Genomic DNA, 55,983 nt, shown 5'->3' on the forward strand with positions numbered 1-55,983 from the left:
GGGCCGCGCTCGGCGGAGGCACCGGGGCTCTCCTCGCGGGGCTGCACCCGTTCGCCCGGTGGAACCCTCCGTATCTGGACGTCGACTATCCCGTCGAGCGGGAACTGCGCCTGGAGGGACGCGGACTGACGCTCGTGCCGTCGTACTTCTGCTGGCGAAGGCCCACGGCGCTGGCCGACCCCGGCCTCGATCCGGTCCTCGTCTACCCGGTCGCGAAGCAGCCGTTCGACCACGCGCTCACCGGCGAGGAAGGGCTGGAACGCCTGTTGGGCCGGACGAGGAGCGCGGTCCTCGCCGAGGTGGCCGGTCACCGCACGCGCACGACGGCCGACGTGGCCCGGGCGCTCCGGCTGGCACCGGCCAGTGCGAGCTATCAGATCGGGGTCCTGCGCGGGGCGGGACTGATCGTCAGCCGCCGGGCCGGCAAACGGGTCGAGCACTCGGCGACACCGCTGGCCCATGGACTGCTGTCCGGCAGCGGGTCGCCCCTGCGACGGGAACCGATGTTCCGCTCCGGGTAGGCGTCCGTTCGGGACACCGGGGAGACAGGGCGGGGCCCGGCGGGATACGGGGCAGGGCCGCACACGGGGCATGGCCGCACCCCGGGCGCGGCGCGCGTCGGGCGGCCCGTGCGGACGTCGTCCGGTCGTCGCCCATGACTGTGGGAGGCGCTCCGACGGTCGTCGACGGTGGGTGTGTGGTGGAGTGGCGGCATGAGCGACATCGAGACGATCACGGTGCCCGACCTGCTGCGGGGCTATCCCGGAGTGGCGTTCGGCGGGTACGTGGCGGGGGTGCTGGCCCGCCGTGCGGAGGCCGGGGCCGTGCGGGTGGACTTCCGGCGGCCGACGCCCGTCGAGATGCCGGTGGGGCTCGCGCGGACCGCCGACGGCGGGGCCGTGCTGACCGGTGCGGACGGGGACCTCGCGGTGGCCGTGCCCGACGACGAGGACCTCGCGGCGCTCGGCGTACCCGCACCGCCTTCCTGGGCGGAGGCGACCACGGCGGCCGAGGCCTATCGCGCGGCGCCCCCGACGGGGTCCGTGGACTGCTTCGGATGCGGGCTCGACCGTACGCCCGACACCGGGCTCCGACTGCACTGCGGAGGCGTCGCCGGGCGGGAGGTGGTGGCCACCGCCTGGACGCCCGGGACCGCGCTCGCGGACGCCGACGGGATGCTGCCGGCGGAGTTGGTGTGGGGCGCGCTGGACTGCCCGGGGAACGCGGCGGGCCGGCTGCTCGGGACCATGCCCGAGGGCGCGGTGACCGCCTCGCTCGCCGCCCGGCTGCTGCGGCCGGTGCCGATCGCCTCGCGGCTGGTGTCGTACGCGTGGGTCGTCGCGGAGGAAGGACGCAAGCACCGGGTGGGCGCCGCCCTGGCCACGGCCGAGGGAGACCTCTGCGGCGTTTCCTCGGCCCTGTGGGTGGCCCCTCGGCAGGGCTAGCGCCACGCCCGCCCGGCGGGTTCGCTCCGTCCGCCCGCCATATCAGTCCCTACGCGGCGGCGCCGGGGCTCCCGTCGGCGGGCGGAGGGGTCTCGCGGTCCGAGGCCGGCCAGACGTACGGCAGATCGTCCGGCTCGTCGGGGAAGGCCGGGGTGTAGAGGTCCGGGTCCTTGCGCAGCAGCGCCGAGCGGTGGCTGCGGTGGAAGTCGTCGTCGCCGAGCCAGGGCGGGAGTTCCCCGGCGGCGGCCAGTCGTCGCTGGTAGCGGTTCCGTGCGCCGGGGCGGAACGCGGTGAAGTCGGCGACCAGGGTGGCCGCGCAGCTGTCCTGGTGCCCCTGCTCGCTCCACACCTCGCAGACCTCCAGGCCGTAGCGGACCAGCGCCTCCTCGTACCCCGCCCACATGCGGACGGCCGGATGCCGGCGCCACCCGTACCCCGGCACGATGAGGCCGCGCAGCACCTGCAGCGCCTCGACCCGCTGTTTGCCGAGCCGGCGCCGGTCCAGGACCAGCGCCGAGGCACGGAAGTCGGGATAGGGGAGGAAGGTCTGCATGCCGTCGCCCCTCACTGCGGATCGGAGACGCCTGACGCTCAGGGGGTCGGGGTCCTCTCGGACGCGGTCGTCGCGCACGGCGCCGGGTACCCGCCCTCGGCGGGGTGAAGACCGTGGGCAGGGTGAAGACTGTGGGCAGGGTGAGGGCCGTAGGCCGGGTGGGGACCGTAGGCCGGGTGAAGGCCATGGACCGGGTGAGGACTGTGGGCCGGGTGGGGACCGTGACCGTTGGCGGCGTGCGGAGCGTGGGTCGTCGTGCCTCGGCGGCGGGCCAGATACAGGACGACGACGGCGTAGAGGACGACCAACGGGACGTCGACGGCCAGCATCAGCCCGCCCATGTCGGCGGCCGTCTCGTCCGTCGCGAGGCCCCCGGCGAACGCGGCCATGAAGCCCATGGCGAGCAGGTTGTTGAGCACGTGCAGGGCGATCGCCGCTTCGAGGCCGCCCGTGCGGACGGTCAGCAGGCCCGCGACGAGGCCGAACACCACCAGGTCGACGAAGCCCCAGGGTGTCCCCCAGCCGTGCGCGGCGGCGAAGAGCACCGCCTGCGGTGCGACCGCGACCCACGGTGAGCGGAACCAGGCTCCGACCGCCTGGGAGAGCCAGCCACGGAAGACGTACTCCTCGGCCGCCGCCTGGAACGGTACGAGCAGGCAGACGACCGCGAGGCCGAGCAGGAACGGGGACAGCCCGGCCCAGGTCATCTCCTGACCGCCGCCCTCGGGGTCGGGCAGGAGCAGGGATATGCCCAGGATGGCGGCGGACACGGGGAGCGCGATCGCGAGGCACAGCCCCAGCCAGCGCCACCGCAGGGCGCCCGTCACCGACGAGACCGTGCCGACCGGGCGGCGCTGGGTCCACCGGGCGGCCAGCAGCACCACGGGGATGCACAGGGCGAGGGAGAGCAGGGCCAGGGCGGTGTCGCCGATCCCGCCCCACAGGACGTTGCCGTCGGCGTCACGGGGACGGTCGAGGACCACTCCGGCGATCTCGGAACCGGCGAGCACGGCGAAGGCGGCGAGGACCGCACCAAAGAGCACGACAACGGTCCCCAGCAAGGGCCGCCACCACCCACTCGCACCGGCCGCCAAGGCCATCCGGTGGTAGGGGAGGGGCGGGCCGGGCGGCGCGGGGACCGGGGGCGGATACCAGGGCAGGGTGTGATGGGGGTTGAGGTGGGAGTCGGGGTGGGGGTACGGGTGGGGGTTGCCGTGCGGCGACGGGGTCCCGGGCGCGGCAGGATTGCCGGGCCCGGCAGGATGCCCGGGCGGCGCGGACAGGCTCCCGTACCCGGGCGGGCTCGCCTCGGCGGCGGAGCCCCCGTGGCCGACCAGGCTCTCCCGCGCGACGAAGCCCCCGTACGACGGCATACTCCCCCACGCGGTCGATCCCGCGCCCGCAGTCGAGCTCCCGCCCGCGGCCGACCCCCCACCTGCGGCCGGGCTCGACTCCGCGGCCGGGCTCGCCTCCGCGGCCGGACTGCCGTACTCCGGCACAGCGCCCTCCCCGGTGGGCAGTTGTCGCGGATCGTCGTCGTTGTCGAAGGTGTGCCTCGTCGCCATACAGAGAAGCATCCCCGGCGGCGGTCGGCTCCACGTCGGCCGTGGGCAGGACCCCCGCCTCCAACCTGGGATAGGCACCGCCCCGCCAGCGAGCCGAAAGTATGATCGACCGCATCATGGGGCACCTACGGAACTGGCTGCTGCCCGCACTTCTGGCGGTCGCGCAGCTGTCCGCCTGGCCCGGGCTCGCACTCGCGCGCGGCGAGACGGTGGAGGCGGTGCCGCTGGCCGTCGGCCCGGCCGTGACCGTGGCGGCCACCGCCGTTCTGGGGGTACGCCGGCGCTTCCCCGTCGCCGCCGCGCTCACCATCGAAGCCCTGCTGACCGCCGGGCTCGCCCTACCGGACCGCGCACTGATCGCCGCCGCCGTGGCAGGCGTGATCGCGCTGTACTCGGTAGCCGTACGGCGCCCGGCCCGCACCGCCGTCCTCGTCGCGTCCGCACTGGTCGCCTCGGGAACGGTCAGGGCCCTGCTGCTGTACGACTCCCCGGTGGACGTGGGCGGCGAGGCGCTGGCCAGTGTCGTGGTCTACGCGGGAACGGTGGGCGTCGGCCGCAGCCGCCGCCGCTGGCTCGCCGGACGGCGGGCCGCCGAACGGGAACTGGCGCGGGCCGAGGCCGTACGCGTCACCGCGGCCACCACGGAACGCCACCGGCTCGCCCGTGAACTGCACGATGTCAGCGCGCACCACCTCACCTCCGTCGTGGTCACCGCGAACGCCGCCCGTCACGTCGGCGACCGCAACCCGCAACTGACCGCCGACGCACTGCGGTTGGCGGCGGAGGCCGGGCGCGAGACCGTCGCCGCGCTGAACCGGCTCGTCACGGTGATGCGGACCTCGGCGGCCGACGAGGAGAGCCCCCTCGCGGAGCGCGTCGCCGAACTCGTGGCGGGATGCGTGCGCCTGGGCCAGCGCGTCGACGTGAGCATCGCCGCCGGCGCGGCCGACCTGACGGGGCCGCCCGCCGAGGCCGCCTTCGGCATCGCCCGCGAGGCCCTCACCAACACGCCGCGCTACGCCCCCGGCGCGACGGTACGCGTGGTGATCCGCGACGACGCCGGAACACTGGACGTCCTGGTGGAGGACGACGGCACACCCCCACCACCGACCGACACCTCACCGACCGTCACCACTCCGACGCCTCCCGCCCCGGCCACACCTGACGGTACGCCCGCGGCCTCCACCTCCACCGCCGCCCCCACCACCCCCATCCGCACCCCCGGCGTGGTCGCCGCGGCGGCGCGAGGGCTGGGAGCCGGGCGCGGTACCGCCGGGATGCGGGATCGGGCCGTCGGGCTCGGCGGGACCCTCGTGGCGGGCCCCCGCGCGGACGCTCCGGGGTGGTCGGTGCGGGCCCGGCTGCCGCGTCCCCCGACCGGCGCGGGTGTCACCTCGGTCCTGCCGCAGTGGAGTTGGACCGACGCGGCGACCGTACTGGCCCTCGCGGCGCTGCCCGTCGTCGCCGTCCTCATCGAGCGGCCCGCCGCCACCGCCGTGGCCTGCCTGCCCGCCGTCCTCCACGCGCTGCCCCTGCTTTGGCGGCGCCGGGCCCCGTGGACCGTTCTTCTCCTCGTGCTGGCCGCCGCCTGGATCCCGGCGGCCTGCCTCGCGCTCGGGCTGCTGCCGGCGGACGTGGCCTGGGCGCTGACCGTGGCGGGGGTCTGCGCGGACGGTGTCGCCCTGCACGCGGTCGCGGCCTTCGCGGGACCCCCCGGCCGCACCTGGCCGGCGATCGGACCGGTGGCCACCGGTCTCGCGACGACGACGGTCGCGCTGGACGCGCTGGACGGCTTCGACACGACCGGGGCGGACGGCCTCGGGCTCTGGTTCGGCGTCTTCCTCGCCGTCGTCCTCGCGGTGCCCCTGGCCCTGTTGGCGGCCGGCGTCTGGGGCTCGGGCGTGTTCGTCCGCAGGCGGCGCGAGCGCGTCACCCGGCGTGAGGACAGCGCGTTGACGGCGGTGGTGTGGTCCGCCGTCGCCGAGGCGCACGAGGAGCGGCAGCGGATCGCCGCCGAGTTGCGTCAGGCCGTGCTCCACCACGCGCACGAGGTGGTGGCACACGCCGAACGTGACGACCTCGACGGCGCCGCGCGGCAGGCCAGAGCCGGCCTCGCCGCCATGCGCGAACTCCTGGCCGTCCTGAAAGCGGCGACCGGCCCCGTCCCGGAAGGAACGACCGGCCCCTTCCTGGAAGGAACGACCGGCCCCTTCCTGGAAGGAACGACCGGCCCCTGACGGCAACGCGACGGCAGGGGCGACCCGTTCAGCCCTCCGCCCGTTCCGCGAGCGTGTGGGCCACGAGCGCGTTGGCGTGGCCGTGCCCGAGACCGTGCTCGCTCTTGAGCCAGGCGACGAGTTCCATGTGCCTGGTCAGCGGCGAGGACCGGATCAGGTCCTTCCACTCCGCGATCGGACGGCCGTACTTCTTCTCGATCGAGGGAAAGTAGCTCGCGGGGCCCTTCACGGGTGCGGTCATGGCGGTCGTGTCCTCTCCTGTCCTGCGGGTCTTCGCAGGTGATGTGTGATGTGCGATGTGTCCTGCGGTCGTCGTAGGTCATGACCGGCGGGGACAGGAGAAGTCATCGACGCCCGGAAGTGACCCGGCCCACACCGGATCACCCCGGTCCGGATCACGCCCGGCCCACATCACTCCCGGTCCGGATCACTTCAGGTCTTCGGCCGTGTAGTAGTCGCTGCCGAGCAGGACGTACTCGTAGTTGGACTTGTCGACGCTGATCGGCTGGAGCAGATACGCGGGCACGGCCTTGACGCCGTTCTTGTAGGCGCGCCTGTTGTTGAGCTCCGGTGTCTCGCCCCTGAGGATGTCGTCGGCCATCTTCGCGGCGACCTCGGCGAGTTGGCGGAGATCCTTGTAGACGGTCTGCGACTGCTCGCCCGCGACGATCGACTTCACCGAGGCCAGTTCGGCGTCCTGACCGGTGATGACGGGGACGGGGTTGCCGGCGGTGCCGTAACCGTCCGCCTTCAGGGCGTTCAGGACGCCGATGGAGATGCCGTCGTACGGCGAGAGCACCGCGTCGACCTTCTCGGTCCCGTACGACTCGGCGAGCAGCTTGGTCATGCGCTTCTGCGCGGTCGGCCCGTCCCAGCGCAGCGTGGTGATCCGGTCCAGCTCGGTCTGGCCGGACCGGACCACCAACTGCTTGTTGTCCAGGTACGGCTGGAGGAGGTGCATCGCGCCGTCGTAGAAGTACTTGGTGTTGTTGTCGTCGGGGGAACCGGCGAACAGCTCGATGTTGAACGGGCCCTTGCCCTCGTCGAGGCCGAGCTTGTCGATGATGTGCCGGGCCTGGAGCCGGCCGACCTGCTCGTTGTCGAAGGAGACGTAGTAGTCGACGTCCTTGGTGCCGAGGATGAGCCGGTCGTAGGAGATCACCGGGATCTCCGCGGCGGCGGCCTTCTTGAGCACACCGCCCAGGGACTTGTTGTCGATGGCCGCGACGATGAGGGCGTCGACGCGCTGCTCGACCAGCTTCTCGATCTGCGACACCTGGGCCTTCGGGTCGTCGTCGCCGTAGACCAGTCTGGTCTTGTACCCCTTGGTCTCCAGATCCTCCACGACGCTCTTGCCGTCGGTGAGCCAGCGCTCGGAGGCCCGGGTCGGCATGGCGATACCGATCGTGCCGCCCCCGGAAGCGGCCTCGCCGGCCTCGCCGCCGCAGGCGGACACGGTGAGAGCGAGGGAGGTCGCTCCCGCGAGGGCTGCGAGGACGGCTCTTCGGTTGCGCATGGTGGTCATGTCCCGTTCTGGTCGTCGTGGGGGGCAGGGTGACGGCGCGCCGGACGACCGCGGGAGGGCGGCGGAGCGGAGCGGGTGGCCCCGGAGAACATCCGCTCCACGGCCGGGCGGGCCAGGGGAGGCCGGCCGGGTCGTCGAGGGCTCGCCACACAGCGGCTGTTCCGACCCCGCCGCCGGAGCGCGCGCCGCCGCACGGGGTCGGGCCGCGTCTCGCCGCTCCGACCACGTGGGTGCTGCTTCTTCCGGTGATACGCGGGCACGTGCCTTTCAACCGTTCGAAATCTCGTCACATGGTCGGAATGCTGGCGAGACATTAGGAGGGTATGTGCGGGGTGTCAACGGAACGAACACGAATGGTTGCAGAGACGTGTGGGGTGGGTGGGGCGGGTGAAGCGCACCCACCCCAACTGCCGTTTGCGGCCGTGCCCGTGGAGGCGCTGGTCAGGGGCGGTAGGCCGCGCGGTTGTGGTAAGTGACCTTGCCGACGGGGAGCTTGGTCGGGGCGAAGAGCTGGTCGACCGTGACGAAGTGGAAGCCGCGGGCCTTGAGGGCCTTGATGATGCCCGGCACCGCGTCGACCGTCGTCCGGTGGATGTCGTGCATGAGGACGATGTCGCCGGGCCTGGTCTCGGCGTTGACGTACTTCACGAGCCGGGCCGTGTCCTTGTACTTCCAGTCGAGGGTGTCGACGCTCCAGTGCACCAGCGGGCGCCCGGCGGCCGAGCGCACGGTCGCGTTGTGGGCGCCGTAGGGGGCGCGGAAGGTGGTGGGCTTCTTGCCGGTCGCCTGCTTGATCGCCGTGTCCGTGCGGGAGAGCTGCGACTTGACCTTCGCGGCGCTGAGCTTGGTCAGGTTCGCGTGGTCCCAGCTGTGGTTGCCTATCTGGTGACCGGCCTGCGCCGCGGCGCGCACCGTCGCCGGGTTCTTCTGGACGTTGGTGCCGACGGCGTAGAACGTCGCTCTGACGTCACGGTCGTTGAGGATGCCCAGCAGCCGCTGGGTGTCCTTGACCGGCCCGTCGTCGAAGGTCAGGGCGACGCACTTCACCTTGCGGCAGTCGACGGCCTGGGGCGCGGCGGAGGCGGACGTGGCGGTGCCGAGGAGCGTGGTGGCGCACAGGGCCGTGGTGACGGCCGAGATGACGAGGCGACGGTGCATCGGGTCCTCCGGTGACGGTGAGCTTCCCTGGAACGTCCCTGAACTTCCCTTGCGGGCAACGGACTTCCTTGTTTGACGCACACGGCACGGCCTTGGATGTACGTGCGGGGCAGCGCGATTCGGAGGGGTTCGTGCCGGTTCGGGGCGCGCGAGCGACTTTCTCGGCGAACACCCCTGAGATCTCAGCAACTCCCTTTGTTTACAAGGACATTGGGAGGGGAGGACCCGTTCGGGGCCGGGCTGGGGGAGGGCGTATGAAGTGGCGTCGTCGGCCGAAGTCCGATGCCCCCGCGGGCGGTGCGCAGCCGGGGCCCGACCCCACGCGGGACGCGGACGAGGCGGGCGAGGACGCCGACGCGGGACTCAGACGCCGCGTGGGCGAGCTGTTCACCGAGGCTCAGGTGCTGATGCTCAGCGGGCGGCCCGACGAGGGCGTGCCGCTGCAGCAGGAGGCCCGGCGGCTGATGTACGACCTGATCGAGCGGCACCCGACGGACCACGCGGCCAAGGCGATGCTCGGCAGTGTGCTGTACGGCCTGGGCTCCACGCTGACCAGTGCGAACGAACCGGGACAGGCCCTCGACGCCCTCACGGAGTGCGCGACCCTCTACGAGGAACTCGCCCGGCAGCCGGCCGGACTTGGCGGGAACGCCACGTCTGGCGGGAACGCGCCGTCCGGCGGGGACACCCCATCCGGCGAGCGCGCGCCGTCCGGCGGGGACACCGCCTCCGGCTGGTACACCGCGTCCGACATGGTGCCGCTCCTCGCCGACGTCCACGCGCGCAAGGCGCACGCGTTCAGCGTGCTGGGGCACGGGGCGTCCGCCCTCGTCGAGTCGGACGAGGCGGTCATGACGTATCTGGGCCTCGGCGCCGACGCCACGGACAGCCCTCACCATCTCGACCTCGCCCGTGTGCTGAGCCTGAACGCGGGCGTGCTGTACAGCTTCGGCGACCGGGACCTCGCCGTCTGCTCGGCGGACTGGGCCGTCCGGTACTACCTGGCCAAGGCCGAGTCGATCAACAGCGGCCCCCTCGCCGAGGCCGTCACGCACGCGCAGTATCTGCGGGAGGCCGCCGGCATCGCGGCCCGGATCCACACCGAGCAGGGCAGGCTCTCGATCGCCATCGGAGCCGGGACCGCCCACGTGCAGGCCGCACGTGGCCTGGCCCAGTCGGACAGCCCGAACGACCGCACCCATCTGGCTTCCGCCCTCACCCGCCACGGCCTCGATCTGCGGGTCGCGGGCCGTACGGCCGAGGGCAACGAGCTCATCCGGGAGGCCCGGAGCATCGATCCCGCCGCAGAGGCCGACGCCACCCGGGAGTGGCAGGTGCTGACCGGCCGGAGTCCGGAGCACGGCGGCAGGCGCCCGATCGCGTCGTACTCGGCGGCGGTCGCCGCCGCGACCCGTGTCCTCGGGGAGGACGCGGTGCCGTCGATCCTGCGCGACCTCGCGTTCGACCCGTCGGCCGGGGCCACGACCGTGACGCCGTCCCTGCGCTGCGAGCCGCAGACCGCCCCCGTCCTGGCGACCCTGTTCGCCGAGGCCGCCCTCGGTCTGCTGCGCGCCCCGGGCTCCGACAACGCGGACGCGGCCGGTGTCCTCGGACTCCAGGCGCACTGCCTGTTCGCCGCGGCCTCCCGGGGCCAGGCCACGCTCATGCGCTCCCGGTTCCACGAGTTCGGCGGCACCTGGGCGCGGCTGCTGCTCGCCCTGATCGCCGCGTGCGAGGCCGATCCCGAGGGTGCGGCACTCGCGGAGGATCTGACGGGCTGGCTGGGCGGCGTCGCGCTGCGCCTCCAGCCGTTCACCCTGACCGACGGGGCGACCCGACGGCTGGTCGAGGAGTGCACCGCCCTCATCGAGCGCCGGGACATCTGAGAGCCGTACGGCGTGCCGAGCCGACGAGCCACGGCACCCGGCACCCGGCACCCGCCGGATACACGCAGGGCCGGACAGCCGACAGATGCACGCGGGGCCGGACACCCGGCAGACACATGACCGGGGGCGCGGCGCACGTCCCTCGAACTCGACGACGAGCACGGCAACTGCGTCGCGGTCCTCACCCGGTTCGGCATCGTGGGGGAGCACGTGCACGGGGCGCGGGAGCACTTGGCGGCATCGCTGCCAAACGCGTAGGAGTACGGCGGAGTCCAGCTGACCCTGCGGTACGGGCCGTCCTTCCACCCCCCTCCGGAGGAAGGACGGCCCCGGCGTTTCCCGGTGCCCGCCCGGTCAGTACAGCTTGTTGACGGCCGTGGTCGTGGTCTTCTTGAAGGCGGCCACGGGCGCGTCGGTGAAGTCGCCCATCTGCCCCCACTGGACGACGGTGACGGTGTTGCCGTCCCGCCCGACCGACAGCAGGGCGACGTCGGTGGCGCCGCCCGACGTCTCGGTGTTCACGCCGCGGACGCGCGCGCCCTCCTCGACCGCCAGCGTGCCGTAGTCCCGGCCCTCGGCGTCGATGTCGGGCGAGCCCGCTTCCAGGCGGTCGGCGCAGGTGCGGAACAGGTCGTCGTAGTGCTTCGCCAGGCCCTTGGCCAGAGCGGGTGTGGTCGCTACGACGGTCAGCTGCACGGCGCGGGTGTCCACGTCGGTCCGGAACTCCCGGTGCCGGTAGTCGTAGTCGGACACGTTCTCCGTGTGGAAGCAGAGGTCGAGCGCCGCCGGGACCCCCTCGCTGACCCGCCCGGCGGTCCAGGACGACGACGGGTGCGGGGGCAGCTGGGACGCCGACAGGAACTTGGGCGCGGCGGCCTTCGTGGCGGCCCCGGCGGCCGGCGCCGTCAGCACCGAGCCCGCCGCGAGGGCGACGACGGCGAGGGCGGTGAGAGCGCTGGTACGGATGCGCTTGGACATGGGTGTTTCCCCCGATGAGTGAGTGGTGCGTGGACATGAGCGCCCCGAAGGGACCGGCTGGTCGGCCCGGCCCTGCTCGGTGCGACACCAAGAGCATCAGCGGTCCCGGCAACCGAACGCAACAGCCACCGCCCCGTCGAGCCCCCTGGAACCATCCCAGCCCACTTGACCTGCGGATACGTGGGTGCCTGGGATGGCGTCGCGGGCCGGGCGGGGCCGTCGCGGACGAGGGAACCCACCTCGCCGACGCCTGCACGTGGCCGAGTCACGCGGCAGGCGGTTGCCCGCGCCGGACACGGACCCGCCCGGGGCACGTCAGGAGCGCACGGTACGGACGGGTGCGGAGCCCGTCGTCTCGTCGGCCACGGCCTCCGCCGCGTCCGCGATGTTGCGCGCCATCCTCCCGAACACCGCCGCGTGGAAGGGCGCCACGCTCCACCAGTACACATGCCCCGCCAGCCCGTGCGGATGGAACAGGGCGCGCTGCCGGTAGACCGTCCGCCCCTCCTCGTCCCGGTCGACGGTCATCTCCAGCCAGGCCAGGCCCGGCAGCCGCATCTCGGCGCGCAGCCGGAGCAGCCGGCCCGGCTCGATCTCCTCCACCCGCCAGAAGTCGAGGCTGTCGCCGATCCGCAGCCGGGCGGCGTCCCGGCGGCCCCGGCGCAGCCCGACCCCGCCGACCAGCCGGTCCGCCCAGCCGCGCAGGGACCAGGCCAGGGGCGAGGAGTACCAGCCGTTCTCGCCGCCGATCGCCTCCACCACCCGCCACAGCGCCCGCGGCGGCGCCGAGACCGTGCGCTCGCGGTGGTCGCAGTAGAGGCTGCCGCCCGCCCAGTCGGGGTCCGTCGGCAGCGGATCGCTCGGGGCGCTGGGCGTGGCGGCGGAGGACCACCGGGTCGCCACGTCGGCGTCCCGTACGCGCCGCAGGGCCAGCGCGATCGCCCGGTCCAGGCCGACCGGCCCCTCCGGCGGGTCGGGGACGTACCGGACGATGTCCCGCTCGCCGCACACCACCTCGTGCTTCAGCGACTCGACGAGCGGGCGCGCGAGACTGCCGGGCACCGGGGTGACCAGCCCGACCCACAGACTGGACAGCCGTGGGGTGAGCGGCGGCACGGGCACGATGACCCGCTTCGGCAGCTCCGCGACGGCCGCGTACCGCCGCATCATCTGCTCGTACGTGACGACGTCCGGCCCGCCGATGTCGAAGGTCCGGTTCACGTCCTCCGGCAGGCCCGCGCAGCCGACGAGGAGGCGGAGCACGTCCCGGACCGCGATCGGCTGGATACGGGTGCGCACCCAGCTGGGGGTCACCATCACGGGCAGCCGTTCGGTGAGATGGCGGAGCATCTCGAACGAGGCCGACCCGGACCCGATGATCACGGCGGCCCGGAGCACGGCGGTGGGGACACCCGAGGCCAGCAGCACCCGGCCCACTTCGGCGCGGGACCGCAGATGGGGCGAGAGTTCGCGCTCGGGGACTCCGGCGGGGGTCAGCCCGCCGAGATAGACGATCCGCCGCACCCCGGCGGCCCGCGCCCGCTCCCCGAAGATCTCCGCCGCACGCCGGTCGGTCTCCTCGAACCCCCGCCCGGTGCCGAGCGCGTGCACGAGGTAGTACGCGACGTCCACGCCCTCCATGGCCGCCCCCACGGACTCCGCGTCCGTCACATCCCCACGCACCACCTCCACCCGCCCGGCCCACGGATGGTCCCGCAACTTCCCGGGCACCCGCGCCAGACACCGCACCGAGTACCCGGCCTCCAACAACTCGGGCACGAGCCGGCCCCCGATGTACCCGGTGGCACCGGTGACCAGGCAGCTCAGCGGGCGGTCGTCATCGGCCACGGGGTCGGGAGCATGAGCCGTACGGGTGGTAGGGGCGGAAGGAGTGGTAGGGGCGGTATGCGTGGTACGGGTCGTGCGGGACGTGTTCATACCGGCACCGGCCTCTGTGTCGCGGCTCGCGGCTCCCCCGGCCCATGCTCAGCGCCACGCAGAGGCCCCGCAACCTCGGCACGAAGCCTGCCGCACCAGGGGTCTCGCCTCACCCGCCCGCCCACCCTCTTGACTACGCTGGACGACAGACGTCCATAACGGGGCAAGGCTGAGCAAGATCAGGCAAATATCCCTAAGGAACCGACCATGGGTCTCGGCGTCGGCCGTACGGCCGTGAAACGTAGGTCCCTCAGCCGGGCGGGCGCGGCCCTCGTGGTCGGTGCCGGCCTGGTGCTCACCGGAGCATGTGGTGGCGGGGACGGCGGGAGCGGGGATGAGAGCCTCACCGTCGGCGTGCTGCTCCCCGGCGGCGGAGCCTCCCGCTTCGGGCAGTTCGACAGACCCCTGATCGAGAAGCGGCTCAAGGAACTGTGCCCCGGCTGCCCGGCGGCAGCCGTCGCCGCCACGGCCGAGCCGGCCGTCCAGCGACAGCAGCTCGACGCGATGATCACCAGAGGCGTCGACGTCCTGATCGTCGCCGCCGTCGACGCCAAGGCGCTGCGCTCGTCGGTCGAGGCCGCCGAGCGGGCCGACATCCCGGTCGTCGCCTACGACCGGCTCGCCCAGGGCCCCATCTCCGGCTACGTCACCTTCGACGGCGACACCGTCGGCAAACTCCAGGCCCAGGAACTGCTGAAGGCCATGGGCGACAAGGCGGACGGCGGGCAGATCGTCATGATGAACGGCGCCACCACCGACCCCAACGCCGGCTGGTACAAGCGCGGCGCGCTCTCCGTCCTGGAGGGCGAGGTGAAGATCGGCAAGTCCTACGACACCGTCGGCTGGCGGCCGGAGAACGGCTACGTCAACATGAGCGGCGCCATCTCCGCCCTCGGCGCCGAGAACATCGACGGCGTCCTGGCCGCCAACGACAGCCTCGCCGGCGCCGTGGTCTCCGCCCTCAACGCCAGTGCGGTACGGCCGCTGCCCCCGGTCACCGGGCAGGACGCCGACCTGGTGGCCATCCAGCGCATCGTCCAGGGCAGCCAGCACATGACCGTCTACAAGCCGTTCGAGCCCGCCGCCGACGCCGCCGCCGAGATGGCCGTCGCCCTGGGGCGCGGCGAGGCGGTCGACGACATCGCCACCGGCACCGTCGACAGCCCCACCGACGAGAACGTCCCGGCGGTCCTCCTCCCCTCGGTCGCGGTGACGGTCGACAACATCGAGGAGACTGTGGTCAAGGACGGTATGTACACCGTTGACCAGATCTGCACCCCGAAGCTCCGGCCCGCGTGCGACAAGGCCGGGCTCACCCCATGAGCCTCGGCAGAGCGGCACCGTCCAGGAGGTGACCCGGTGGTTCAGCCCCTGCTGGCGCTGCGCGGCGTCTCCAAGCGTTTCGCCGCCGTCCACGCCCTCGTGGACGTCGAACTGGAGATCAGGGCCGGTGAGGTGGTCGCCCTGGTCGGCGACAACGCCGCCGGGAAGTCCACGCTGGTCAAGGTGATCTCGGGCGTCGGTCCGCCCGACAAGGGCGTCATCGAGTGGGAGGGCGAACCCGTCCAGATCAGACGCCCCCAGGACGCCCAGCTCCTCGGGATCGCGGCCGTCTACCAGGACCTGGCGATGTGCGGCCACCTCGACGTCGTCGGCAACCTCTTCCTCGGCCGGGAGATCCACCGCTTCGGCATCCTCGACGAGGTGGAGATGGAGCGCCGCACCCACGAGCTGCTGCACACCCTCTCCATCCGCATCCCCGACGTACGCGTCCCGCTCGCCACCTTGTCCGGCGGGCAGCGGCAGGTCGTCGCGATCACCCGCTCGTTCGTGAGCGCGCCCCGGCTGCTGCTGCTCGACGAGCCCACCGCCTCCCTCGGACTCGAACAGACCAACCAGCTCCTCGACCTCATCGAGGAACTGCGCGACCGGGGCACCGGAGTGCTCCTCATCAGCCACAACATGGGCGACATCAAGGCCGTCGCCGACCGCATCGCCGTCCTGCGCCTCGGCCGCAACAACGGCCTGTTCGACGTCAGCACGACCTCCCAGGAGCAGATCATCTCCTCCATCACCGGCGCGGTGGACAACACGGCGGGCCACCATCCGGCCGACCCGGAGGAGACATGGCCGTGAGGGGGACCGGAGAGGGGAGCCCCCGGGAAGGGGGCTCCCAGGACGACGCGCACCGGTCGAAGGCCGGGCGGCGGTCGCCCGCCGGGCGCCGCTGGTACGGCGAGCGCCCCCGCGCGTACGCGCACGCCGTGCGCCGCCGGGTGCACGAGGGCGAGCTGGGCCCCGTGCCGGCGCTCCTCGCCCTCGCCGTGACCTGGATCGTGTTCCAGAGCCTCAACGAGAACTTCCTCTCCCCGCGCAACCTCTCCGTCCTCAGCGTCGAGATCGTGGGCACCGGCATGGTCGCCGTCGGCGTCGTCTTCGTGCTGCTGATCGGCGAGATCGACCTCTCGGTGGGCTCGCTGGCCGGGCTCTCCGGCGCCCTGTTCGCCGCGCTGAACGTGAACCACGGCATGCCGGAGGGCCTCGCCGTGCTCGTCGCGGTGGCCTGCGGCGCGGCGGCCGGGGCGGTCCACGGATTCGTGTTCACCAAGATCGGCGTGCCCGCGTTCGTCGTCACCCTCGCGGGCCTGCTGGCCTGGAACGGGCTGATGCTCTACCTCCTGGGCCCGGAGAGCTCCATCAGCTTCAGCGGCGACGGCCTGGTCGCCGAGCTGACCAGCCTCTCCTTCGGCTCCACCGCCGTCACCTACGGCCTCGCGGCGCTCGGTCCGCTCGCGTACCTCCTCGTCTGCCTCCGCGACCGCGCACGCCGGGGCGCGGCCGGGATGCCGTACCGGGCGAGGGGCGGGATCTGGGCGCGGACGGCGCTGCTCGCGCTGGTCGCCTTCATCACCGTCCACGTCCTGGACCGCTTCGAGGGCCTGCCGCTGGCGCTGCTGATCTTCCTCGGCGTCGTCATCGCCTCGGACCTCTTCCTGCGCCGCACGGTCCACGGCCGTCAGGTCATGGCGCTGGGCAGCGGCGTGGAGGCGGCGCGACGGTCCGGCGTCGACGTGTCCCGCGTACGGATCGCGGTGTTCGTGGTGTCGGGGACCCTGGCCGCGGTGGGCGGTCTGTTCGTCGCGTCCCGGCTCACCTCGGCGACCCAGGTGCCTGGCTCCGGGATGCTGCTGATCAACTCGATCGCCGCCGCGGTCATCGGCGGCACCAGTCTCTTCGGCGGCCGGGGCTCGACATGGTCCGCGCTGCTCGGCGTCCTCATCATCCAGTCGATCGCCTCGGGCATGGCCCTGCTGGGGGTCCAGCCGGCCGTCCAGTTCATGATCACCGGCGGGGTCCTGCTCGTCGCCGTGGTCTTCGACGCTCTCGCCCGCCGGGCGGCGGAGTCCCGGGGACGGGTGTGAACGGTTCCCTCGCCCCCTGCGCCACAGGTGCTCCACGAAAGCACTGACGCACCCCCAGAAGCGCAGTGCGACAGGCCCCGTGACCTCGCTCCGCGAGGCGGCGGCTCTTCCCACGCACCCGCCGACCATCCACCGACCACCCGCCGCCACGAGCATCGCTTCGTCCCGGCCTGCCCCGACACGGCCTGTTTCATCTGCCGCGGCCGCCTGCCGACGTGACCTCTTTCACCACCGCACCCCGTCGGCACCGGGATATTTGCCCCTGTCGGGCGGCTCCTGGGGATGGCCAGGATGGCGAAGTCACCCCACCCCCACGCAAGGAGCCCCGGATGACCACCGAAGGCACCCGTTCCGCCCAGTCCCACCGCAACCGGTCCTCGAAGCGCAAACTGACACTGCGCCTCGTCCTCGTCGGGGCGGCCGTCACCGGAGCGGCCACGCTGCCCAGCGCGTATGCCGCGCTGGTACCGGAACCTCCGTCGGCCGTCCTCGATCTGAGCACGTCGGAGTCGTTCGACACCGGCGCGCTGATGGCCAAGCTCTGCCCCGCTCCCCGCAAGGTGGACTACTGGACGGACGTGACGCACTGGTTCTACGACCCCGCGACCGGTGAGGTCGCGGAGGACCCCTCCAAAGGCATCGGCGAGGCCCAGCCGATCGACGCGCTGATCCACCAGGTCCAGGGACACTGCGAGTTCCCGGTCACCGACGTCAAGGACGACATCGGCAAGGCCCAGGTCGTCTCCCGCCCGCTGGTCAACTGCGGGGACGAGGTCACCCTCCGCGAATCGGTGACCCAGGACTTCACGACCAGCGAGACGTACACCACCAGCGTCTCCGTCGGGGGCGGGTTCGACCTCGCAGTGATCAAGGACGTGCTCTCGCTCAGCGGAAACGCGTCCGTGACCCAGTCCTGGGCGTTCGGCAAGTCGAAGTCGATCTCCCGGGCGGTGACGATCGACGTACCGGCCCGGACCAAGGGCTACTTCGAGCGGGTCCCGGTGATCCGGACCGTGGTGAGCCAGCCGGTCTTCGTCATCGAGAAGATCGCCCGGATCGACCAGGACGGCCAGACCGACATCAACGGCTGGAACGACACGGGCAACAAGCGCATCACCTCGCCGGCCTTCCAGACCAGTTCGTCGGCGGACGTGCTGGACGCCAACGATTTCCCCTCGGGCACCATCCGGGCCCAGGACGATCCGGTCACCGCCGCGGACTGCGACTGACCGAGGGCCCCGCCCACCCGCGTCGCCGCCGGGCCGGGTGCGGCGGCGCACGGTCCCTCACAGGCATCCGCACCGCGCGGGGCGCGCCACCGCGAACACGGCGAGCCCGCGCGGACCTGGTGGTCAGCCGTCCGGCCGCGAAGGCGGCCACGCGCACGCTCATCGGCGCCGCGTGCGTCGAACCGGCGCCCCGGGGGAACAGCTCCACCTCGCTTGCCGGGCCGATAGGCCAACGCGTGTTCGATGCCGACAGCACCAGCCTCGACGACCGCGGTAAGGGCAGCGCGGACGCCTGTCCCGGCACCGCCGTCAGCGGCTTCCCCCACGCCTTTTGTCCTCCTCCGACCGCACCTCGGCACCGGACACTCCTCGGCGTACGCGGTACTCGAAGCCGCTGGTCCCAGCCGAGGTGCCGGAGTCGTTGGCTCATGGCCCCAGCCTCCATGCGCTCTGCCGGGCCCGGCAGAGCGCATGTCGTCAGCCGCACCCGAGCACCTGAGCGACCGGCGGCCGCGCGCACCGCCGCCGAGCGCCCCCTAAGCGGGTGAAGCCCGGTCCCCTCCTCCCGGTGCGGGGCATGGATGAAGCCCCCGGCCCCATCCGGACGAGTCGGCGGACACGACGCGCTGGAGTTGAGCGATGAACGCGATGAAGCACAGCCATGAGACGGGGTCGAACCCCGAGACACAGCAGAGGACCGAGACGCGGCAGAGGCCCGATCGGAGCGACCCCACCGGCAGCCGCACCCACCACGTTCCGGTCCTCGTCGTCGGGGGTTCCCTCGTCGGCCTGTCGACCTCGGTGTTCCTGGGGCGCCTCGGGGTGCCGCACACCCTGGTGGAGCGGCACGCCGGCACCTCCATCCACCCGCGCGGCCGCGGCAACAACGTCCGCACGATGGAGCTGTTCCGCACGGCCGGCGTAGAGGAGGGCATCCGCCGGGCCGCCGCCACCCTGGCCGGCAACCACGGCATCCTGCAGACGCCCACCCTCGTCGGCGACGCGGGCGAGTGGCTCTTCAAGGAGATCGACGCGGGCGGCGGACTCGCCCGGTTCAGCCCCAGTTCCTGGTGTCTGTGCAGCCAGAACGACCTGGAGCCGGTGCTGCGGGAGCACGCCGAACGGCTCGGCGGCGACCTGCGCTACAACACCGAACTGCTGTCGTTCGACAGTGACTCCTCCGGTGTCACCGCGATCGTCAAGAGCCGCGAGACCGGCGAGCACACCACCGTCCGCGCCGACTACCTCGTCGCCGCCGACGGCCCCCGCAGCCCGATCCGCGAGCAGCTCGGCATCGGCCACAGCGGCCCCGGCGACCTGTTCCACAACGTCAGCGTCACCTTCCGCTCCCGCGGCCTCGCCGAGGTCGTCGGCGACCGCCTCTTCATCGTCTGCTACCTGACGCACCCCGACGCCGACGGGGCGCTGCTGCCCGTGGACAACCGGGAGAACTGGGTCTTCCACCTGCCCTGGCACCCCGAACACGGCGAATCCCTGGAGGAGTTCACCGAGGAGCGCTGCGTCGAGCACATCCGCCGCGCGATCGGGGTGGCGGACCTCGACGTCGAGATCACCGGCAAGGCCCCCTGGCACGCAGCCCAGCGCGTCGCCCGCGGCTACCGGTCGGGCCGGGTCTTCCTGGCCGGCGACTCCGCCCACGAGATGTCCCCCACCGGGGCGTTCGGCTCCAACACCGGTATCCAGGACGCCCACAACCTCGCCTGGAAGCTGGCGGCGGTGCTCGGCGGCTGGGCCGGGGAGGGCCTGCTGGAGACGTACGACGCCGAGCGCCGCCCGGTGGCGGAGGCGACCAGCGCCCGTGCCGCCGCCCGCTCCGTGGAGCACAGCCACCCCGGCTTCGCCCCGCCCCCCGGCGTCGGCGGTGGTGGCGGCGGCCCGCAGCGCGGCATCCTCAACGTGGCCCTCGGCTACCGCTATCCGCGGGGTGCCGTCCTCGGCACCGACCCCGCGTCCCCGGTCGTCCCGGAACGCCTCGACCTGTCCGGCGCCCCGGGCAGCAGGGCACCCCACATGGCGGTACGGCACCGGGGTGAACCCGTCTCGACGCTGGACCTCTACGAACGCTCGCTCGTCCTCCTCAGCGACGCCGACGCCGCTGAGGACGCCGCTGCCGACGCCGCGGCCGGCGGTGCCGGTTCGGGTGGCTGGCACGAGGCCGCCCTCCGGCTGGCCGAGGAGATGTCCCTCCCCCTGACCTCGTACCGGATCGGCGAGGGCCCCGCCGCCGACCTGACGCCCGAGGGCGACGCGGACTGGGCGGAGGTCCACGGGACGGCCCCCGGCGGCGCCGTGCTCGTCCGGCCCGACGGGTTCGTGGCCTGGCGGGCGCCGGGGCCGGTCCCGGACGCCGAGGCGCACCTGCGGGAGGTCCTGACCACGCTGCTGGCGCGGGCCTGAGTCCATGTCCCCGGGCCGGGGCCCGACCCGTCTCCTTCGTGAACTCGCCTGACAGGGCGGGCGCGTTCACCCGCATTCACCCGAGTGATCGTCTTGAGTGGTGAGGGGGAGACAGCTGTCTGACGGTGGATCACGTCGGGGGCGGGTCACCACAGCTGACGAGGCGTCGGCTGCCCGCCCCGTCGACGGAAGGATCGTCAGATGCGCTCTGTACGAATGCTCATGGCCACCGGGGCGGCCTCGGCCCTCCTCGCGTTCGGCGCGCCCCTCGCGTACGCGTCCGGGGGCTGGGACGAGGCGGACTCCTCCTACAGCGGCAAGCAGGACAGCGGGTCCTCCAGCGAGAAGCAGGACGGCGGCTCCTGGAGCGGCAAACAGGAGGACGGCGCCGCCGGTACCAAGCAGGAGGACGGCGCCGCCGGTGCCAAGCAGGAGAACGGCTCCTGGAGCGGCAAGCAGGACGAGGAGTCCTGGGGCGGCAAGCACGAGAAGCCCAGCGGCGGCGTGCACACCGGCGGTGGCGGCCTCGCCGCCCCGGCCGTGACCGCGGGCGGGCTGGCCGTCCTGGCCGTCGCCGGGACGGGGCTGTACGCGGCGCGCCGCAAGAAGACCGCCGCAAGCGTGGCCTGACCGTGCCGGCCCCGATAGCCGCGTGACCGGCCGCGCCGCACGACGGCCCGGCCGGTCACGGCGAGACCTGCGGTCGGCGGCCCCCTCCGCGGCCCCGTCACCCACCCGGAGGCCCCGTCACCCGCCCGGTGCACCGGTCACCCGCGCAGTGCATACGAGTCGCGCGCCCCGTGGGCCGGGCTCAGGATCGAGGCACGCCGACGTCACGCCGATCCGGGCGACGTCCGTCCTTGTCTGCCCCCCACCGAGGAGATGTGCGCAGGATGACCACCACGTCCGAACGTGTTTCCGAGTCACTGCGGCGACAGGTGTCGCAGCGGGTCTCCCAGTCCGTCTTCGACGGCTCCCGGCTCCGCGTCGTCCTCCTCGTGGACGTCTACGACGGCGCCCAGCAGCAGTTCCTGGAGGCGTACGAGCAGCTGTGCAACCAGGTCGCGTCCGTCCCCGGGCACGTCAGCGACCAGCTGTGCCAGTCCATCGAGAACCCCTCCCAGTGGCTGATCACCAGCGAGTGGGAGAGCGCCCCGCCCTTCCTCACCTGGGTGAACAGCGAGGAACACGTGCAGATGGTGCGACCGCTGCACGACTGCGTCCGCGACACCCGCTCGCTGCGCTTCCACATCGTCCGCGAGACCGGCGGCCCGGCCGTGGCGGCCGAGGCCGGCGAGCGCCGGCTGCAGACCTCGCCCCGGATCGGCGACGGCCTGATCCGGCACGCGCTCACCTTCACGGTCAAGCCCGGCAGCGAGGAGAAGGTCGCGAAGATCCTCGCCGACTACGCCGCGCCTGAGCCGAGGGTCGACGACACCACCCGGCTGTGCCGCACCTCCCTGTTCATGCACGGCAACCGGGTGGTCCGGGCCGTCGAGGTACGGGGCGACCTGCTGGCCGCGCTGCGGCACGTCGCCCGGCAGCCCGAGGTACGGGCCGTCGAGGAGGCCATCAACCCCTATCTGGAGCAGGACCGGGACCTGGACGACCCCGACTCGGCCCGGGTCTTCTTCACCCGCGCGGCGCTGCCCGCCGTCCACCATGTGACGGCCGGCCAGGAGAGCCCGGACGCCGTACGGCACGCCCTGTACTACCCGGCCCGGGAGGGCCAGGGGCTGCGGCTGGCCGAGCTGCTCGCCCGGCAGGACGAGGCGGCGGCGGACGACCCGCAGGGCCCGGTGCTGCGCAGCACGATCTTCCAGCGCGACGACATCGTGGTGCGGCTGGTCGACGTGCGCGGCGGGCTCGACGCCGACCCGGGCCCCGTGCTCGGGCTGACCGACCGCGCCCGCGCGGCCGAGCTGACGGCGCTCCTCGACGGCGAGGCCCTCGGCATGGACGGCTCGCCGCGGGACGACGCCCCCGCCCGGCTGCTCACGGTCGCCCGCATGGACCTCGTCACCGACCGCCGGGCGCCCGACGCCTGACCACCCCTCACCAGTCCGATGCAGCTCATGTTCGGAGGAACGTCGTGATCAATCGCCATCCCAGAGTCGTGGATGTCAGCGAGGTCGAGCCCAACACCCGGCGCGGCGGCGATCTGCGCGCCATGCTGACCCCCAGCACCGTCGGCTCCACCAGCGGTTTCATGGGCGTGGCCATCGTGGCGCCCGGCGACCGCATCGCCGAGCACTACCACCCGTACTCCGAGGAGTTCATCTACGTCATCTGCGGGCAGCTGGAGGTGGACCTCGACGGCGAGGCCCATGAACTCCGGCCCGAGCAGGGGCTGCTGATCCCCGCCCACATGCGGCACCGCTTCCGCAACGTCGGCAACGTGGAGGCCCGTATGGTCTTCCACCTCGGCCCGCTGGCGCCGAGCCCGCCGCTCGGCCACGTCGACACCGAGGACGCGAACGGCGTACCGATCCCGGTGGAGGCGGCGCACGCCGCACGGCCGGCCGAGAACGCCCAGGTCCGCTCATGACCAGGCGCGTGGCGGTCACCGGCATAGGCATCGTCGCCCCCGGCGGCATCGGCGTCCCGGCGTTCTGGGACCTCCTGGCGGGCGGCCGTACGGCGACGCGCGGCATCACCTTCTTCGACCCGTCCGGGCTGCGTTCGCGGATCGCCGCCGAGTGCGACTTCGACCCGGCGGCCCACGGACTGGACGCGGACCTGATCGCCCGCTGCGACCGGTACATCCAGTTCGCCCTGGTCGCCGGCGAGGAGGCGATCGCGGACTCCGGCCTCGACCTCGCCACGGAGAACCCCTGGCGGGTCGGGGTGTCCCTGGGCACCGCCGTCGGCGGCACCACCCGGCTGGAGCACGACTACGTGCTGGTCAGCCACAGCGGCCGGCGCTGGGACGTGGACCACCGGGAGGCCGGTCCGCATCTGCACCGGGCGTTCGCGCCCAGCACCCTCGCCTCCACGGTCGCGGAGCGCTTCGAGGCGCGCGGGCCGGTGCAGACGGTCTCCACCGGCTGCACCTCGGGTCTCGACGCCGTCGGGTACGCCTTCCACACCATCGAGGAGGGCCGGGCCGACATCTGCATAGCCGGGGCGTCGGACTCGCCGATCTCCCCGATCACCATGGCCTGCTTCGACGCGATCAAGGCCACCTCCCCCAACAACGACGACCCGGCCCACGCCTCCCGCCCCTTCGACGCCGACCGCAACGGGTTCGTCATGGGCGAGGGGGGAGCCGTCCTCGTCCTGGAGGAGCTGGAACACGCCCGGGCCCGGGGCGCGCACGTGTACTGCGAGATCGGGGGCTACGCCACCTTCGGCAACGCCTACCACATGACCGGTCTGACCACGGAGGGCCTGGAGATGGCGCGGGCCATCGAGGACGCCCTCGACCACGCCCGCCTGGACCGCACGGCCGTCGACTACGTCAACGCGCACGGCTCGGGCACCAAGCAGAACGACCGGCACGAGACGGCGGCCGTCAAACGCACGCTCGGCGCGCACGCCTACGACACGCCCATGAGCTCCATCAAGTCCATGGTGGGCCACTCGCTCGGCGCGATCGGCGCCATCGAGGTCGTCGCCTGCGCGCTGGCCCTGGCCCACCAGGTCGTCCCGCCCACCGCGAACTACGAGACCCCGGACCCCGAGTGCGACCTGGACTACGTGCCGCGCGTCGCCCGCGAACGGAAGCTGACCAACGTGCTCTCCGTGGGCAGCGGGTTCGGCGGCTTCCAGTCCGCGGTGGTCATGAGTCTGCCGAGGGAGAAGACATGAGCACACGGCGTCCTCGGCGCGCGGCCGTCACCGGAATCGGCGTGGTCGCGCCCAACGGAACGAGCACCGAGACGTTCTGGAAGTCGACCCGGGAGGGCATCAGCGTCCTGGACCGGGTCACCCGCGAGGGCTGCGAACACCTGCCGCTCAAGGTGGCGGGCGAGGTCCGGAACTTCGATCCGCCGTCGGCGGTCGAGGAGCGCTACCTCGTCCAGACCGACCGGTTCACGCACTTCGCGATGGCCGCCGCCGACCAGGCGCTCGACGACGCCCGCCTGGAGCGGCCCGCGACCGACGCGGCCCCGTTCTCGGTGGGCGTGGTCACGGCGGCCGGGTCCGGCGGCGGCGAGTTCGGGCAGCGGGAGCTGCAACAGCTCTGGTCCAAGGGCAGCCGGTTCGTCGGCCCGTACCAGTCCATCGCCTGGTTCTACGCCGCGAGCACCGGTCAGATCTCCATCCGCCGGGGCTTCAAGGGCCCCTGCGGGGTGATCGCCTCCGACGAGGCCGGCGGTCTCGACGCCGTGGCGCACGCGGCACGGGCGGTGCGGCGCGGCACCGACGTGATGGTGACCGGCGCGACCGAGGCGCCGCTCGCCCCCTACTCGGTGGTCTGCCAGCTCGGCTACCCGGAGCTGAGCACGGTGGCCGACCCGGACCGCGCCTACCGTCCCTTCACGGCGGCGGCCTGCGGGTTCGTGCCCGCCGAGGGCGGCGCGATGCTCGTCGTGGAGGCCGAGGAGACCGCCCGGGAACGCGGCGCGCCCCTACGGGCCCACCTCGCGGGCCACGCGGCCACGTTCACCGGTGCCTCCCGCTGGGCGGAGTCCCGGGCGGGGCTCGCCGAGGCGATCCGGGGCGCCCTGGCGGAGGCCGGCTGCGCCCCCGAGGAGATCGACGTGGTCTTCGCCGACGCCCTCGGCACCCCCGAGGCGGACCGCGCCGAGGCCCTGGCGATCACGGACGCCCTCGGCCCGCACGGCACCCGGGTCCCCGTCACTGCGCCGAAGACCGCCGTGGGCCGGGGCAACGGCGCGGCGGCCGTCCTGGACGTGGCGGCGGCGGTGCTCGCGATGGAGCACGGCGTCATCCCGCCCACCCCCAACGTCTTCGACGTCTGCCACGACCTCGACCTCGTCACCTCCGGTGCCCGCGCCGCCGAGGCGCGCACGGCACTGGTCCTCAGCCGGGGACTCATGGGGTCGAACTCGGCGCTGGTGCTGCGACTCGGCCCCGGCGACACCTCCTGACCATCCCTCCCCGACGCACCACCTCCGCACCACCCCGCACCACCTCTGCACCAAGGAGAACCGCATGAGTGACCGCATCACCGTGGAAGAACTGTCCGAGCTGATGAAGAAGGCCGCCGGGGTCACCGTCACCCCGGAGGAACTGAAGCAGCGCTACGAGTCCGGCTTCGACGTTCTCGGCATCGACTCGCTCGGCCTGCTCGGCATCGTCGGCGAGCTGGAGAACCGGTACGGCACGCCGATGCCGCCGGACGCGGAGAAGTGCAAGAGCCCGAAGCAGTTCCTCGACCAGGTCAACAGCGCGCTGATGGCGGGAGCCTGAGATGGCCGGACACACGCAGAACGAGATCACCATCGCCGCGCCCGTCGACCTGGTCTGGGACATGACCAACGACGTCGCGAACTGGCCCCGCCTGTTCAGCGAGTACGCGAGCGCCGAGATCCTCTCCCAGGAGGGCGACCGGGTGACGTTCCGGCTGACCATGCACCCGGACGAGAACGGCAAGGTGTGGAGCTGGGTCTCGGAACGGGAGGCGGACCGCGAGACGCTCAGCGTGGAGGCCCGCCGCGTCGAGACAGGGCCCTTCGCCTACATGAACATCCTCTGGGAGTACGAGAAGGTCCCGGGCGGCACCCGTATGACGTGGACGCAGGACTTCTCCATGAAGCCGGACGCGCCGGTCGACGACGACTGGATGACCGACAACATCAACCGGAACTCCAAGGTCCAGATGGCCCTGATCCGGGACCGCATCGAGAAGGCCGCCGCCGAACAGGGCGCCGCGCCGGGCCTGACCGACTGAGCGCCGAGCCTTCGAGCGCCGACCGACCGAGCCGGACGGAGAACACCCCATGCACCAGTCCCTGATCGTCGCCCGGATGGCCCCGGGCGCCGCGCCGGACATCGCCAAGATCTTCGAGGAGTCCGACCGGGGGGAGCTGCCGCACCTCATCGGGGTCTCCCGGCGCAGCCTCTTCCAGTTCGACGACGTGTACATGCACCTCGTCGAGGCCGAGCGGGACCCCACGCCCGTCATCATGAAGATGGCCGGGCACCCCGAGTTCCGGGCCATCAGCGAACGGCTGTCGGCGTACGTCTCCGCGTACGACCCGGCGACCTGGCGTTCGCCGAAGGACGCGATGGCGAACTGCTTCTACCGGTGGGACCGGGACAACCCCTCCTGACCGCACCGGCAGAACGACGGACCGACAGGCCGGCGGGCCCGCGCGTCGCGCGGGCCCGCCGGCCTGTCCGGGTCACCCTGCCGGTCAGCCGGGCACGTGACAGTCGAACGCGTGCAGATAGGCGTTGACCGGCCGTACGTCGTCGATGACCAGCCCCGCGGCCGTCAGCCGGGAGGTCATGCTCTCGGTGGTGTGCTTGGCCCCGCCGACGTTGAGGAGGAGCAGCAGGTCCATGGCGGTGCTGAACCGCATCGACGGCGAGTCGTCGACGAGGTTCTCGATGACGACGACGCGGGTGCCGGGGCCGCCCGCCCCGATGACGTTGCGCAGCAGCCGGGCGGTGCTGTCGTCGTCCCACTCCAGGATGTTCTTGATGACGTACACGTCGGCCCGGACCGGGACGGCCTCGCGGCAGTCGCCGGGGACGACGCGGGTACGGTCCGCGAGCGCGCCGCCCGGGCGCAGCCGGGGGTCGGCGTTCTCCACCACGCGCGGCAGGTCGAGCAGGGTGCCGTGCAGGTCGGGGTGCTTCTCCAGCAGGCTGGCGACCACATGGCCCTGCCCGCCGCCGATGTCGGCGACCGACGAACTCCCCGACAGGTCGAGGAACTCGGCGACGTCGCGCGCGGACTGCGTGCTGGAGGTCGTCATGGCCCGGTTGAAGACGTCGGCCGACTGCGGGGCGTCCTCGTTGAGGTAGACGAAGAACTCCTTGCCGTACAGGTCCTCGACGACGTTGTGGCCGGTGCGCACGGCCTCGTCGAGCTTCGGCCAGGCGTCCCAGGTCCACGGTTCGGTGCACCACAGGGCGATGGCGCGCAGGCTGTGCGGGTCGTCCTCGCGCAGCAGCCGGGACATGTCGGTGTGCGCGAACGTCCCGTCCGGCCGTTCGGTGAAGACGCCGTGGCAGGACAGGGCCCGCAACAGCCTTCGCAGCGGCTTCGGTTCGGCCTTCACCGCCGCCGCGAGGTCCTCCACCGGCAGCGGGGTGTCGCCGAGGGCGTCGGCGACGCCGAGCCGGGCGGCGGCGCGCAGGGAGGCGGCGACCGCCGCGCCGAAGACGAGCTCCCTGAACCGCATGGGTGGCGGCGGGGCGGCCGGGGCCCCCTGGGCGGAGGTGTGGACGGTCTGGGTCCGTGTGGTGCGGGCGGTGGGTGAGGGCTCCCCCGCCGGTCTGGTCTGAGCGGTCGTCATACGACGGCCTCCTTCTTCGCGTTCATGGACGGCCTCGGCCGGTCAGCACAGTCCCGCGGGCCTGGAGGCCCCGCAGGTGTTGCCCGAGAAGGTGTTGCCCTTGCCGGCGGTGTCGGTGTTGACGATGTCGGCCGGGGAGTTGTTCTCCAGGACGTTCCCGGTGATCCGGTTCCGCTCGCTGGTGGTGCCCACGAAGCTCTTCCAGACGACGATGCCGCCCGACAGCGGGGAGGCGCCGGCGTTCCCGGTGATCCGGTTCCGTGTCACCAGGGTGTCCTCGGCGCCGGTCAGCACGATGCCGGTGCCCTGGAGGGCGTCCAGCCGCGCGGTCTTCGGGCAGGACTTGTTGTTGCGGTCGATGAGGTTGTCGCGCACGGTCAGGGCGCCGGCCCTCGGCATGTTCTCGTCGCCGACGACGAAGACACCCGCGCAGTTGCCGGTGAGGTGGTTGTCCGCGACGGTGAGGTTGCGCAGGCGCCGGACGGTGAGGCCGATCCGGTTGCCCTCCAGGCGGTTGTGGGCGACGACGGTGCCGCCGCTGTCCGTGGCGCCCTGCTCGGCCTTGACGGTGTTCGCGAGGAACAGGCCGGCGTCGCCGTTGTCCCGGGCGGTGTTCTTGCGGAACACGCCGCGCACCGAGCGCTCCTGGGCGATGCCCCACACGCCGTTCTTCACGGCGGTCACGTGCCGCACGGTCAGCCGGTCGGTGTCCTGGGCGAACACCCCGGACCCGGTGAAGCCGGTCACGGTGAGGTTGGCGACGGTGACGTCCTCGACCTTGTGGTCCTTCGTCCCCATCACACAGATGCCGTTGCCCGCGTCACCGCACCCGTCGGCGGCCTTCGTCACGGCCGGTTCGACGACGGTGCGGGGGCCCATGCCGCGCAGGGTGATGCCGTGGGTGCCGATCCGGACGCTCTCGCGGTAGGTGCCGGAGGCCACGAGCACCGTGTCCCCGGGCGCCGCCGCGTCGACCGCCTGCTGGATGGACTCCCCCGGGAAGACCACACGGGTCGGATGGTCGGCGGCGGCCTGCGGGGCGGCCCCGAGCCCCACCCCGATGACCGCCGCGACGCACGCCAGATAGCCAATATGCCATTTCGTCATATTCCGCAACATATGACCATGAGCCCCGCAAACCGGCCCGATGGTCCATCCGACGGCGTGTCACCGCGCCGCGCGTCAGCGGCCGTCGGCGCCCAGGCGCCGTCGGTCCTCCTCGTCCCACGCGCGGGTGTCGCGCGGCTCGACGTACGGCTCCTCGTGGGGCGGGTGGCCGCCCGCCAGGGCCCGCTGACGGGCCAGTTCGGCGTCGAACTCCAGGCCGAGGATGATCGCCAGATTGGTGATCCACAGCCACACCAGGAAGATGATCACGCCGGCGATCGCGCCGTAGGTCCGGTTGTACGAGCCGAAGTTGGCCACGTAGAACGCGAAGCCGGCCGAGGCCGCCATCCAGATCAGCAGGGCGAGCAGACTGCCCGGGGTGATCCACCGGAAGCCGCGGACCTTCGCGTTCGGGGTGGCCCAGTACAGGACCGCGATCATGATCGTGACCAGCAGGACCAGCACCGGCCACTTCGCGATCGACCACACGGTCAGCGCCGTGTCACCGACCCCCAGAGCGGTGCCCACCTCCTTGGCGAGGGCGCCGGTGAACACCACGATCAGGGCGCTGATCACGGCCATCACCATCAGCACCACCGTGACCCCGACCCGTACCGGCAGCACCTTCCACACCGGACGACCCTCGGGGACGTCGTACACCGCGTTCGCGCTCCTGATGAACGCCGCGACATAGCCGGAGGCCGACCACACCGCGAGCGCCAGGCCCACGATCGCCATGATCGAGCCCAGCCCGGCGTTGCCCTGCATCTGCCGGACGGCGTTGGTGAGGATGTCCCGCGCGGCGCCGGGGGCGAGCTGCTGGATGTTGTCCAGCACCGCTTGCGTCGCCGAGCGCCCGACGATCCCCAGCAGGGAGACGAGGGCCAGCAGCGCCGGGAACAGGGCGAGGATGCCGTAGTAGGTCAGCGCCGCCGCCCGGTCGGTCAGCTCGTCCTTCTTGAACTCCTTCAGGGTGCCCTTCAGCACCGCCCACCACGAGCTTCTGGGCAGTTCACCGGGGCTGTCCGGCGCCCGCCGCTCCACCTCCTCGTCGGGCCCGGCCGCCGGCGCCCGCGCGGTCCGGTCCTCCCGGCCGCGCCGGGTCTCCGTGTCGTGCCGGGCCTCCGTGTCGTGCCGGGCCTCCGTGTCGTGCCGGGCCTCCGTGTCGTGCCGGGCCTCCGTGCCGTACCGGGCCTCCGTGCCGTACCGGACATCCGCGCCGCGCCCGGTCTGCTCGTCGCGCTCGAACCGGTCGTCGCGCTCGACCTCCTCGGTGCGCTCGACCTGGTCGGGCTGCTCGGCCTGGTCGGTGTGGCCGCCGTAGCCCGGGTGCCCACCGTGCCGCCCCTGCCCTCTGTGCCAATTCAGCGTTCGCATCATGCCCGTGCGGGTAACCGACCGGACACGGCTCATACATGCGCATTCACGGCAAATCGTTCAGCGCGGGGGCGCCGGGCGGTCGTAGACGTTGTCCGGGGTGACGACCTCCGTGATCGCGCGGGCGACCAGCGAGGACGGCTCCTGGCCCTGGTACGTCACGTCGGTGTTGAGCACCAGCACCAGGGTGGCCCTGCGCTCCGGCAGGTGGACGGTCACGCTCTGGTAGCCCGGGATGGAGCCGTTGTGCCCGATCCAGCCGCCGGTCTCGAAGATGCCGAGGCCGTAGTCGGTGCCGGGGAAGCCGGTCGGCAGCATCCGGAGCCGTTCGGCCTGTGTCCGCGGGCTGAGCAGGGTCCCGGTGGCGACGACCTCGGCCCAGCGGCGCAGATCGCGCAGCTTCGAGATCATCGCGCCGGCCGCCCAGGCCCAGCTGGGGTTCCAGTCCGTGGCGTCCTCGATCGCACCGCTGAGCGTCTGGTTCGTGTAACCGCGCGCGTGCGGCCCGGGGAACCCGAGGCCCTCGGCGAACAGCGTGCGGCGCAGCCCGGCCGGGCCGATCACATACCGGCGGAGGTAGTCGGCGAAGCGCGTGCCGGTGACCTTCTCCACCACCAGGCCGAGCAGGACGAAGTTGGTGTTGGAGTACTGGAACCGCTCACCCGGCGCGAAGGTGTTCGGGTTCCGGAAGGCGTACGCGAGCAGCTCCCGGGGCGTGAACGAGCGGCTCGGGTCGCTCAGCAGGGCGCGCACGAAGCCCGGGTCGGCGCTGTACGGGAAGAGGCCGCTGCGCATCTGCGCGAGGTGGCGCAGGGTGATCCGGCGGCCGTTCGGGACGCCCCGGACGTAGCGGGAGATCGGGGTGTCCAGGCGCACCCGGCGGTCGTCGACGAGCCGGAGCAGCGCGGTGGCCGTGAAGGTCTTGGTCTCGCTGCCGATCCTCATGAACAGGTCGGGGTTCATCGGCCGGCGGGTGACGGTGTCGGCGACCCCGGTCGACCGGACGTAGCACCCCTGGCCCGGCATCCACAGGCCGACGGTGACCCCCGGGATGCCGGCCTCCCTGCGGACACCCTCGACGGCTTGGTCCAGACGGGCGGTCAGTGCGGAGCCGAGACCACCGCGCGGACAGTCGTTCTTGTCGTACCGGCCCTTGTCGTATCGGCCCTTGTCGTACCGGTCTTCGTCATACCGGTCGGCCGCCGCGTGCACGGCGGTCGCGGGTGCCGTCACGATCGGGGCCACCACGGACGCCACCAGCAGCGCGGCGGCGAACGGACGGCGGAGGGGGGTGCGTCGCATGTCGGGGCGCCTTTCCCGGAACGGGGTCTCGAAGGGGCAAGCGTCACCGTCCGAGCCGTGGGCACATGCCTCTGTCCCGTACAACATTCCGCGAGTTCACTCGTTCGGATGCGGCCGGTACTTCACAGTTTCAACAGCCATTCACAGCGGTTGCTCCTCGCGGAAATCGGCGCCGATCGCTATTCTCCCGAATGCCAAAAATCAGGCTCGGCATTCCTCGTGCCGGTCGGAAAAGCGGACCCCCCATGGAGCAGGATTCAAAATGAGAACCGATTATGACTCGGTGGATCACAACCCTGACGGGGTTCAGCAGATCGACACCCAGCCCATCTGGCTCCCGGGCCCGCGTGCCGCTTCGGACGTATGGGATCCGGACGCGGAGCTGATCCAGATGGCGTACGCGGCGCACGGCCTGGCTCCCGAACCGACACTGTCGGCCGTCCATGACCTCCCACGACGCCCGGTCAGTCGGCGACGGCCCCGCCCGGGGTCCCACTTCTTCGCCAGGAACCCCCGGATCGTCCCCGTCGCTTTCTTAATTACGACTATCGCCGTGTGCGCACTGACCATGCTTTTTTGGTCTGTCTCCTATTCATACATTCAGCTGCGCGACATCGCGCTGCTGGTGGTGTCGGAGCATCTCGCGCGCTGGTGGCCGCTGACCGTGTACGGGCCGTGGCTGCTGGCGGGTCTGTCGATTCTCCGGGCGTCCGTGCAGCAGCGGACCGCCCGGCGTTCCTGGGCGGTGATGCTGCTCGCGTCCGGCACGGCGGTCGCGTTGTGCATCGGGCAGTCACCGAGTTCCCTGCTGGCCATGGCGATCGTGGGAATTCCGCCCATCACCGCGCTGGTGTGTTTCCGTGAACTCGTCGGCCAGTTCTCGTCCGGGCCGGGCCCCCGGCACGCCGCGGACACCCTCGCCGGCCCCAAGCAGGGCAGGCGGTAGGCGGCCGCGCACGTCATCCGAGGGTCTGTTCCGTCCAGATCGTCTTGCCCGTCGGGGTGGGGCGGGTGCCCCAGCGCTGGGTGAGCTGGGCGACCAGGAGCAGACCCCGGCCGCCCTCGTCGAAGCTGCGGGCGCGGCGCATGTGCGGTGCCGTGCTGCTGCCGTCCGAGACCTCGCAGATGAGGCTCTCGTCGTGGATGAGCCGCAGCCGGACGGGCGGCTCGGCGTGCCGGATGGCGTTGGTGACCAGTTCACTGACGACCAGCTCGGTGACGAAGGCCGCGTCGTTCAGACCCCAGGCCTCCAGTCGGCCGAGCGCGTTCTTGCGGGCCTGGGCGACGGCCGAGGGGTCGGCGGCCACGTCCCAGGTGGCGACCCGGCCGGGGTCGAGGGCGCGGGGGCGTACGAGGAGCAGGGCCACGTCGTCGGTGGGCCGCTCCGGCAGTACGGAGCCCAGGATCCGGTCGCACAGCGCGTCCAGGGAGTCGGCGGCGGGGGTGGCGAGGGACTGGCACAGCCGGGTGATGCCGTCATCGATGTCGGTGCGGGAACCGTCACCGTCGGCGTCTCGGGACCCGATCAGGCCGTCGGTGTAGAGGGCGAGCAGGCTGCCCTCGGGCAATTCGGTCTCCAGCGACTCGAAGGGCAGACCGCCCAGGCCCAGCGGGGGTCCCGCCGGGAGGTCCAGCAGGGTGGCGGTGCCGTCCGGCCCCACCACGACCGGCGGCGGATGCCCGGCCCGCGCGAGGGTGCACCGCCGCGACACGGGGTCGTACACGCCGTACAGGCACGTCGCGCCGAGGACCCCGGGGGTCACGTCCGCCGCTGCGTCGCCGGTGCTCCGGCCCCGGCCGCGCTCGCCGGTCCCCTCGGACCGTTCCGCGGCCTCCGCCTCGGTGGCCAGCCGGGCGACCAGGTCGTCGAGGTGGGTGAGGAGTTCGTCGGGGGGCAGGTCGATGTCGGCGAGGGTACGGACGGCGGTGCGCAGCCGGCCCATCGTCGCCGAGGCGTGGATGCCGTGGCCGACGACGTCGCCGACGACCAGCGCCACCCTTGCCCCGGAGAGCGGGATCACGTCGAACCAGTCGCCGCCCACCCCGGCGCGGGCGCCCGCCGGGAGATAGCGGGAGGCCACCTCCACCCCGGCCTGCTCGGGCAGGCTCTGCGGCAGCAGGCTGCGCTGGAGGGTGACGGCGGTGCCGCGTTCGCGCGTGTAGCGCAGGGCGTTGTCGATGCTGACCGCCGCTCGGGCCGCCAGCTCCTCGGCGAGGACGAGGTCGTCCTGCTCGAAGGGCTCGGGTTGCCGGTGGCGGGCGAAGACGGCGACGCCCAGGGTGGTGCCGCGTGCGGAGAGCGGCACGGTCATCACCGAGTGGAACCCGTATTCGCGGATGCGGGCGGCCCGCAGCGGGTCCTCGGCCACCCACTCGGCGATCGCGGGCTCGGTCACCTGGAACAGCACGGCACGCCCCGACCGCAGGCTTCGCACCGGTGGCGAGCCGTCCGGGTACTCGTCGACCTCGCCGGGCGCGACGACCGCCTCGGGCGTCCCCCGGTTGACGGACCGGTGGGCGATCCGCCGCAGGGCGAGGGCGCGGCCCGCCGCCGGCAGTCGCGGGACCCGGCTGTACTCCTCCGCCGCGCCGAGGACGGGGGAGAAGCCCTCGTCGAGGGAGGCCAGCAGATCGACGCTGATGAAGTCGGCGAGGTCCGGCACGGCGATGTCCGCCAGTTCCTGCGCCGTCCGCGTCACGTCGAGGGTGCTGCCGATGCGGCGGCCCGCCTCGGCGATCAGCTGCAGGCGTTTGCGGGCCCAGTACTGCTCGGTCACGTCGTGCCCCGTGGTGGCCACGCCGAGGACGCGGCCGTCCTCGCCGTGGAGCCGGTAGACGTCCACCGACCAGGCGTGCTCGCGGGTCTCCCCGGGCGCCCGCGTGTGGTTCTCCAGGTACTGCGGTTCACCGGTCTCCAGGACCTGCCACATCACCCGTTCCAGCTCGCCCACGGCGGGATCGTCCACGGCCTCGGAGATGCGCAGCCCGCGCAGATCGTCGTCGTTCAGGCCCAGCGCCCGGCCCGAGCCCTGGTTCGCGGCGCGGTACCGCAGGTCCGTGTCGTGCACCGAGGTCGCGCAGGACGGGGAGTCGAGGAAGCCGTGCAGCGCGAGCGCGTCGTCGCCGGGGCGGGGCAGCGTCCCCGTCAGGGCGGAGACCAGGAACCAGTCGCGGACCCCGCCGTACGACGTGCGGTGGTGCGCCAGCACCCTGACCTCCAGACGGCGCCCGTCGCGGTGCCTGAGCACGAGGGTGCCGTGCCAGCGCGGCAGGTCGGAGAAGGCCGGGAGGGCGTCCGCCGGGGGCTCCTCGGCAAGCAGGGAGGCCGCCGGCAGGCCCAGGATCTGCGTCGGGGTGTACCCGAGGAGGCGTTCGGCGCCGGCGCTCCAGCCGGTGACGGTGCCCTGTTCGTCGACGGTGGCCCGGGCGGTGAACGCCTCACCGACGGGGTTCGGGCCGGAGCCCGCACCCGATGCGTCGACGACACGCCGCTCCATGTCCGCTCACCTCGCTCTCACCGGGATCCGGTCCAGGCGAGGCCACACCCCACCTGGGCCACACCCCTATCTTCGATATGTCCCTCTACATCCTTTTCACACTATTCCCGGCCCGCCGGGTGGGCATCAGCTCCACTTCGGACGGTCAGCGGCGGCGCGGGGACGGGTCGAGAGCGCGGGCAGGGTGTCGAACTTCTCGTGCGGGGACGGCCACCCGCAACGAGGGCGAGCCGTATACCTCCAACTCGCCTGTTCCGATGGGCACTTCACCTTATGTGCACGATCTTCTCTCCCTATCATCGGAAGATGACGGAACCGACGCAGTCCGGCCCGTACACGGGTCAGCCCGTGCCTCCGCACCAGCCGATGGCCTCCGTGCCCGGCTGGGCCCCGCCCCCGCAGCAAGGGGCCCCCTATCCGTACGCGGCCACGCCGCCCGTCGGCTACGGCAGACCAGCCTCCCCGCCGGGGGACCCGGCGGCGGCCTCCGACCGCACGGCCAGCGCGCTGCTGATCCTCGGCGCCCTCCTCGCCCTCGGCTCCTCGTTCGCCACGCTGGACAAGTCGGTCCAGCACATCGGCGAGGAGGAGGAGCCGGTCTACGAGACCGTCGCGAAGCCGTGGTCCTACTCCAGCGGGGACATCGGCGGGAAGACCGAGTCGGTCATGCAGTTCTCCGGCTTTCTGCTGCTCTTCGGCGCCCTGGTCGCCGTCGCCGCCGCCGTCCTGCTCCTGACCGGCCGCAGCCGCCGGCTCCCGTTGGGCCCCGCGCTCGCCGTCGGCGGGTCGGTCCTGCTGCTCGGCACGACGCTGTCGGTGCTGACGGAGGCGTTCAACGACACCCAGTGGGACGGGGACGGCCGGACCACCACCTTCGGCGCCGGTTTCTATCTGCTGGGCGTCGCCTTCCTGCTGGCCCTCGGCGCGACCGTGACAGCCGTCCTCGGCACCCGCCGTCCGGCCCCGGCCCTCTCCGGACCCGCGCAGCCGTCACAGCCCTGGCAGGCCGCGCCCGGCGGAGTGCCAGGTACGCCAGGTGTGCCTGCCGCCCCTCCTGCCCCTGGTGCGCCCGATACCCCCGGAGCGCCCGGTGCGCAGGCGGCCGCTCAGCCGGCCCCGCCCTTCCCGCCGGCCCAGCCCCCGGCTCCCCCGACGCAGGGCTGAGCCCTTCCCGATCCGGCCTCTGACCGAGCGGCGTCCGCAGGAGTGTGGCGTGTCACCCTGCGGGCACCCCTCGCCTGTGCTACCTTGACATGAAGTGGCAGTTTTGGTTACCAGAGGCTTCTGAGTGCTCTTCGACCTTCCGTCGACGAGCACTCTTTGTTGTTTCCGGGGCTTTCCGGGTGTTCTCCAACTTCCCGTCGGGTCGAACCGTTGCTGCGACACCGGGTCCGCACAGTGTGGGCTCCGGGCACTGCATCAAGGGAGTTTCAGCATGGCATCCGGCACCGTGAAGTGGTTCAACTCGGAAAAGGGCTTCGGCTTCATCGAGCAGGAGGGTGGCGGCCCCGACGTCTTCGCCCACTACTCGAACATCGCCACCTCCGGCTTCCGTGAGCTTCAGGAGGGCCAGAAGGTGACCTTCGACGTCACGCAGGGCCAGAAGGGCCCCCAGGCCGAGAACATCGTTCCCGCCTGACGCTGACGCGTAACGCATGAGCCGGGGTCCGCGCCCGAAAGGCGCGGGCCCCGGCTCGTGTGCGACAGGCGCCGCCGCATCGAGGAAGGTCCCCATGAACCGCACGGCTCGTACGAACAGCAGCAGCTCCTCCCGGTCCCGTACGGAGGGCTCCGCCCGCACCGGCACGGCCCGGGGCGACCGCGCACGCTCACGCGGCGCGGCGACGGGTGACCAAGGGGCTCCTTCCCGTACGGCCGGAGCCGGATCGGCGACGGGCGGCAAAGCCGCGGGCCGCGGCGACGCCACGAAGAACACCGGCGGCAGGGGCGACACCTCCAAGAGCACCGCGGGTCGCGGGGGCGCCGCCAGGACCACCAAGAACACCGGCGGGCGCGCGGACACCGCCAGGGGCGCCCAGAGCAAGGGCGGCGCCGTCAAGAACGGCTCGGCCCGCGGCGGTGCGGCCAAGGCCGGCCGTGGTCGCCGGGGCGGCGGCGGGCGGACCGTAGCGGCCCCCACCGGTGGCGAGTTCGCGCTGCCGGTCACCCTCACGCCCGCACTGCCGGCCGTCGAGACCTTCGCCGAACTGGAGCTGCCCGGACCGCTGCTGGAGACGCTGCGGACCGAAGGGGTGACCGAGCCGTTCCCCATCCAGGCCGCGACGCTGCCGAACTCCCTGGCCGGCCGTGACGTCCTCGGCCGTGGACGCACCGGCTCCGGCAAGACGCTCGCCTTCGGTCTCGCCCTGCTGGCCCGTACGGCCGGACAGCGCGCCGAGCCCCGGCAGCCGCTGGCCCTCGTCCTCGTCCCCACCCGCGAACTGGCCCAGCAGGTCACCGACGCCCTCACCCCCTACGCCCGCGCGCTGCGGCTGCGGCTCGCCACCGTGGTCGGCGGCATGTCCCTCGGCCGGCAGGCGAGCGTGCTGCGCGGCGGCGCCGAGGTGGTCGTGGCGACCCCCGGCCGGCTCAAGGACCTCATAGACCGCGGCGACTGCCGACTCGACCAGGTCGCCATCACCGTCCTCGACGAGGCCGACCAGATGGCCGACATGGGCTTCATGCCGCAGGTCACCGCGCTGCTCGACCAGGTGCGTCCCGACGGCCAGCGGCTGCTGTTCTCCGCCACCCTCGACCGCAACGTCGACCGGCTGGTCCGCGACTACCTGCACGACCCCGTCGTCCACTCCGTCGACCCGTCCGCGGGCGCCGTCACGACGATGGACCACCACGTGCTGCACATCGAGGACGACGACAAGCACGCCACCACGACCGAGATCGCCGCCCGCGAGGGGCGCGTGATCATGTTCCTGGACAGCAAGCACGCGACGGACCGGCTGGTGAAGAAGCTGCTGGCGGTGGGCGTGCGGGCCGCCGCCCTGCACGGCGGCAAGTCGCAGTCGCAGCGCAACCGGGCCCTGAGCCAGTTCAAGGACGGGGACGTCACCGCCCTGGTCGCCACGAACGTCGCGGCGCGCGGCATCCACGTCGACGACCTCGACCTCGTCGTCAACGTCGACCCGCCGGGCGACCACAAGGACTACCTGCACCGGGGCGGCCGTACGGCACGCGCGGGCGAGTCCGGCACGGTCGTCACGCTCGTCCTGCCGCACCAGCGCCGGGACGTGACCCGGCTGATGGCGGTCGCCGGTATCACCCCGACGACCACGCAGGTCCGCTCGGGCGGTGCCGAACTGAACCGCATCACCGGCGCGCAGGCACCCTCCGGCGTCCCGGTCGTCCTCACCCCGCCGGTCACCCAGCAGCCGGCCGCCCGCCCCTCCTCGGCGTCGCGCGGCCGTCGCAGCCGCCCGTCCGCCCAGGGACGCCGCCGCGCCCCGGCGAAGGGCAACGGCCGCTGAGCCCACTCAGCCAGCCGAGCCCGTCGAGCCCGTCGAGCCCGTCGGGACGATGCGGCGCACGGCGCGGCGTGGCTCAGGCCAGGGACTCGAAGTACGCGCGGACGACGGCGTGGGCCGGTCGAGGAACTCCTACGGGGGTGGCGGGCGTTCACAGGGAGACGTGCGGAACGCACGCGGACGACCGTAACGACCGGCACGACACGGGCTCAAGCCGAGGTGGCACGCATGGCGATGTGGGATCGGATCAAGGACCAGGCCAAGGGTCTGCAGCAGCAGGCGCAGGGCGCGCGGGGCGGCAGCGGGCACGGGCAGCCGGGGGCGGGACCGCTGGGTGCCATGGGAGCCGGCAGGTCCTCGGGGTCCGGGCGGTCCTCCGGCGGCTCCAAGGCCCAGCTGGTGAGCGCGCTCAAGTCCCAGCTCACCTCCCTGAAGACGGAGCTGAAGAGCGGCGCCTACCGGGACGCCAGCATGGCGATGTGCGCGCTGGTCGCCGCCGCCGACGGGAACGTGGACCCGGCCGAGCGGCAGCACGTGGAGTCGCTGATCCTCAACAACGACGTCCTGCAGAACTTCCCCGCCGACCAGCTGCGGCAGCGCTTCAACCGGCACGTCGACCAGCTCTCCCGCAACTTCCAGCAGGGCAAGGCCGAGGCCCTCACGGAGATCGCCAAGGCCGCGAAGAAGCCGACCGAGGCGCGGGCGGTCGTCCAGACCGGCTTCGTGGTGGCGGGCGCGGACGGGTACATCGCGCAGACGGAGGAGCAGGTCCTGCGCGAGGCGTGCGCCGCCCTCGGCCTGTCCCCGCAGGAGTTCGGCCTCTGACACCGGCCGCCGGTCTGCGCGGCTGACACACCGGCAGACCTTCGTGGCTGACACCGGCCGCCGGTCTGCGCAGTGCGGGGCGCCTTTCCGTGACTCAGGGCAACGGGTCCGGACGGGTGCCCCGGCGCAGGGCGCGGCCGCACCAGACGATGACGGCCGCGTTGGCCAGGCCGCCCAGCACCACGGCGACGACGGCCGTCGCGGCCCCGTCCGGCAGGGCGAGCCACATGAAACTCACCGGGGCCGAGGCCAGGATGGGGACGACCATCGCCATGGACCCGCCCGAGCCGTCGTCGGAGCTCATCGCCACCGCCCACACCAACAGGCCGACGCAGAGCACGAGGTAGGCGAGGGCGAGGAGATCGCCGGGGCGGGGGCGAGTGCGGCGGCGCGGCGGGAACGCGCGGTGCGGCTCGGGAGGGCGGGAAGGGTCAGGAGAAGCGGGTTCCTCGGTCATGGGCCGATCCTGGTGTCCTGGTGTTCCGGTGTCCTGGTGTTCCGGTGTCCTCATGGGGTCGGGGTGGGTCTCAGAGGTGGGTGCCCGGAGGGTTCGGGCGGGCCAGGCCCAGGTCGTAGGCGAGGATCGTGGCCTGGACGCGGTCGCGCAGACCGAGCTTGCGCAGCAGCGCGTTGACGTGGGACTTCACGGTGCCGACGGTGATGCCGAGTTCCTCGGCGATCTCCGCGTTGGTGAGTCCGGTGGCGACCAGGGAGAGAACGGTGCGCTGGCTGCCGGTGAGCGCGTCGAGGACGCGCGGGCCGCCGCCGTCCGCCGCCCCCGGGGTCGTACCGGAGGCGTAGTGGCCGATGAGACGGCGGGTCGCGGACGGGGCGAGCACGCTCTCGCCTGCGGCCACCACGCGGATACCGGCCAGCAGTTCGGCGGCGTGCACGTCCTTCAGGAGGAAGCCGGAGGCGCCGGCGCGCAGGGCGTCGAAGACGTACGCGTCGAGGTCGAAGGTGGTCAGGACGAGGACGCGGGGCGCGTCGTCCCGGCCGGTGATGATGCGGGTCGCGGCGATGCCGTCCAGTTGGGGCATCCGTACGTCCATGACGACGACGTCCGGTGCCAACTCCTCGGCGAGCCGCACCGCTTCGGCGCCGTCGGCGGCCTCACCGACGACCGTCATGTCCTCCTCCGCGTCGATCACGGCGGCGAACCCCGCCCGTACGATGCCCTGGTCGTCGACGACCAGCACCCTGAGGCTCATCCGTCACTTCCCTCTTCGTCCTCTGTCGCGTCGCCCTGCTGCGGAACCGGTACCGCGGCGAGCGGCAGCCGGAGGTGGACCGTGTCCGGGCCGCCGGTGGCCAGGGTGCCGCCGAGCGGCGCGACGCGGGCCGTCAGCCGCTCCCGTACGGCGGTGCGCGCGGCGTGCGGCACGCCGGTGGCGGTGAGCGTCAACGTACCGTCGTTCGCGTCGAATTCGAGCATCGCCGACTGGTCGCCGCCGGCCGCGAGGATCGTCTCGGCGGCGTGGTAGGCGGCCAGGTCGACGGCGGTGGGGAGGCGTTCGGGCACCCGGTCGGTCAGGCGTATCCGCACGTCGCGGCCGGTGGCCCGGGACTGGTGGGCGAGCAGGTCCAGGGCCTGGAGGGTGGGTTGCGGACTGCGGCCGGGGCCCGCGCCGCGTTCGCCGTCGCGGACGGTGTCGAGCAGGGCCCGCATCGCGGCGAGGGCCTCGCGGGCGCGGTCGGCTACCGCGTCGAGGCGGCCCGCCTCGGCCTCCTCGACCATGTCGGCGGTCCGGGACAGCACGGTCGTCTCCAGCCCCGCCGCGATCCGCCGCCGCTCGGTCCAGGCGTCCCGCACGGCCTCCTCGGTCCACAGGGCGACCCGCTCGTCGCGCGTGCCGCGATCCCCCCGCACCCGCCGCCCCCGCACCACCCCACCCCACACGGCACCCCCCACCACGATCACCACCCCACCGCACACCCCGACCGCCCACCCGAAACCCCGGTTCCCCTGCCCGACCAGGGCGACGACGGCGGCCAGGCTGTGCACGAGGACGGCGGCGAGGGGGAGGAAGAGCAACTCGCCTGGCCCGCCCAGGACTCCGCGCCCCGTCCCGGCCGCCGGGCTCGTCCCGGCCGTCGCTGTCCCTGACGGTGTCTTCGGCGTCCCGCCCGTCGTATCCGTGGTCGTCCCGGGGGCGTTCGCGATGTCGTGGGCCGTGCGGAGGGTGATGGCCGCGCATGTGGTGAGGAGGCTCAGAGCCGGGGGGAGGAGGGGTGGGCCGGTGTAGTGGGTCGCGGTCATGGCGAGGGGCCAGAGGAGGGGGAGGGCGAGGAGAATGGTGAGGGCGGTTCGGGGGGCGCGGGGGAGCCAGAGCAGGGTGAGGGCCTGGGCCGCGGCGAGCAGGGCGAAGAGGGTGCCGGCGGAGGCCTGTTGCGTGACCGTCGCCGTGTCCGGGCGGGCGACCAGCGCCGGGAGCAGCGGCTGCAGGACGAGGCCGACGGCGGCCACCAGCTGCGCCACCCGGTAGCTGCGCGGGAACGCCGCCTCCACCGGCGCGGCCGTCCGCCCGGGCAGCGCCGCCCGGATCTCCCAACCGCCCTCCCCCGTGGGCCCGCTGGTCAGCGTGCCGCCCGCCTCCCGCGCCCGTGACCGCAGGAACCCCTGACCGCGTCCGCCCCCGAGACCCGCCGCGTGCGCCGTCGTCCCGGCGGGCGGCGCCGCACTCGTGACCACGACGTCCGTGCGGGTCTCGCCGTACCGCACCCGCACCCGCGTGTGCGCCCCCGGCGCGTGCCGGGCCACATTGGTCAGACCCTCGCGCACGATGCCGTACGCCGCGTCCGCGACGGCCCCGTCCGGCAGCGGGTCGAGTTCGCAGTCGATCCGCTGGTCGAGGCGGCGGAACCCGGCGACCAGGTCCGACAGGCGTTCCTCCGGCGACGGCAGGTCCTCCCGGGAGGGGGCCGGTGCCCGTACCGCGCCGAGCGCCCGGGTGACCTCGCGACCGGTCTCGACCGCGAACTCCAGTGCCTGTCCGGCCAGTTCGGGCCGCTGCTCGCGCAGTCCGAGCGCGGCCCCCGCCGTGACGACGACGGCCGTCAGATGGTGGGCGCTGACATCGTGCAACTCCCGCTCCATACGCCGCCGTTCCATCGCCGGCAGCCGATGCCGCTCCGACTCGGCCCGCTTCAGCCGCTGCTCGGCCACCCACCGTGCGCGCCGGGCCCGTCGTACGAGGAGACCGGCGCCGCAGGCGGAGGCGTAGAGGAGAGCGGTGAGGACGAGGTCGAGGCCCGAGGGGTCGCTGAGGCCGTGCAGGCTGATCTGCATCAGGCCCTGCCAGGCGGCGAGGGCCACGACGCACAACACGGCGGTGAAGGTGTCGCGTTCGGTCGCCACGGTGTACAGGGCCAGCGCGACGCCCGCCGTGCCGAGCAGGGCCGTCGCTCCGACGGGGAGCGGCCCGGTGCCCAGCGCGCACGCGGCGGCGACCACGACCAGCGCGACCACCGGGCGGCTGCGGCGCAGCGCCAGCGCGCCCGTCACGACTCCGGCGACCAGGGCCGCCACCAGCAGGGCCGCACCGTCCGGGACGGTGCCACGCACCAGTGCCGCTCCGGGCCACACCACGGCCTGGGCGACGATCAGCAGGACCGGGAGCAGCCGGTCGTCCTCTGTCCGCATCATGGCGCCCCCAGGCTAGAGCGGAGACCACCCGCCCGAAGTCCGGCTGGAGACCGAGGTCCGCCTCTTACCTGGGTTATAGGGAGTGGGGGTGGAGATGGGGGGCGGGTGCGGCGGCGTCCGGAGTCCGCCGTCCACAGGCTGTGGACGGCGAGGGAGGCCGACACGTACGTCAGTGGAAGAGGGCCGTGAGGAGGTCGTCGCCGAGGCGGCGTACGCGTTCCAGTTGACATCCTGCCCCCGACACGGACCTGGAGCCGACGAAGAGCTGAGCACACCCGAGGCTCCTTCGCGACCGCTCCCGGCATGCCGTTGTCAGTGCCGAGGGCTAGTCTCCGGACAACCGACCGTATACCCGTTTGTCCGTTTCAGGGAGGTTCTCATGGTCTCGCGGCTCAACCCGTACCTCAGTTTCGACGGCGACGCCCGGCAGGCGATGGAGTTCTACAAGGAGGTCTTCGGCGGCGAGCTGACGCTGCACACCTTCGGCAACTTCGGCCAGCCCGGCGCCCCCGAGTCCGACAAGATCATGCACGGCATGCTGGAGGCGCCGAACGGCTTCACCCTCATGGGCGCCGACACCCCGCCCGGCATGGAGTACCAGCCCGGCGGCGGCTTCTCCGTCAGCCTCAGCGGCGACGACGACACCGAGCTGCGCGGCTACTGGGAGAAGCTGTCCGAGGGCGGCTCCGTCTCCGTCCCGCTCGACAAGCAGATGTGGGGCGACGTCTTCGGCATGTGTACGGACCGCTTCGGCGTCCCGTGGATGGTCAACATCAGCGAGCGGCAGGGCTGAGCCGGCGCGCACGACCGAGGGGTGCGGCGCCTCGTTGAGTTCTCGGCACCACCGCCCGGCGGAGCCGACGGACCCGACGGACCCGACGGACCCGACGGACGAGGAGACCGAAGGTGCCCAGGGGCGAGGCCCTGCCGCAGGCGGCCACCCACACCTTCGAGGGCGCGGGCCACTTCCCCCATGTGCCCCACCCGGAGGCGTACGCGCGTGCCGTGACGGCCTTCGTCGAGACGGCCGGCACGGCAGCACGCGCATCCGCAGCACGCACATCCGGCCGGCGTCCGGCGTCCAGCCGAAGCTGACGTTCGACTTGCCGTCGGAGCTGCCGATGATCCGGTGAACGCTCACGCTCATCGGTGTTGACGTCGCGTCAAGGACGGCGGCGGGCGTTGAGCCGGGCGGCCTGGCGGGTGAGGTGGGCGCGTTCGGCGAGGTTGGGGGCCTTGCGGGCGGCCTCGCTGTAGAGCCGTGCGGCCGTGGTCAGGTCGCCGTCGCGCTCGTGGAGGTGGGCCGCGACCGCGGTGTGGCGGGGCAGGGAGGCGTCCAGTTCGGCGAGGGCCGCGAGACCGGCGCGCGGACCGTCGGCCTCGCCCACGGCGACCGCGCGGTTGAGCCGGACGATGGGGTTGTCGGTCAGAGCCGCCAACTCGTCGTACCACTCGACGATCTGCACCCAGTCGGTCTCGGCGGCGGTGGGCGCGTCGGCGTGCAGGGCGGCGATCGCGGCCTGGGCCTGGAACTCGCCGAGCCGGTCGCGGGCGAGGGCCGCCTGGAGGATCCCGATGCCCTCGGCGATCAGACGCGTGTCCCAGCGCCCCCGGTCCTGCTCGGCGAGCGGCACCAGGCTGCCGTCGGGCGCGGTCCGGGCCGCGCGCCGGGCGTGATGGAGCAGCATGAGCGCGAGCAGCCCGGCCACCTCGGGGTGGTCGATCGCGGCCGCGAGCTGCCGGGTGAGCCGGATGGCCTCGGCCGCGAGGTCGACGTCGCCGGAGTAGCCCTCGTTGAAGACGAGGTAGAGCACGCGCAGCACGGTGGCGACGTCGGCCGGCCGGTCGAGACGCACACCGGAGACCGTCCGTTTGGCCCGGCTGATCCTCTGCGCCATGGTCGCCTCGGGGACGAGATAGGCCTCGGCGATCTGCCGGGTGGTGAGGCCGCCGACGGCACGCAGCGTGAGCGCGACCGCCGAGGCCGGGGTGAGATGCGGGTGCGCGCACAGGAAGTAGAGCTGGAGCGTGTCGTCCACGGCGGGCGCGGGCCCGGGCGCGGGCTGCTCCTCGACGCGGTCCTCACGTCGGCGGCGGGCGGCGTCGGCGCGGGCCGCGTCGAGGAACTTGCGCCAGGCCACGGTGACCAGCCAGCCCCTGGGATCACGCGGCGGGTCGGCCGGCCAGACGCGGAGCGCCTCGACCAGCGCGTCCTGCACGGCGTCCTCGGCCGCCGCGAAGTCGGCTCCGCGGCGGACGAGGACGGTGAGCACGCTCGGCGTGAGGCTCCTGAGCAGGATCTCGTCCATCACTTCGTGCTGCACGTGTGCTGTCACTCCGTGATGGTGGGCTGCACGCCGTAGAACGGGCGCACCTCCAGCCACTCGTGGATCGGCTTGCCGCCCGCCCCGGGGGCCGCGGACAACTCACCGGCCAGCTCGACGGCGCGCTCGTAGCTGTCGACGTCGATGACCATCCAGCCGGCGATCAGGTCCTTGGTCTCGGCGAACGGGCCGTCGGTGACCGGCGGGCGCCCCTCACCGTCGTAGCGGACCCACGCCCCCTCGGGCGCGAGCGCCTGGCCGTCGACGAACTCGCCGGTCTTCTCCAGCCGGGCCGCGAAGTCGTTCATGTACTGCATGTGCGCCGAGATCTCCTCGGGGCTCCACTGGTCCATCGGCACGTTGTTGACCGGGGCCGGGGCGCCTCGGTAGTGCTTCAGCAGCAGGTACTTGGCCATGGTCGTACTCCTCGGAACTCCTGCGACCCATTGTGGTCGCGTTCATACCGGGGACGAAGCTGGACGCGGGGTCTCGACATCGCCGTGGGATTTCTCCCGACAGTTTTTCTGGGGGCTGGGGAGCCGGTGAGCGGGGGCTGCCTCGGCGGGAGACGGGCCGGACACGACAAAGGCAAGGAGTCATGTACTCCTTGCCACTCTCAACGTATAGCGCACCGGGGGGCTTGCGGCAAGGCCCCCGTGGTGCCGCAGAATCTCCGGCCTGAGCCTGATTCGACGAATACCGGGGGCGCTTTGATGCGTGTGCTGTTGGCGAACGACGACTCGCGCGGGGGCGCCGAGCCCCTGGCCGGACTCGCGGTCCGCCTGCGTGAGCTCGGCGCGGAGGTGCGGGAGTGCGCGCCGCCGGACGAGGAGTTCGCGCGGCGGCCGACGGGTGCCGACGTACCGCTGGTGCCGTTCGGCCGTCCCGCACGCGCACTGATGACCGCGGCGGCGCCGCCGACGCCGAGCGGTGTGCCACGGCGGGCGGCCGAGCCGCCGACCGAGCTCGACGACGGGGCTGCTCCCGGCCGCGGTGTGGTCGTGCCGCAGGGTGCGGACCAGCCATACTTCGCGGGCCGGGTGGCCGGGCTGGGCATCGGCGTGGCCCACGAGGGTCCGACCCCGACGTTCGAGTCACTGTCGGCGGCGCTGAAGGTGGCCCTGGCGCCGGAGACGGCGACGCGGGCGGCCGAGGTCGCCGGGACGGTCCTGCCGGACGGGGCGGCGCGGGCGGCGAGGCTGCTGCTGGACACGTACGGAGGGGAGCGACGGTCTACGTCAGCATGAGCCGGGGTGGGGGCCGGAGGGCCGGAGGGATCATCACGCCCCAGGCCCCACCGACACACCGCCTGCCCTCATTCCCCACGCCCGCCCTCATTCCCACGCTCGCCTCATTCCCGTCGCTCGACACGCTCCACCCCTCCCACCTCCACCCCGTGACGCGCCCCTCACCCCGCCCTTCACTCCACGCCCGGAGCACGCGGACATGACCTTCGGAGTAGACGAGATGCACCCCTCGACCACCCCCACCCCCGCCCCCACGCCCGCCACCACCGACTCCGCCCCCAAGGCGGGTTCCACCCGCACCCACCCCAGCGCGTTCCGTCTCCCCGAGCGGCTCTCCGCCAAGGCCGGCCCCGCCCTCCTCTCCACCGACGAGCGGTACTTCGCGGACCTCGCCACCTCCCTCGCCCGGTCGATCGCCGAGGTCTCCGCCCAGCTCGACGCCGAACGGCGGGCCCCCGGCGGACTGGGCCGCCACGCCATGGACCGCGACACGGAGATCCACCGGCTGACCGCCCGTCTGCGCACCCTGCGCCGCTTCGGCCTGGACCTGTGCCTCGGCCGCATGGTGACCGAGGACGACCCCGAGACCCCCGTCTACATCGGCCGCCTGGGCCTCACCGACAGCACCACGGGCCGCCGTCTGCTGGTCGACTGGCGCTCCCCCGCCGCCGAACCCTTCTTCGGCGCGACCCACGCCAACCCGATGGGCCTCACCAGCCGCCGCCGCTACCGCTGGACCGACGGCCGTATCAGCGACTACTGGGACGAGATCTTCTCCTCGTCCGAGCTCGACAGCCTCACCGACCACCACCACACGGCCGCGCTCGACGACCAGTCCGCGTTCATCGCCAGCCTCGGCACCAACAGGTCGGAGCGCATGCGGGACGTCCTCGGCACCATCCAGGCCGACCAGGACGCCATCATCCGCGCGAGCTCCCGGGGCGCGCTGGTCGTGGACGGCGGGCCCGGCACCGGCAAGACGGTCGTCGCCCTGCACCGTTCCGCGTACCTCCTCCACTCCGATCCCCGGCTGGGCCACCGCCGGGGCGGCGTCCTCTTCGTCGGCCCCCACCGCCCGTACCTCTCCTACGTCGCCGACGTCCTGCCCAGCCTCGGCGAGGAGGGCGTGCAGACGTGCATCCTGCGCGACCTGGTCGAGGAGGGGGCGACGGCCGGCGTCGAGCCCGACCCGGAGGTGGCCCGTCTGAAGTCGTCCGCGGCGCTGGTCGACGGCATCGAGAAGGCCGTCCGCTTCTACGAGGAACCGCCCACCGAGGGCATGACGGTCACGACCCCCTGGTCCGACATACGGCTGAGCCCCGCCGACTGGACGGCGGCCTTCGACGCGGCGGAACCGGGCACCCCGCACAACGAGGCCCGCCACCAGGTCTGGGAGGAGTTGCTGACGATCCTGACGGACAAGCACGAGGCCGCGACCGACCCCGACGGGGACCCCGACGCCGAGACGGCCGTACCCCCGGCCCTCCTCCGCAGGTCCCTGCTCCAGAACAGGGACCTGGTCACGACCTTCAACCGGGCCTGGCCGCTGCTGGAGGCGGCGGACCTGGTGGGAGACCTGTGGACGGTACCGGCGTATCTGCGGCTGTGCGCGCCCTGGCTGAGCCGTGACGAGGTCCGGCTCCTCCAGCGCGACGACCCCCAGGCGTGGACGACCTCCGACCTCCCCCTCCTCGACGCCGCCCGCCGGCGCCTCGGCGACCCGGAGACGGCCCGCCGCAAACGCCGCCACCAGGCCACGCTCGCCGCACAGCGCGAGCGGATGACCCAGGTCGTGGACAACCTGATCGAGGCGGTCTCCAACTCGGGCGCCGACGGCGACGACGGCGAGGGCCTGGTGACGATGCTGCGCGGCGAGGACGCCCGGGTGAGCCTGGTCGACGACTCCGAACTCCACACCGCCGACCCGGACCTGCTGGCGGGTCCCTTCGCCCACATCGTCGTGGACGAGGCGCAGGAGCTGACGGACGCGGAGTGGCAGATGCTGCTGCAGCGCTGCCCGTCCCGCAGCTTCACGATCGTCGGCGACCGCGCCCAGGCCCGGCACGGCTTCACGGAGTCCTGGGAGGACCGCCTGAACCGGGTGGGCCTGGACCGCGTCACGCAGTCCTCCCTCACCATCAACTACCGCACCCCGGAGGAGATCATGACGGAGGCGGCACCGGTGATCCGCGCCGCACTCCCCGACGCGAACGTCCCGACCTCCATCCGCAGCAACGGCGTCCCCGTCGACCACACCCCGACCTCGGACCTGACGACGGCCCTGACCTCGACCCTCGACACCTGGCTGTCCGCCAACCCCGACGGAACGGCGTGCGTGATCACAGCGCCGGACGTCGCGACGCACGTCCAGGCGACCCGGTACGTCCGCGCGACCCCCCGGGTCCGCGTGCTGACCCCCGAACTCTCGAAGGGCCTCGAATTCGACTTCGTGGTGCTCGTCGACCCGGAAACCTTCGGCGAGGGCATCGAGGGAGCGGTGGACCACTACGTGGCGATGACCCGGGCGACCCAGCGGCTGGTGATCCTCACGACCGTCTGACCCTGCGCTGCCCCCGGAGGTTCCCCCCGATGGTCAGCCGCCGCGGGCGGCTCCCTCCGGCCAGACGACGTCCACGGGGATCCCGGCCGCCCGCGCCGCGAGCACGGCATCGGCGGTGCCGCCGCCCTTGCCGGTGGGCGGCGCACCGTCCCACACGGCCACGAGGCGGTCGGCCCGCTGGACGAGCACGGCGTTGGCGGCCTCGTACGCCTCCCGGTCGGCCGTCTCGTAGGGCAGCGCGACGACCTCCTCGGCGGCCGCCGACAGCCGGTCGTACGAGCCCCCGTGCTCGGGCTCGACGACGCCGCGCCGGTAGTCCCGGGAGGGCACGACGACGACCAGCCGCCCCCCGGCGGCGAGCACGGCCTCGGCGAAGACCGTGTCGGCCCCCTTGGCGATGCAGGACACCCCGACGAGCGGGCCGTCCTCCCCGGCGTACGGCTTGAGCAGCTCGTCCAGCGCCGCGCGCACGAGGGGGATGGCCCGCTGGGTCAGATCCAGGTGACCGGTCACCGCGATGGTGGTCCGCTGCTGACGCGGAACGGGGTCACCCTCAGCGTCGGTCATACGGAGACGCCTCCCTGTCGATCACTGATGGTCCCTCGTGGTGGTCCCTCCAGGTGGTCCCTCGTAGTGGGGCACTCCCGGTGGTCCCTAGTCGCTGTCGAGGGGGACCCAGGCCCGCCCTCCTGTGTCGTCCGTGCCGTACCAGTAGCGCGGCATTCCCTTGATGCCGGCGGTGTGGAAGGGGCGGCCGTGGTCGTCGATGCGGATCGTGCCCGTGCGGCCCTGGGAGGACCAGTCGAGTTCGAGGTACCAGCGGGCATCGTAGGTCTGTGTCGTCGCGTCGACCAGCAGCACCTCGGGGTCGTCGGCCGAGACACGGTACGGGAAGCGCACGGCCGGGAGGACACGTCCGCCGTCGGCGCCGTCCTCGCCGTCCTTCGGGTGGACGATGGGGCGGTCCGCGTCGAGGTTCACGGTGAAGCGGCGGGGCGTGAGCTCGCTGCCGCAGCCCTGGCCCATGTTGTACGCGGTCCCGTCGTCCGGGGTGTCGCGGCCGACGACGCGGACGTGGAGCGCGTCCAGGACCACCGCCGCCGAGGACTTCCCCTGCACCGAGATCCGCACCTTCGTCCGCCGCCCGTGCACCGCGTTCTGCGTCGCCGCCCAGACCTCGGCGTCCTGCTCCGACGGTGGCGGAGGCACCTGAGCGGGCGGCTTGTCGATGACGTAGTCGTGGTCACACCCGCTCTCCCAGACGAGGGAGTCGACGCTCCAGGTGAGGGGCGGGTCGGCGGCCGGCGGGTTCGTCGGGCGGTCGGATGCGCCAGGGGTGGGGGTCCCCATGCTCGTGGGGCGGGAGGTGTCCGCCTCGGAGGAGCGGCCGTTCGAGTGCGCGGAGAGGCTGCCGATGGTGAGGGCGGTGCCGCCGACGAGCAGGGCGCCGGCGGCGGCCACGGAGGCCAGGATGCGCCGACGGCGGTACCAGGGGTGAGCGTGGGGACGGGGGTGGGGACCGGAGGAGGGGGGCGACACGTCCGGGTCGGGGTGGTGGTGGCCGGGGTGCTCTGGGGAGCGGCTCTCTTCGGCGAGGGTTCCGTCCGCGTCGGCGTGCGCGTGTTCGTGCGCGTCCTCATCCGCGGCCGGTGCTGGTGCTGGTGCTGGTGCTGGCGTTGGTGCTGGTGCTGGTGTTGGCGTTGCTGCCGGTGCCGGTGCCGGAGCTGGGATCACCGCTTCCGGCGCATCGGTCGTACGCACCCGCTGCCGAGCCGCGAGCGCCGACAGCCACAGCCGGTGCAGATCGAGCCGCTCCTGTGGTGTCGCGCCGCAGAAGGCCGCGAGCCGCTCCACGGGCGCGTAGTCCTGGGGTACGGCGTCGCCCGCGCAGTACCGGTGCAGCGTGGAGGTGTTCATGTTGAGACGGCGGGCGAGGGAGCCGTAACTCCGGTCGGTACGGTCCTTCAGACGCCGCAGCAGCGCCGCGAACTCCTCGGCATCGCCCTGAATCGACATCGTTCCCCCGCCGTCCCCACCGCCCGCGATCCCGCATCCCGGGCTCTGATGTCACCGCACGTATCCGTACGGGTATCAGTACGTGTATCAGTGCGCCTCTCAGCACACGTATCACTGCACGTCAGATGCGCGGGGATGGTTCCACCGGTGCCCGCCCCCTGCCCCGGTGCCGGGGCCGGTGCCGGTGCCGCCCGCTGTCGTACCGGACGGCACGGGATGGGGCACCGCCGTCAGCGGACGCTGGTGGTCCCGATGCCGGCGATACGGTCGTACCGCTCCACCACCACGAAGAGCTTGACCTTCTGCGTCGTCGTTCCGCTGCCGAAGGTCAGGGTGACCGCGACCTCGTGGCTGTGCCCCATGCTGCCGTTGTCGGTCACCGTCCACCGCGCCGGAACGTTCTGGGCGCGCAGGACGCCGTCGGCCCCGTTCTTCTTCTCCCAGGCGGTCAGCCGCTTGGCGAAGTCGGGCGTCAGGTAGTGCTTGCGGAGCGCCTTGGCCAGTGTGGTGTCCGGGTCCGAGTAGTCGCCCTTCGCGTCGATGTACGCGCCGTAGAAGTCGGCGACGCGGGTCACCACGGTGCCGGGCGTACCGGTGACCGACTTCGGTGCGGTGACCGGCTGCTTCGACTGAGCGGCGGCGACCGGCTTCGACCAGGCGGTGGGTGCCTGTGCCGAGGCGGGGACGGACGCCTGCGCCGGCAGCTGCGCCGACACACCGAGCCCGACGGCGAGGACGAGACCGGCGGCGGCCGCGCGGAGACCGTGGGCACGGCGGGCGGAGAACTTCGTGTTCATGTGCGTCATCCATCTCTGTTCGTCGACCCGGCACTCGGGCACGGAGATGCCCGGTACGCAGGGTCGGGAGGGTGTCGTCGCCACACGGCGGCCGGGCCGGTCGTTGTGACCCGGCCGGGGCGACACCCAGAGCTTCGAGGACGCCGGGACCCACCACAACAGCTGCCGCCCCGTCCCGGACGGCAGAACGGTCCCACCCCTGCTGACCTGGGATGAATGGGTTCCTGGGAATGCCCTGGGAATATCCTGGGATACGTCCTTCAGTGCACCCGGGACCCAGCGGAAGAGCGGACTCGCCGGCTCAGCCCACCGTGGAGGAACGCCCTGCGGGAGCCCCTGAACGATCCCGGGTGATGGCGTACCCGAAGGCCGTCGCCAGGACGTACATCAGCACCGAGTAGACGGCACTGGGAACGGCGACCTCGGTGCTGTCGAGGATGCTCAGGGCGATGGTGAGGGCCACGGTGGTGTTGTGGATACCCACCTCCATGGCGCTGGCGACGGCCTGGGGCTGACTGAGGCGCAGCGCTCGGGCACCGCCGTAGCCGATGCTGAGGCTGGCGAGGCAGAAGATGCCGGTGACCAGGCCGACCTGGCGAAGGTAGTCGGCGAGGTTCTCCCGCTCCCCCAACAGCGCCGCGAGGGACACCGCGACCAGGACGGCGATGGAGAACACCCGCACCGGACGGTCGGCGCGGGCGGCGAAGTCGGCGGACCGCCGCCGGACGAGCATGCCGAGCCCGACCGGGATGAGCACGATGGCGATCACCTGTAGCACCTTGCCGAACTGCAGTCCCAGGTCGCCCTCGGCGTCGAAGTGGCTGATGGCCAGGTTGGTGACGAGGGGAATGGTGACGGCCGCGAGTACCGAATTGATCGCGGTGAGGGTGATGTTGAACGCCACGTCCCCGCGGAACAGGTGGCTGAAGAGGTTGGCGGTGGTGCCGCCCGGTGACGCGGCGAGCAGCATAACGCCCACCGCGAGCAACGGGTCCACGTCGAAGACCTTGACCAGCCCGAAGGCGACCAGCGGCAGCACCACGATCTGCACGGTCAGCGCGAACACGACCGCCTTCGGCGAGCGGGCCACCCGCTTGAAGTCGGCCGTGGTGAGCGACAGCCCGAGACCGAACATGATGATGGCGAGCGCGACGGGCAAGCCGGTCGTGATCAGCGCTGAATCCTTCATGCGTCACGCTTCCTGGAGGACGGCACGAAGGCAGCGAGGACTGCGCGAACTGCCGCACGGGGCCCGTAGGTCGCCACAGTGAACCAGCACCGACCCGCTGTTACAAGGCTTCGGCTGACCTGCGTATCGGCGCGGCCCGACGCCGCTGGTGCTCCTGCAACGGGGCGTCGCAAGAAGGCAGTTCCCAGTTCCGATGTGCCCTAGTAGTACCCTTTTTCCCCGTCGAGCAGCTCTCTCACGATGTCCGCGTGGCCCGCGTGTCGTCCGGTCTCTTCGACGAGATGGATGAGCATCCAGCGGAGGTTGGCCTTGCCGGCGCGGAAGTCGGGGTGGCGGCCGACGTCGTCCAGGGACGCCTCGGCTACGATCTCGTTGCTCCGGACGCACTGGGCCTCGTACTCCGCGAGCAGCTGCTTCAGCGAGCTGCCGTCGGTGCGCCAGTCCGCGTCCTCGCCCATCGCGGTCAGGGACGGATTCTGCGCCTTGTCGCCGCCCAGGAACAGCACCTCCAGCCAGGTGTGTTCGACCCACCGCATATGGCTGATGAGCCCGGCCATCGTCATCGCCGGCGAGGTGGGGATGACGGAGCGATGCGCGTCGGCCTCGCTCAGACCCTCGCATTTCCATCTCAGGATCTGCCGTTGCAGATCCAACCAGCCGACGAGCGCGGTACGTTCGTCGGCCTGAAAGGGGGGACGCTCAAGTGAGGGTGACATGCCCGCACGTTAGACCGCCCGGTCTCCGGACGCCGCCCGATTTCCGATCCAGGATGCGCCGGACGACCCGCAGTTCGCCCCAACTGCGTGCTCCGCGCCTACCGCCTCTGGTTCGAGCACACGCGCACATGCACCGCCGGCTGCAAGGGCGCCCCCAAGGCCCAGGACGGCTGCGAGGACGGACGTCGGCTGTGGGGCACGTACCGCCTCGCTCGCATCGGAAAGGCGACGACCTCATGGTGATGCGCGGGTGTACAACCCCGTGCGGATGCCGGCCGTCTGTAAGGCGCTGGAAGATTGAGCCTTCGGTGCCTACGACCCGGCCGAGCGACGCGAAGTGACTCGCCTGGAAAGCGGTCCAGCCGTACTCGACGTCGCGCCGCAGGACCTCGACAGCCAGGGGCTCGACGGCCGTCTCGTCACACGTCCCCGTGATCACTACATCGAGCGGATCGAGCCGTCGCGTCGATCAGGCCGTGCGACGACGGCTGGCGCGGAACCAGCGGACACCTTTCACGGCGTACACGGCGGCCATGAGCGCGAAGCCGACGAAAGTGAGCCAGAACCAGGAATCCGCCACTGCGAGGCTCAGCAGCAAGCCGCCGAAGAGCAGTAGGGAGGCGACGACGTCCAGCAGGTCGAGGCGTGCCTCGAACCGCACCGCCGAGTCGGATCCGCGCAGTCGGCGGATCACGGGAACGAGGCCGAGGGCCTGCAAGACGGCCAGACCGAGAGCGAACCAGACGAACCAGCCGGGTATGTCCACGGCGCGCACTGTATCGCGCCCTCCGGAACCCTGGGTGTCCAAGTGCGTGACAACAACGACGAACGACAGCGGACGCCCGCGAACGTCAGCGGACCACACCATCGCAGCTCAGAGCCACACCAGATCGTCGTACTACGAGGTGACCGTGTTGGTGGCAGTCCTCAACGAGTGGCCAAGACCGGCACGTTGGGCGGCTTCGCGCGAAGATCACCTCTTGCCGGGCCTTCCACAATGCACGTAGCCGAGACGCGGCGCACGCTGTGATGACTCGGTAAGCCTGTCTGATTCCGGTACGCACAGGTCCCCGCAAGGGCACATAAAAGCAGGCCAGTTGGCAGGCCAGGTGAACCACGCTCATGCCGAACCCGTTGATCAGTCAGCGCATCGTACCGGTCGCGCGGCTGACATCGGAGAGTGTGACGCCACGGCACTCGCGCACGACCCTCTGCCGGTCCCCCATCGCCGCCGGCGTCCGGGCCACGTCGTCCCCTGCCACCGTCCCTGGTCCTCCCCGCCGTGCCGCTTCACCGCTCTGTCCTGCAAGGTTGCCGGAATGGCAACGCTGATCGCGCCGAGTGGCCGCCGCGCCGCATGATCGATGGGTCCCCCGCCGGCCGCGAATCAAGGAGTCCCCATGCGATCCGAGCCGACCGCCGCACTGCGCCACCGCACCGTCGAGGCCCCGGCCGGGCGCCTGCACCTGGTCGAGCAGGGCATCGGCCCGCTGGTCCTGCTCGTGCACGGTTTCCCCGAGTCCTGGTACTCCTGGCGCCACCAACTCCCGGCCCTCGCCGCGGCCGGCTACCGGGCGGTGGCGATCGACGTGCGTGGTTACGGCCGCTCCTCCAGGCCGGAGGCGGCCGAGGCCTACCGCATGCTCGACCTGGTGGAGGACAACGTCGCCGTCGTGCGCGCCCTCGGCGAGGAGAGTGCGGTGATCGTCGGCCACGACTGGGGATCCAACATCGCCGCCGCCTCCGCCCTCCTCCACCCCGGAGTCTTCCACGCGGTCGGCTTGCTGAGCGTGCCGTACGCACCGCCCGGCGGCCCCCGTCCCACCGACATCTTCGGCCAGATCGGCGGCCCCGAGCAGGAGTTCTACGTCTCCTACTTCCAGGAGCCCGGCCGCGCCGAGGCGGAGATCGAGCCCGACGTCCGGGGCTGGCTCGCGGGCTTCTACGCGGCCCTGTCCGCCGACACCATGCCCGCCCCGGGCGAGCCCGACCCGCACTTCGTCACCCGCGGCGGCGGCCGGCTGCGTGACCGCTTCCCCACGGGGGCTCTCCCGGCCTGGCTGAACGAGAGTGACCTAGACGTCTACGCCGGGGAGTTCGAGCGCACAGGG

At 72.5% G+C, this 55,983-nt stretch carries 49 protein-coding genes and 1 pseudogene (2 of these 50 running past the window's edge); 27 read left to right on the top strand and 23 right to left on the bottom strand.

The window, feature by feature from the left end:
• Positions 1–521, top strand: the 3' portion of a protein-coding gene (locus ACZ9QC_RS19805; protein ID WP_472921339.1) for a winged helix-turn-helix domain-containing protein. Its footprint begins 505 nt before the window's first position; the window shows 521 of its 1,026 coding nt (coding positions 506–1,026); the start codon falls outside the window, past its left edge; it ends in the stop codon at positions 519–521.
• Positions 522–713: 192 nt separating this feature from the next.
• On the top strand, positions 714–1,445 hold the full coding sequence (locus tag ACZ9QC_RS19810) for a hypothetical protein (RefSeq protein WP_472921340.1): 732 nt from the start codon (positions 714–716) through the stop codon (positions 1,443–1,445).
• 49 nt (positions 1,446–1,494) lie between these two features.
• Here ACZ9QC_RS19810 and ACZ9QC_RS19815 read toward each other — a convergent pair whose 3' ends face one another.
• Positions 1,495–1,998, bottom strand: a complete 504-nt coding sequence (locus ACZ9QC_RS19815; RefSeq protein WP_472921341.1) for an MSMEG_6728 family protein — start codon at positions 1,996–1,998, stop codon at positions 1,495–1,497.
• A gap of 38 nt (positions 1,999–2,036) precedes the next feature.
• Complete coding sequence (locus ACZ9QC_RS19820) at positions 2,037–3,563, bottom strand: lysostaphin resistance A-like protein (protein WP_472921342.1); 1,527 nt, start codon at positions 3,561–3,563, stop codon at positions 2,037–2,039.
• Between the two features lie 101 nt (positions 3,564–3,664).
• On the opposite strand from ACZ9QC_RS19820, the gene ACZ9QC_RS19825 reads away from it, so the two are divergent.
• Positions 3,665–5,800, top strand: coding sequence for a sensor histidine kinase (locus ACZ9QC_RS19825; protein ID WP_472921343.1), 2,136 nt, complete (start codon positions 3,665–3,667; stop codon positions 5,798–5,800).
• Positions 5,801–5,828: 28 nt separating this feature from the next.
• Here the strand turns inward: ACZ9QC_RS19825 and ACZ9QC_RS19830 are convergent, their stop codons facing one another.
• The 3 genes from ACZ9QC_RS19830 to ACZ9QC_RS19840 form a co-directional block, all read right to left on the bottom strand.
• The gene (locus ACZ9QC_RS19830; protein ID WP_217180088.1) at positions 5,829–6,041 is read right to left on the bottom strand and encodes a DUF4287 domain-containing protein; all 213 of its coding nucleotides are present in this window, start codon (positions 6,039–6,041) and stop codon (positions 5,829–5,831) included.
• 186 nt (positions 6,042–6,227) lie between these two features.
• Positions 6,228–7,316: a multiple monosaccharide ABC transporter substrate-binding protein gene (chvE, locus tag ACZ9QC_RS19835; RefSeq protein ID WP_472921739.1), complete on the bottom strand. Its 1,089-nt coding sequence runs from the start codon at positions 7,314–7,316 to the stop codon at positions 6,228–6,230.
• A gap of 450 nt (positions 7,317–7,766) precedes the next feature.
• Positions 7,767–8,483, bottom strand: coding sequence for a polysaccharide deacetylase family protein (locus ACZ9QC_RS19840; protein ID WP_472921344.1), 717 nt, complete (start codon positions 8,481–8,483; stop codon positions 7,767–7,769).
• Positions 8,484–8,737: 254 nt separating this feature from the next.
• Here ACZ9QC_RS19840 and ACZ9QC_RS19845 point away from each other — a divergent pair, with 254 nt between their 5' ends.
• Positions 8,738–10,369 (top strand): tetratricopeptide repeat protein, encoded by a 1,632-nt coding sequence (locus ACZ9QC_RS19845; RefSeq protein WP_472921345.1) that lies wholly within the window; start codon positions 8,738–8,740, stop codon positions 10,367–10,369.
• Positions 10,370–10,723: 354 nt separating this feature from the next.
• Here the strand turns inward: ACZ9QC_RS19845 and ACZ9QC_RS19850 are convergent, their stop codons facing one another.
• Together ACZ9QC_RS19850 and ACZ9QC_RS19855 are read right to left on the bottom strand one after the other, a co-directional pair.
• Positions 10,724–11,347, bottom strand: coding sequence for a hypothetical protein (locus ACZ9QC_RS19850; protein ID WP_472921346.1), 624 nt, complete (start codon positions 11,345–11,347; stop codon positions 10,724–10,726).
• A 315-nt stretch (positions 11,348–11,662) separates the two neighbouring features.
• Positions 11,663–13,195 carry an SDR family oxidoreductase gene (locus ACZ9QC_RS19855; protein WP_472921347.1) on the bottom strand — a complete coding sequence of 511 codons (1,533 nt, stop codon included), beginning with the start codon at positions 13,193–13,195 and terminating at the stop codon, positions 11,663–11,665.
• Between the two features lie 297 nt (positions 13,196–13,492).
• Here ACZ9QC_RS19855 and ACZ9QC_RS19860 point away from each other — a divergent pair, with 297 nt between their 5' ends.
• From ACZ9QC_RS19860 to ACZ9QC_RS19920, 13 genes are all read left to right on the top strand, one after another.
• Positions 13,493–14,608, top strand: a complete 1,116-nt coding sequence (locus ACZ9QC_RS19860; RefSeq protein ID WP_472921348.1) for a sugar ABC transporter substrate-binding protein — start codon at positions 13,493–13,495, stop codon at positions 14,606–14,608.
• Between the two features lie 36 nt (positions 14,609–14,644).
• The gene (locus tag ACZ9QC_RS19865; protein WP_472921349.1) at positions 14,645–15,421 is read left to right on the top strand and encodes an ATP-binding cassette domain-containing protein; all 777 of its coding nucleotides are present in this window, start codon (positions 14,645–14,647) and stop codon (positions 15,419–15,421) included.
• Positions 15,412–16,707 carry a sugar ABC transporter permease gene (locus tag ACZ9QC_RS19870; protein ID WP_472921350.1) on the top strand — a complete coding sequence of 432 codons (1,296 nt, stop codon included), beginning with the start codon at positions 15,412–15,414 and terminating at the stop codon, positions 16,705–16,707. Before ACZ9QC_RS19865 ends, ACZ9QC_RS19870 begins: the two co-directional genes overlap by 10 nt.
• 329 nt (positions 16,708–17,036) lie before the next feature.
• Positions 17,037–17,936, top strand: coding sequence for a hypothetical protein (locus ACZ9QC_RS19875; RefSeq protein ID WP_472921351.1), 900 nt, complete (start codon positions 17,037–17,039; stop codon positions 17,934–17,936).
• A 648-nt stretch (positions 17,937–18,584) separates the two neighbouring features.
• Complete coding sequence (locus ACZ9QC_RS19880) at positions 18,585–20,354, top strand: FAD-dependent oxidoreductase (RefSeq protein ID WP_472921740.1); 1,770 nt, start codon at positions 18,585–18,587, stop codon at positions 20,352–20,354.
• A 201-nt stretch (positions 20,355–20,555) separates the two neighbouring features.
• Positions 20,556–20,984: a hypothetical protein gene (locus tag ACZ9QC_RS19885; protein ID WP_472921352.1), complete on the top strand. Its 429-nt coding sequence runs from the start codon at positions 20,556–20,558 to the stop codon at positions 20,982–20,984.
• 263 nt (positions 20,985–21,247) lie between these two features.
• A complete protein-coding gene (locus ACZ9QC_RS19890; protein ID WP_184906007.1) occupies positions 21,248–22,402 on the top strand; it encodes a SchA/CurD-like domain-containing protein in 1,155 nt (384 codons plus the stop codon).
• A 44-nt stretch (positions 22,403–22,446) separates the two neighbouring features.
• Positions 22,447–22,902, top strand: a complete 456-nt coding sequence (locus ACZ9QC_RS19895; protein ID WP_230215278.1) for a cupin domain-containing protein — start codon at positions 22,447–22,449, stop codon at positions 22,900–22,902.
• A complete protein-coding gene (locus ACZ9QC_RS19900) occupies positions 22,899–24,164 on the top strand; it encodes a beta-ketoacyl-[acyl-carrier-protein] synthase family protein (RefSeq protein ID WP_391445601.1) in 1,266 nt (421 codons plus the stop codon). The genes ACZ9QC_RS19895 and ACZ9QC_RS19900 overlap by 4 nt, the downstream gene beginning before the upstream one ends.
• Positions 24,161–25,411, top strand: coding sequence for a beta-ketoacyl synthase N-terminal-like domain-containing protein (locus ACZ9QC_RS19905; protein WP_472921353.1), 1,251 nt, complete (start codon positions 24,161–24,163; stop codon positions 25,409–25,411). The genes ACZ9QC_RS19900 and ACZ9QC_RS19905 overlap by 4 nt, the downstream gene beginning before the upstream one ends.
• Before the next feature lie 64 nt (positions 25,412–25,475).
• A complete protein-coding gene (locus ACZ9QC_RS19910) occupies positions 25,476–25,733 on the top strand; it encodes an acyl carrier protein (RefSeq protein ID WP_472921354.1) in 258 nt (85 codons plus the stop codon).
• A gap of 1 nt (position 25,734) precedes the next feature.
• Positions 25,735–26,214 carry an SRPBCC family protein gene (locus ACZ9QC_RS19915; protein WP_472921355.1) on the top strand — a complete coding sequence of 160 codons (480 nt, stop codon included), beginning with the start codon at positions 25,735–25,737 and terminating at the stop codon, positions 26,212–26,214.
• 49 nt (positions 26,215–26,263) lie between these two features.
• On the top strand, positions 26,264–26,596 hold the full coding sequence (locus ACZ9QC_RS19920) for a TcmI family type II polyketide cyclase (RefSeq protein WP_230215285.1): 333 nt from the start codon (positions 26,264–26,266) through the stop codon (positions 26,594–26,596).
• A gap of 84 nt (positions 26,597–26,680) precedes the next feature.
• On the opposite strand, the gene ACZ9QC_RS19925 is transcribed toward ACZ9QC_RS19920, so the two are convergent.
• From ACZ9QC_RS19925 to ACZ9QC_RS19940, 4 genes are all read right to left on the bottom strand, one after another.
• On the bottom strand, positions 26,681–27,790 hold the full coding sequence (locus ACZ9QC_RS19925) for a methyltransferase (protein ID WP_472921356.1): 1,110 nt from the start codon (positions 27,788–27,790) through the stop codon (positions 26,681–26,683).
• A gap of 42 nt (positions 27,791–27,832) precedes the next feature.
• Positions 27,833–28,897, bottom strand: a complete 1,065-nt coding sequence (locus ACZ9QC_RS19930; protein WP_472921357.1) for a right-handed parallel beta-helix repeat-containing protein — start codon at positions 28,895–28,897, stop codon at positions 27,833–27,835.
• Positions 28,898–28,972: 75 nt separating this feature from the next.
• Positions 28,973–30,277: a YihY/virulence factor BrkB family protein gene (locus tag ACZ9QC_RS19935; RefSeq protein ID WP_472921358.1), complete on the bottom strand. Its 1,305-nt coding sequence runs from the start codon at positions 30,275–30,277 to the stop codon at positions 28,973–28,975.
• Between the two features lie 57 nt (positions 30,278–30,334).
• The gene (locus ACZ9QC_RS19940; protein WP_472921359.1) at positions 30,335–31,576 is read right to left on the bottom strand and encodes a serine hydrolase domain-containing protein; all 1,242 of its coding nucleotides are present in this window, start codon (positions 31,574–31,576) and stop codon (positions 30,335–30,337) included.
• A 568-nt stretch (positions 31,577–32,144) separates the two neighbouring features.
• On the opposite strand from ACZ9QC_RS19940, the gene ACZ9QC_RS19945 reads away from it, so the two are divergent.
• Complete coding sequence (locus tag ACZ9QC_RS19945) at positions 32,145–32,522, top strand: DUF2637 domain-containing protein (RefSeq protein WP_472921360.1); 378 nt, start codon at positions 32,145–32,147, stop codon at positions 32,520–32,522.
• Between the two features lie 13 nt (positions 32,523–32,535).
• Here ACZ9QC_RS19945 and ACZ9QC_RS19950 read toward each other — a convergent pair whose 3' ends face one another.
• On the bottom strand, positions 32,536–35,073 hold the full coding sequence (locus ACZ9QC_RS19950; RefSeq protein WP_472921361.1) for a SpoIIE family protein phosphatase: 2,538 nt from the start codon (positions 35,071–35,073) through the stop codon (positions 32,536–32,538).
• Between the two features lie 306 nt (positions 35,074–35,379).
• On the opposite strand from ACZ9QC_RS19950, the gene ACZ9QC_RS19955 reads away from it, so the two are divergent.
• From ACZ9QC_RS19955 to ACZ9QC_RS19970, 4 genes are all read left to right on the top strand, one after another.
• Positions 35,380–36,237, top strand: coding sequence for a hypothetical protein (locus tag ACZ9QC_RS19955; protein WP_472921362.1), 858 nt, complete (start codon positions 35,380–35,382; stop codon positions 36,235–36,237).
• Positions 36,238–36,508: 271 nt separating this feature from the next.
• Positions 36,509–36,712, top strand: a complete 204-nt coding sequence (locus tag ACZ9QC_RS19960; RefSeq protein ID WP_005483357.1) for a cold-shock protein — start codon at positions 36,509–36,511, stop codon at positions 36,710–36,712.
• A 94-nt stretch (positions 36,713–36,806) separates the two neighbouring features.
• Complete coding sequence (locus tag ACZ9QC_RS19965) at positions 36,807–38,555, top strand: DEAD/DEAH box helicase (RefSeq protein WP_472921363.1); 1,749 nt, start codon at positions 36,807–36,809, stop codon at positions 38,553–38,555.
• Between the two features lie 225 nt (positions 38,556–38,780).
• Complete coding sequence (locus tag ACZ9QC_RS19970) at positions 38,781–39,377, top strand: tellurite resistance TerB family protein (protein ID WP_472921364.1); 597 nt, start codon at positions 38,781–38,783, stop codon at positions 39,375–39,377.
• A 94-nt stretch (positions 39,378–39,471) separates the two neighbouring features.
• Here the strand turns inward: ACZ9QC_RS19970 and ACZ9QC_RS19975 are convergent, their stop codons facing one another.
• From ACZ9QC_RS19975 to ACZ9QC_RS19985, 3 genes are all read right to left on the bottom strand, one after another.
• On the bottom strand, positions 39,472–39,834 hold the full coding sequence (locus ACZ9QC_RS19975; protein WP_472921365.1) for an SCO4225 family membrane protein: 363 nt from the start codon (positions 39,832–39,834) through the stop codon (positions 39,472–39,474).
• Between the two features lie 70 nt (positions 39,835–39,904).
• Entirely contained in the window at positions 39,905–40,588 is a 684-nt protein-coding gene (locus tag ACZ9QC_RS19980) for a response regulator (RefSeq protein ID WP_472921366.1), read from the bottom strand.
• Positions 40,585–43,020, bottom strand: a complete 2,436-nt coding sequence (locus tag ACZ9QC_RS19985; protein WP_472921741.1) for a sensor histidine kinase — start codon at positions 43,018–43,020, stop codon at positions 40,585–40,587. Before ACZ9QC_RS19985 ends, ACZ9QC_RS19980 begins: the two co-directional genes overlap by 4 nt.
• Positions 43,021–43,402: 382 nt before the next feature.
• On the opposite strand from ACZ9QC_RS19985, the gene ACZ9QC_RS19990 reads away from it, so the two are divergent.
• Together ACZ9QC_RS19990 and ACZ9QC_RS19995 are read left to right on the top strand one after the other, a co-directional pair.
• Complete coding sequence (locus tag ACZ9QC_RS19990) at positions 43,403–43,816, top strand: VOC family protein (protein WP_472921367.1); 414 nt, start codon at positions 43,403–43,405, stop codon at positions 43,814–43,816.
• A 113-nt stretch (positions 43,817–43,929) separates the two neighbouring features.
• Positions 43,930–44,118 (top strand): alpha/beta fold hydrolase, encoded by a 189-nt coding sequence (locus tag ACZ9QC_RS19995; RefSeq protein WP_472921368.1) that lies wholly within the window; start codon positions 43,930–43,932, stop codon positions 44,116–44,118.
• Positions 44,119–44,186: 68 nt separating this feature from the next.
• Here the strand turns inward: ACZ9QC_RS19995 and ACZ9QC_RS20000 are convergent, their stop codons facing one another.
• Entirely contained in the window at positions 44,187–45,332 is a 1,146-nt protein-coding gene (locus ACZ9QC_RS20000; protein ID WP_472921742.1) for an RNA polymerase sigma factor, read from the bottom strand.
• A gap of 23 nt (positions 45,333–45,355) precedes the next feature.
• Complete coding sequence (locus tag ACZ9QC_RS20005; RefSeq protein WP_472921369.1) at positions 45,356–45,763, bottom strand: YciI family protein; 408 nt, start codon at positions 45,761–45,763, stop codon at positions 45,356–45,358.
• Between the two features lie 579 nt (positions 45,764–46,342).
• Between ACZ9QC_RS20005 and ACZ9QC_RS20010 the strand changes: the two are divergent.
• A pseudogene (locus tag ACZ9QC_RS20010) lies at positions 46,343–46,594 on the top strand (glycosyltransferase); the annotation flags it as partial.
• Positions 46,595–46,793: 199 nt separating this feature from the next.
• On the top strand, positions 46,794–49,154 hold the full coding sequence (gene helR, locus ACZ9QC_RS20015; RefSeq protein ID WP_472921370.1) for an RNA polymerase recycling motor ATPase HelR: 2,361 nt from the start codon (positions 46,794–46,796) through the stop codon (positions 49,152–49,154).
• Between the two features lie 33 nt (positions 49,155–49,187).
• Here the strand turns inward: helR and ACZ9QC_RS20020 are convergent, their stop codons facing one another.
• The 6 genes from ACZ9QC_RS20020 to ACZ9QC_RS20045 all read right to left on the bottom strand — a co-directional run bounded on the left by ACZ9QC_RS20020 (position 49,188) and on the right by ACZ9QC_RS20045 (position 54,638).
• Positions 49,188–49,721, bottom strand: coding sequence for a hypothetical protein (locus tag ACZ9QC_RS20020; RefSeq protein WP_472921371.1), 534 nt, complete (start codon positions 49,719–49,721; stop codon positions 49,188–49,190).
• A gap of 87 nt (positions 49,722–49,808) precedes the next feature.
• Positions 49,809–51,170: a helix-turn-helix domain-containing protein gene (locus ACZ9QC_RS20025; protein WP_472921372.1), complete on the bottom strand. Its 1,362-nt coding sequence runs from the start codon at positions 51,168–51,170 to the stop codon at positions 49,809–49,811.
• Positions 51,171–51,400: 230 nt separating this feature from the next.
• On the bottom strand, positions 51,401–51,967 hold the full coding sequence (locus ACZ9QC_RS20030) for a hypothetical protein (RefSeq protein ID WP_472921373.1): 567 nt from the start codon (positions 51,965–51,967) through the stop codon (positions 51,401–51,403).
• Positions 51,968–52,268: 301 nt separating this feature from the next.
• Positions 52,269–53,156, bottom strand: a complete 888-nt coding sequence (locus ACZ9QC_RS20035; RefSeq protein WP_472921374.1) for a bile acid:sodium symporter family protein — start codon at positions 53,154–53,156, stop codon at positions 52,269–52,271.
• Positions 53,157–53,356: 200 nt separating this feature from the next.
• The gene (locus ACZ9QC_RS20040) at positions 53,357–53,872 is read right to left on the bottom strand and encodes a DinB family protein (protein ID WP_472921375.1); all 516 of its coding nucleotides are present in this window, start codon (positions 53,870–53,872) and stop codon (positions 53,357–53,359) included.
• 469 nt (positions 53,873–54,341) lie between these two features.
• Positions 54,342–54,638, bottom strand: a complete 297-nt coding sequence (locus ACZ9QC_RS20045; RefSeq protein WP_472921376.1) for a hypothetical protein — start codon at positions 54,636–54,638, stop codon at positions 54,342–54,344.
• 634 nt (positions 54,639–55,272) lie between these two features.
• On the opposite strand from ACZ9QC_RS20045, the gene ACZ9QC_RS20050 reads away from it, so the two are divergent.
• On the top strand, positions 55,273–55,983 hold the 5' portion of the coding sequence (locus tag ACZ9QC_RS20050; RefSeq protein WP_472921377.1) for an alpha/beta fold hydrolase. It continues 279 nt past the right edge of the window; the window shows 711 of its 990 coding nt (coding positions 1–711); it begins with the start codon at positions 55,273–55,275; its stop codon lies beyond the right edge, outside the window.

Source organism: Streptomyces sp. HUAS MS02 (assembly GCF_055702265.1).

What these genes read in the sequence shown, in the direction of transcription:
- ACZ9QC_RS19840 (WP_472921344.1), bottom strand. Translation starts at nt 8,483, where the DNA reads ATGCACCGTCGCCTCGTCATCTCGGCCGTCACCACGGCCCTGTGCGCC.
- helR (WP_472921370.1), top strand. Translation starts at nt 46,794, where the DNA reads ATGACCTTCGGAGTAGACGAGATGCACCCCTCGACCACCCCCACCCCC.
- ACZ9QC_RS19890 (WP_184906007.1), top strand. Translation starts at nt 21,248, where the DNA reads ATGACCACCACGTCCGAACGTGTTTCCGAGTCACTGCGGCGACAGGTG.
- ACZ9QC_RS20020 (WP_472921371.1), bottom strand. Translation starts at nt 49,721, where the DNA reads ATGACCGACGCTGAGGGTGACCCCGTTCCGCGTCAGCAGCGGACCACC.
- ACZ9QC_RS19940 (WP_472921359.1), bottom strand. Translation starts at nt 31,576, where the DNA reads ATGCGACGCACCCCCCTCCGCCGTCCGTTCGCCGCCGCGCTGCTGGTG.
- ACZ9QC_RS19905 (WP_472921353.1), top strand. Translation starts at nt 24,161, where the DNA reads ATGAGCACACGGCGTCCTCGGCGCGCGGCCGTCACCGGAATCGGCGTG.
- ACZ9QC_RS19810 (WP_472921340.1), top strand. Translation starts at nt 714, where the DNA reads ATGAGCGACATCGAGACGATCACGGTGCCCGACCTGCTGCGGGGCTAT.
- ACZ9QC_RS19875 (WP_472921351.1), top strand. Translation starts at nt 17,037, where the DNA reads ATGACCACCGAAGGCACCCGTTCCGCCCAGTCCCACCGCAACCGGTCC.
- ACZ9QC_RS19820 (WP_472921342.1), bottom strand. Translation starts at nt 3,563, where the DNA reads ATGGCGACGAGGCACACCTTCGACAACGACGACGATCCGCGACAACTG.
- ACZ9QC_RS19825 (WP_472921343.1), top strand. Translation starts at nt 3,665, where the DNA reads ATGATCGACCGCATCATGGGGCACCTACGGAACTGGCTGCTGCCCGCA.
- ACZ9QC_RS19815 (WP_472921341.1), bottom strand. Translation starts at nt 1,998, where the DNA reads ATGCAGACCTTCCTCCCCTATCCCGACTTCCGTGCCTCGGCGCTGGTC.
- ACZ9QC_RS19960 (WP_005483357.1), top strand. Translation starts at nt 36,509, where the DNA reads ATGGCATCCGGCACCGTGAAGTGGTTCAACTCGGAAAAGGGCTTCGGC.
- ACZ9QC_RS19845 (WP_472921345.1), top strand. Translation starts at nt 8,738, where the DNA reads ATGAAGTGGCGTCGTCGGCCGAAGTCCGATGCCCCCGCGGGCGGTGCG.
- ACZ9QC_RS19980 (WP_472921366.1), bottom strand. Translation starts at nt 40,588, where the DNA reads ATGAGCCTCAGGGTGCTGGTCGTCGACGACCAGGGCATCGTACGGGCG.
- ACZ9QC_RS19830 (WP_217180088.1), bottom strand. Translation starts at nt 6,041, where the DNA reads ATGACCGCACCCGTGAAGGGCCCCGCGAGCTACTTTCCCTCGATCGAG.
- ACZ9QC_RS19950 (WP_472921361.1), bottom strand. Translation starts at nt 35,073, where the DNA reads ATGGAGCGGCGTGTCGTCGACGCATCGGGTGCGGGCTCCGGCCCGAAC.
- chvE (WP_472921739.1), bottom strand. Translation starts at nt 7,316, where the DNA reads ATGCGCAACCGAAGAGCCGTCCTCGCAGCCCTCGCGGGAGCGACCTCC.
- ACZ9QC_RS20035 (WP_472921374.1), bottom strand. Translation starts at nt 53,156, where the DNA reads ATGAAGGATTCAGCGCTGATCACGACCGGCTTGCCCGTCGCGCTCGCC.
- ACZ9QC_RS20040 (WP_472921375.1), bottom strand. Translation starts at nt 53,872, where the DNA reads ATGTCACCCTCACTTGAGCGTCCCCCCTTTCAGGCCGACGAACGTACC.
- ACZ9QC_RS19885 (WP_472921352.1), top strand. Translation starts at nt 20,556, where the DNA reads ATGCGCTCTGTACGAATGCTCATGGCCACCGGGGCGGCCTCGGCCCTC.
- ACZ9QC_RS19850 (WP_472921346.1), bottom strand. Translation starts at nt 11,347, where the DNA reads ATGTCCAAGCGCATCCGTACCAGCGCTCTCACCGCCCTCGCCGTCGTC.
- ACZ9QC_RS19990 (WP_472921367.1), top strand. Translation starts at nt 43,403, where the DNA reads ATGGTCTCGCGGCTCAACCCGTACCTCAGTTTCGACGGCGACGCCCGG.
- ACZ9QC_RS19935 (WP_472921358.1), bottom strand. Translation starts at nt 30,277, where the DNA reads ATGATGCGAACGCTGAATTGGCACAGAGGGCAGGGGCGGCACGGTGGG.
- ACZ9QC_RS19900 (WP_391445601.1), top strand. Translation starts at nt 22,899, where the DNA reads ATGACCAGGCGCGTGGCGGTCACCGGCATAGGCATCGTCGCCCCCGGC.
- ACZ9QC_RS19970 (WP_472921364.1), top strand. Translation starts at nt 38,781, where the DNA reads ATGGCGATGTGGGATCGGATCAAGGACCAGGCCAAGGGTCTGCAGCAG.
- ACZ9QC_RS20000 (WP_472921742.1), bottom strand. Translation starts at nt 45,332, where the DNA reads ATGGACGAGATCCTGCTCAGGAGCCTCACGCCGAGCGTGCTCACCGTC.
- ACZ9QC_RS19930 (WP_472921357.1), bottom strand. Translation starts at nt 28,897, where the DNA reads ATGACGAAATGGCATATTGGCTATCTGGCGTGCGTCGCGGCGGTCATC.
- ACZ9QC_RS19920 (WP_230215285.1), top strand. Translation starts at nt 26,264, where the DNA reads ATGCACCAGTCCCTGATCGTCGCCCGGATGGCCCCGGGCGCCGCGCCG.
- ACZ9QC_RS19915 (WP_472921355.1), top strand. Translation starts at nt 25,735, where the DNA reads ATGGCCGGACACACGCAGAACGAGATCACCATCGCCGCGCCCGTCGAC.
- ACZ9QC_RS19975 (WP_472921365.1), bottom strand. Translation starts at nt 39,834, where the DNA reads ATGACCGAGGAACCCGCTTCTCCTGACCCTTCCCGCCCTCCCGAGCCG.
- ACZ9QC_RS19910 (WP_472921354.1), top strand. Translation starts at nt 25,476, where the DNA reads ATGAGTGACCGCATCACCGTGGAAGAACTGTCCGAGCTGATGAAGAAG.
- ACZ9QC_RS20005 (WP_472921369.1), bottom strand. Translation starts at nt 45,763, where the DNA reads ATGGCCAAGTACCTGCTGCTGAAGCACTACCGAGGCGCCCCGGCCCCG.
- ACZ9QC_RS19880 (WP_472921740.1), top strand. Translation starts at nt 18,585, where the DNA reads ATGAAGCACAGCCATGAGACGGGGTCGAACCCCGAGACACAGCAGAGG.
- ACZ9QC_RS19925 (WP_472921356.1), bottom strand. Translation starts at nt 27,790, where the DNA reads ATGACGACCGCTCAGACCAGACCGGCGGGGGAGCCCTCACCCACCGCC.
- ACZ9QC_RS19870 (WP_472921350.1), top strand. Translation starts at nt 15,412, where the DNA reads ATGGCCGTGAGGGGGACCGGAGAGGGGAGCCCCCGGGAAGGGGGCTCC.
- ACZ9QC_RS19955 (WP_472921362.1), top strand. Translation starts at nt 35,380, where the DNA reads ATGACGGAACCGACGCAGTCCGGCCCGTACACGGGTCAGCCCGTGCCT.
- ACZ9QC_RS19860 (WP_472921348.1), top strand. Translation starts at nt 13,493, where the DNA reads ATGGGTCTCGGCGTCGGCCGTACGGCCGTGAAACGTAGGTCCCTCAGC.
- ACZ9QC_RS20030 (WP_472921373.1), bottom strand. Translation starts at nt 51,967, where the DNA reads ATGAACACGAAGTTCTCCGCCCGCCGTGCCCACGGTCTCCGCGCGGCC.
- ACZ9QC_RS19985 (WP_472921741.1), bottom strand. Translation starts at nt 43,020, where the DNA reads ATGCGGACAGAGGACGACCGGCTGCTCCCGGTCCTGCTGATCGTCGCC.
- ACZ9QC_RS19965 (WP_472921363.1), top strand. Translation starts at nt 36,807, where the DNA reads ATGAACCGCACGGCTCGTACGAACAGCAGCAGCTCCTCCCGGTCCCGT.
- ACZ9QC_RS19945 (WP_472921360.1), top strand. Translation starts at nt 32,145, where the DNA reads ATGCTTTTTTGGTCTGTCTCCTATTCATACATTCAGCTGCGCGACATC.
- ACZ9QC_RS20025 (WP_472921372.1), bottom strand. Translation starts at nt 51,170, where the DNA reads ATGTCGATTCAGGGCGATGCCGAGGAGTTCGCGGCGCTGCTGCGGCGT.